Source organism: Pelomonas sp. CA6, assembly GCF_022549225.1.
Lineage (GTDB): Bacteria > Pseudomonadota > Gammaproteobacteria > Burkholderiales > Burkholderiaceae_C > Roseateles.
Window position 1 is genome coordinate 227,194 of record NZ_JAKZFD010000007.1, and the last position, 55,138, is coordinate 282,331.

Here is a 55,138-nt window from a genome sequence, read left to right on the forward strand (position 1 = left end):
CGGAACCGCGTCACGGCCCAGGAGGTCCGCCACATCTAGATCGCGGATGTTGGCCAGACTGCCGCCACCGACCCAGTCGAACAGCGCGGGAAGGATCTTCACGGGCAGACCAGTCAGGCCCGCGCGCTCAGCCATCTCGCGCTTCTGCGTGGGGGTTGCCGAAGGCACCGCGATGACGATCTCGTCGATGTCGTAGCGGGCGGCGATCTCGCGGATGTCCTGCGGCGAATGCACCGGCAGGGCGCTCACCGACTTGCGCTGCAGCGAGCGGGCGTCGTCGAAGAAGCAGACGGGACGGTACTCGGTGCTGAACTGCATGGCTCGGGCCAACTGGACGCCGGCCTCGCCGGCGCCGTAGATGGCTGAGTTGACGCGGCGCCGACCCGCCAGATTGCGTCGCAGCATCGATCGCACGATGAAGCGCGAGTTCACCACGTAGGTGAAGGCCACGAACCAGAAGCTGGGCAGGACCGAGCGCGGGAAGACGCTGAAGTCGAAGGCGAAGGCGACCCCATAGGCGATCAGCACGGCCGCCGCCAGCGCGACGCTGGACGCCAGCAGGACCTTGAGGTCGATGTAGCGGACCACGGTGCGGTAGAGCCCCGCCACCGCGAGGATGGGGATGGCGAGCCAGGCGATGCCCAACTGCAGCGGGAGCGCCGTGTCCAGCGCGAGCTCGAAGGAGCCTAGACGCATGGCCACCGAAAGGAACATGCAGATGGGGAGGAAGACGGCGTCTCCCCCCACCATCAGCGCGACTTTCGCGCTGGCTGGCAGCGCCAGGAAATGCGTGATGGTTTTGCTTGTCATTCGAAGCGCGACACCGGGTTGCCAGCGTCGAGAAGAGTGATCCTTTCGAGCCGGATCACGTACTGCGTTTGACCCGCTAGTGTCGCACGTCGACTTGACGAACCCTTCCTACCTTGTGGGGATCTGTGGTGCGTGACGCCACAGTTCAGTGCGCCTGAACCTTGACCCCTTGCGCTGGCAGGATCTCTCCCTGGACGAGCACGGCGCGCTCCGCCACTCGCGCGCCGCCGCCGAGGCTGGCGGCAATGCCCACATGGGCGAAACGTTCCACCTGGCTGTCGTGATCCAGGACGGCACCGGCGTTGAGCAACGCTCCCTCGTCCACGCGACAGCCATGGCTGACGATCACGCCCGCCATGACGATGGCTCCCGCCCCCACTTCCGCTCCGCGAGCGACGTAGGCGCGCGGATGAATCACCGGCGGCAGCGCGAAACCGGCAGCCCGAGCGCGTTCGAACACCGCCTCCCGCACCGTGTTGCGACCGATGGCCACGACAACGGCGTCGGCCTGTGGTCGCAGGTCGGGCAGGCCACTGGATGCGGCCAGCACGGGCCAGCGCCCGGCACTAGTCAGATCCGGCCAGCGGTCGTCCACGAGGCCGACGATCTCCCAACCGCCGACGGCCTCCAGCGCCTCGGCCACGGCCAGTCCGAAGCCTCCCGCCCCCACGATCACGATACGGCGGCCGATCGGATTGGCGCCGGGCGCTGGCAGGTGGGCTGCTGGGGCTTCCATGGCGTCAGACCTCCTGGGCGGCGCGATCGCCGGCCTTGAAGCGGAATGCAAGTGCCACCAGGGGCGCATAGGCTATGACCAGTCCCAGCATGCCGTCCAGCCGGCCGAGGGCGACCGCGGCCGCAATCGGCAACAGCCAGACGGTGTTGATCGCGAATACCCAAAGGGTCACAGGCCGGTGCGCGCCCAGCTTGCGGGATGCGTACTGGTAGGCATGGCTGCGATGGGCTTCCGAGAAACGGTCGCCGCGACGCACGCGTCGCACCAGGGTGGTGGTGGCGTCGACCATGAAGCAGCCGATCAGGATGAGCCAGCTCCAGAACAGCTCCGGATGGGCGCGACCGCACCAAAGCGCGAGTGCGGCGACGATCAGGCCCAGGAAGCCGCTGCCGGCGTCACCCATGAAGATGCGCGCAGGCGGGAAGTTCCAGACCAGGAATCCCGCCACGCAGCAGGCCAGCAGCACGGCCGCGGTCCAGTTGCCGCTCGGCTCGCGCAGCGCCCACAGCAGGGCGCCATAGGCCGCGGCGGCCACGGCCTCGAGGCTGGCCAGCCCGTCGATCCCGTCCATGAAGTTGAACAGGTTGATCATCCAGACCAGGAAGAGTGCTGCCAGGGCGAAGCCGGCGATGCCCAGGTCCACGGTGAAGCCGAAAATCGGCATGGGTGGCACCGAGCCCAGGAAGTACAGGAACCAGCAGGCCGCCAGCAGGTGGCCGGCGAAACGCGTGCGCGCCTTCAAACCGCGTCGATCGTCGACGAAGCCCAGCACGGCGACCACAACTCCAGCGCCGGCGCTTCCCACCGCGAAATGGGGATCGATTCCCAGCAGCGGATGCAGGACGACCAGGGCGATGAGAAAGGTCACCACGAATGCGACACCGCCGCCGCGCGGCGTGGGCACCTTGTGGGAACTGCGCTCGTTGGGCCGGTCCATGAGGTTGGCCGACAGCGCGTAGCTGATCATGGCCCGGGTCAGGGCGATGGAGAGCAGCAGGCTGCCCAGGGAAGCGAGAACAAGGATCATGGTGTGGGGGCGCCGGGCCAGTCCCGGAGGGTTGCGGCGATCGCCTCTGACGTGGGCCGCGCGGGACGCCAGCCGGTGGCTTCCTGGAAGCCGGCGCCGTCGACACGCAGCGGGGCGAGCAGTTTATCGATTCGCGTGCGCTGCCCGGCCAGGACAGCCAGCGTGCGCAGCAGCGCCTCGGGGATCGCGACAACGCGCCAGCGCTCACGGCCGAAGGTCCATGCGGCGGTTCGGACGATCTCGGCCACCGAGGTGTCCGCGCCGTCGGCCACGACGAAAGTGCGCCGGGAGGCAGCCGGATGGGAACCCGCGACGACCAGCGCGTCCACCAGGTGATCGACGTGGATGAAGGTGCGCGGCGCCCGGATGCCCGCGAGTGGAATCAGCGGTGCCTTGGCCGCGATCGCGACGAGGCCGGCGAAGTTGCCGGGGCTGCCCGGGCCGTAGACCAGCGGCGGCCGCACGATGCAGTAGTCGCAGCCGCCCTCGGCCAGCAGCTCCGCCACACGCCGCTCCGCCAGCGCCTTGCTCAACGCGTAGGGGTCGACCGGCGCGGGCGGGGTGGCGTCGGAGAAGGCCGCGGCGTCCGTGCGGTTGCCCAGCACGCCGATGGAACTGGCCATCACCAGGCGCGTCACGCCGGTCGCGGCGCACGCGCGAGCCAGGGCCTCGGTCGGCACCACGTTCGCGGCGTGGAAGAGTGCCGCGTCGTCCTCGCCGGCGCTGCGCTGATGCGCCCGCGCCGCGAGATGGAAGACGGCTCGAGCGCCGCTCACCGCGTGCGCCAGGATGGCCTCGTCGGAGTAGTCGCCCACGGCGACTTCTCGGGAACCGGGTTCCGCGCCTTGGGCGGCGCCACCGCGCGTGAGCCCCACCACCTCGTGGCCGTCCGCGACCAGGCGGCGGATCAGATGACGCGCGACATAGCCCCGGGCGCCGGTGACGACGAACTTGCTCATGCCGCTGCGGGGATGGGGGTGGCGGGCATCAGCACGAAGATCAGGCGCAGCGCCAGAACCTCGGGCAGGCTGCGGCGGAACTGTCCGGCGTGACCGATGAGCCAGAGCCGGTCGGCCCAGCTCAGGCGTCGCAGGGCCCGCGCGCAGTCGGGGCTGGCGCCCGTGAGCTCCGCGATGATCACGATGTCATGGCGGTAGCGGCCCTCCTTGACGACGGCAAGCCGGCGCTGAACCGCCTTGAGGCCGAAGTTCACCCCGATCTCGTTGGATTGGTGCTGCCGGTAACGCATGGTCGATACGTTGTCGATGATCCAGCGATGACCATGGGCGCGCGCGTAGGCGTACAGGATCCAGTCGTGGACCCACAGCCGCGACAGCGCCGCGAAGTTGGCCGATACCCAGGCGCGCATCTCCAGGAAAAGCGCGCGCGTGAACACGAAGGTGCAGCCGGGGCCCGGTGAACCGAACACGTGGTCGAACTGCTTCTGGGCGTGGGACTTCTTGATGATCCGCGTCCGGCCGTCCGGCCAGAAGGCTTCCACGTCGCTCGAGTAGGCCGCCGCGCCGTCGGCGCGCAGTCGACCAATGGCACGGCCGACCTTGTCCGCGTGCCAGACGTCGTCCTGGTCGGCGAGCGCCACGTACTCGGCGTCGCCAATGTCGGCGTCGCGCACCAGGCGCAGAAAGTTCCGGTTGGCGCTGCCGAAGCGCTCGGCGTGGACGGGAAGGACGGTCAGCGCAAGCGTCGAGACGCGCTGCATCAGCACGCGCAGAGTGCCATCCGAGGACTGATCGTCACTGACGATGACGCGCAGGTTGACGCCTTGCTGGGCGCTCAGGCTGTCCAGTTGTTCGGGCAGCCAGCGCTCGCCGTTGTAGGTCGCCAGCAGGACGGCGCAGGAGGGAAGCGTGGAGGTCATGGGAAGGATCCGGACGAAGCGAAGGGGCGGGCGAGCGTTGGCGCGGTCACAGCCGAAGGCTGTCGTTGCGTCCTTCGACATCGGCCCAGCCATGGGCCACCGCCTGGAGCACCAGGCGCGCGCGGAAGAGCTTGCGATCCTCGAAGGCGACGATCCCGATCAGGCGGCGAAGCGCCCGCCCGGTCTCCCGCAGCAGCGCCGACGTCCTACGTTCTGCATGTCGGTGGACCAGCTTGAACTTGTTGCGGATCTCGTAATAGGAGCGTTCCGGACCGATCCCGCTGCGCCACGAGCTCAAGCCGAGGAGCGGGATGCGCGCCAGACGCTGCGGCGGTTCGATCTTTCGGACGATGACCGTGGCCGGCACTCGCAGGATGGCGTACCCGGCCTTGCGGATGCGCAGGCCGTAGTCCCAGTCGTCGCCGTCCATGTAGAAGTTGCGATACGGAAGGCCGACCTTCCGCATCACCGCCAGCGGCAGCAGGCAGCCCTCGAAGGTGATCGTGTCCACCGGGACTGGCCGGTCCGCGACCGGCTGATGCGCGCTCACGCGCGTGATGTCGGCCGCCGAGACCGTCGGCGCCCAGGGAAACTCGCGGCCAGACAGGTAGCGCCGTCCGCCCAGCAGCACGGCGCTGGGCTGCTCGCGGGCGACCTCGAGCAGCCGCTCCATGCAGTCGTCGGTCAGCTCGATGTCGTCGTCGCAGCAGAAGAAATGCGAGACCTGCTCATGGAGGGCCTCGGCGAACAGGCTGTTGAAGCCGCCGGAACTGCCGAAGTTGGCATCCGTCTTGACGTAGCGCAGTTGCGACGCAGGCACGCACTCGCGCGCGATGGCTTCGGCCGAGCCGGCCGGATCGTTGTCGTAGACGATGACGCGCAGGGCCGTCGCGCCGGTCTGGCGCATGAAGCTGCGCAGCAGGTCGCGCAGGAGCTCGGGCCGGCGATAGGACAGCACGCCCAGGGCGATGGAGAGGTCGTTCACGTCAGGTCCGGCCTTCTAGTTGTTGGAGATGCACAGCGGCGTCGAAGTTGACGAGGCGCTCGCCAGGCGCGGGCCGGGGTCCACGCGTGGGCGGATCGAATGCGGGCGCTGCCTCGTCTCGATGGATACGGACCTGCGGGTGGGCGCCGTACACGGAGCTGACCCCGGGCCAGTCGGTGGTCAGCACCCGACAGCCGCACATGGCTGCTTCGGTCATGACGTTGCTGAACGTCTCGTAGCGCGAGGTACAGATGAGGAGGTCCGCCTGCTGGTAATACGCGCGAAGGTTGCCGACATGACCGGCGATGGTCGCCGGCAGACCCTGCGAATCGATCCTGGCCTGGAGTTCCTCGCGCATCGGACCGTCGCCGCACAGCAGCAGATGGGCGCCGAGATCTCGATTCGCGGTCACCCAGTCCAGCGCCAGATGCGGTTGCTTCTCAGGGCTCAGCGCGCCGACGAACACCGTCCGCAAGCTCGTCCCCTCGGGCCAGTCGACCGGCAATGCCAGGGTCACTGCGGGCGCCAGGACGATGGGGTTGTCGATCTGCTCGACGTGGGTTGGGATCTCGGCGAAGTGCCGCTCGAGATCGGCGCCGATGACCGAACTAGGGGCCACCACGGCGTCGGCCATCCGCAGCATGCCCGCATACAAGGAGCGGATGACACGGCGGCCCAGTCCGCCGCGACGCTCGTAGTGCGTGTGCGGGACGCAGTGCTCCCACAGGACGAGGCGGGTACGCGGGCGGCCAAACAGGCCTCGCAGACGCGCCCACGCGAACGCGGCGAACGGAACGGCCATATGGCCGTTGACGTAGCACAGCGTGACAGTTTGGCAGGCCTGCTGGCCGCGTGCGATCTCTGCCATGGTCGCCGAAACGGCTTCGGCCTTGCCCTGGACTTGGCGCTCGCGCAGATGGTCGCCTTTCACGTCGAAGGCCTTGCCGAGCGAGATCACCGACAACCAGCTGGCAGGGGGGGCGTCCGTCAACAGATTGCGCACGGCGCGCTCGGCGCCACGCGGTCCGTCTCCGTGGGTGATGAAGACGATCATGACCGGACGTATGCGCGGTTGAAGTGTTCCGCCAGCTGGCGGCAGTCGCTCTCGACGACATGCGGAAAGTCGGCGGGCAGATCGATGCCCTCGACGGCCTTGGCGGTCAGAAACAGCGGGACACCGTGCTCCAGGGCGTTCAGGACCTTGATCTTCACGCCTGCGCCGCTGTCCAGCGGCGCGACGAAAACGTCGATGCCATCGAAGAACTCGCTCAGGTCATCGACGAAGCCGAGTTTCTCGATCGACGGACAGTCGGACAGTTGCTCCGAGCCGGGACCGGCGATGCGCACGCGCAGGCCCTCACGGACCTCCGGTTCAAGCGCGTCCAGGAAGGCCTGGGCGCCGCTGCTGTTCTCCGGGCGATTCCAGGCGCCCAGCAGACCGACGCGTACGCCGGGGCCGAGTCTCAGCGACTGACGCTCTGGCGCGCGGTTGCCGGCCGATCCGCAGGCCAGCAGCGCCGGCAGATCCAGTACGCGGACCTGGCAGCGCACGCCGTCAGCGAGCATGTCGCGATCCTTGTCGGAGAGGAAGACGAGCGTCGATGTGGCGGGAAGCCAGCGCACCAGACGGCGTTCCCAGAAGCGAACCAGGCGCCAGAACGGGCGGCGCATCCCCGCATGCGAGCGCCACATGTCGTGCATCACGTCGTGGACCACGATCTCCGACTCCAGGCGCCGCGCCAGCAGCGGATAGATCAGCATCTGGTTGTAGTTAAAGGTCGCCTTCTGGCGACCGAGCGAGCGCAGATGGCCCAGAAGTCCGAACGAAAAACGGGAGAAGAAGTCGAACGGAAGCACCGGCAGCAGCAGCTGCATCAGACCCAGCGCGGGCAGACCCATCGACCGGAAGTGGCGAGTCGCCACGGCAGAGGGCTGGCCGCGGTGGATCTCGACGACCCCGGCGGTTCCTTCGGCGTGTTCCTTGCGCAGCAGCGCCAGCATCACCACGCCGCCGCCATGCCGCTCATCGATCGGCTGGGGGGATAGGAAAAGACTTTTCATAGAGACGGACGATCAGCGCCGACATCAGCAGATTGAGCGCGAACGAAGACATGTAGATGGTGTTCCAGCCGCCCAGCAGAGGCAGACCGCCGGCGGCGGGAAGGATCCGGGCGTACAGGAACAGGCGCCCGCGGGTCATGCGCATGCGGCTGTCGATCAGCTTGTAGAGCACGCCCAGCGAGAACAGGAAGACGACGCCGAAGATCAGCATCAGGTCCGAGGACATCATCTCGGCCACGATGCCGACGATGCGGGTGATGTTCTCCTGGTCAAAGCCTGGACCCGCCAGAGCGGTGGCCTGCGTGTCCGACGAGTACAGCTTGTCGACGAACAGACCGCGAGGGAGAAGGTTATAGAGAAACGGAATCGCCGGCAGCTGGAGCTGGGAGAGGCTGGTCTCGGCGGCCTGCATCACGTCGAGATAGTCCAGTCGCTGCAGGATCAGGTCGAGCAGAAGGCCGCTGACGTTGAGCAGGTCCGGTGCGGCCCCGATGATCTCCTCCAACGACTTGCCCGTCTGCGAGCTCAGCCGCACGACCCCCAGCGATGCGATCAGCAGCAGGGCCGCCAGCGCGAAGGACAGGGCCGCCAGCGGGCTGAATCCGCGCCGGCCGATCAGGAAGCACTTGATCACGATCACCGTCAGCACGAAGTCCACCAGCGGCGCCCGGATCGACAGCAGCGGGAACCAGGCCAGGCTGATCAGGATCGCGAGGACGCGATGAGCCAGCGGCGCCGGAGCGAAGAAGATGTAGATCGCCGTGACGATCAGAAAGTTGGTCCACAGCGTCTGGAAGAGGATGTTGCCGCCGTTGCCCAGCGCCCATCGCGCCGTGATCGGATCGGCGATCGCCGAGATCGGCGTCTGACCGACCAGCGCCAGATGCAGCGCCACCAACGCCACGCCGGCCAGCGCGGGCAAGTAGACGTTGGGCATCTTCACCACCACATCGGGCGGCGGCGGTGGCGCGGCCTGATGATCGCACAGCAGCGTGCCCAGCAGGGTGCCCAGCAGGAACACGCAGAAGGCGCCGATCACGTACTGCGGCACCTGCGTGCCCGACTGGAAATATTCCGAGACGAGGACCGGTTTGAGGAAGGCATACAGCGCGAAGTTCGCGCAGGCCAGGAAGGTCAGCGTGAACGCCCGCCGGGTGCCCAGCACCAGCGCCACGAGCAGCGCCAGCCCCACGAGCCGGTAGAAGTCGACGAAGTCCATCGCTCGCTTACCGATCCCCGGACAGGGCCTCGTAGCCGCTGATCAGGCTCTGGTTGCTCCAGAGGTAGTCCCATTCGCCGAAGCGCCCGCAGCTCAGGATGCCGTGCTCCTTGACGTGGGCGCGGACGATGTCGCGATCAGCCTCCATACCGCGGTCGAAGATCACGTTGCCGTAGGGCAGGCGCCGGTGGTCGTAGAAGCGCACGGCGGCCGGATCGCACAGCCCCAGCCGTTCGAGCGTCAGGCGTGCGTTGTCGATCAGCGCCTGCTTCGTGTAGCGCGACTCGGTGCCCCGCGAGTACACCTCGAACTGCAGCGAGCTGCAGCCCGCCGGCGCGTTGTCCGGCGATTTCTTGGACGGCGAGTAGATGCGGCTCGCCAGCAGGTCCTCGTCGTAGATGTAGAGCCAGAGCGGGAAGTCTTCGGGGCTGTCGATGCCCACCGAGATCAGGTCGATGCTGGTGGCCTTCAGACGTGATGCGGCGTTGAGCACCGGCGCGGGAGCGTCCATCAGGCGCGCTAGCACCGGCAGCGGCAGCGTGCTGACCAGGCGGTCGTAGCCGACGCGGGTGCCGTCGGCGAAAGTCACGACGCGCTGGACGGGATCGACGGCGACGGCCGCGTGCCCTGTGCGGATCTCCGACTCGTCGATCAGACCCTGGATGAAGGCCTTGTAGCCGCCCTTCTCGGGGTAGCGCATCTCCTTCGTGTAATAGGTGTTGGGCGTCTCGTCGGTGAAGGCACCGAACAGGATCTCGCCCAGTTCCGCGCGGCGCATCCGGTTGCCGATCCAGGTGGTCGACAGATCCTGGGCCGGCGTGGCCCAGTACTTGGTCGTGTACTTGATCGGGAAGCGCTCGGCGATGGCATCGCCGTACTGATGGCGCAGCCAGTGCTCGTAGTCCTCGCCGCCGAGTTCGGCGGGGCGTGCGAGGAAGGACTGGATCAGGTCCACCTTTTGCTGCGGCGGCAGCGGATGCAGGTTGTTCTGCACCGGATGCTTCAGCCAGCGACCGTCCTCGAAGCAGGTGCTGTCGGCCGGATGCGTCAGGTAAGGGGTGCGGTCGAAAATCTCGCGCACCAGCGGCTCGCTGGCGAAGCTCAGGTGCACCGCATGATCGAAGCGGAAACCGTCCACCTCGAAGTTGTCCAGAAGACCGCCGGATCGGTGGCGGGCTTCGAAGAGGACCGCGCGGCGGCCCTGGCGGCGCGCCGCGAGAGCCGCGCCCAGGCCGGCGATGCCGGCGCCCAGTACGACGATGTCGATGTGTTCCATGATGGCTCAGCCGTGGGCGCGCAAGGCGACGACGTATCGGGTCAGACTGGTCTTCCAGTCCGGCATGGGGGCGTAGCCCTGCGCGTCGAAACGCCAATTCAGGGCGCTCTCGTTGGGGGACACGCGGGCCACGCGCTTGAAGCCGCCGTCGCCGGTGGCCGGCACGGCGCGCAGGGCCAGGCCGGCGGCGTCGAGGATGGCCTGCACGTACTCCAGTCGGCTCGCGTGGCCGGTGTTCACGGCGTTGAACGTGCCGGACTCGTCGCGATCCAAGGCCTGAAGCAGGCGATCGGCGACATCATCGGTGAAGCTGGGGTTGCCGCGTTGCAGCGGATTGGCGGCCATCTCTGTGCGTCCGGCCTGCAGGGCCGCCGTCGCTTCCTCGAGTCGGCGGGCGACGAAATTCTTGGGCTTGATCGTGCTGCCGCCGAAGAGCCATCCGGTGCGCAGCACCAGGTTGCGGCGCGAGAAGGCCAGCACCGACTGCTCCGCCAGATGCTTGGCGCGATGGTGGTGGGTCGGGGGTTCGGCCGCGTCGTACTCGGCGTAGGGCAGATCCTGCCGCGGGCCGTAGACACCGGTGCTGGAGATGAAGACCAGCTTGCGCCCTTCCAGATGGCAGGCCTCGGCGACCAGCTCGCTGAGCAGCAGGTTGTCGCGGTAGCAAACCGCCGGATCCAGCTCGCAAGCCTCGACGTTCGTGTTGGCGGCAGCGTGGATCACGACGTCCGCGTCGGCGGCGACGGCGCGCAGGCGTCCTCGCCCCTCGATCAGTTGCTCGCGGGGGACGGGGACGATCGTGTGGCCCGCGGCGGAAGCCCGGGCCGACAGGGCTTCGCCGAAGATGCCGGAGGCGCCGGTGAGAGCGATGCGCATGTCAGGCCGCCGAGCCGATGGGGTAGGTCTCCAGCTCGACGTTGACCGCCTCGTCGGGGTCATGCTCGATGCTGGCTAGGTTCAGGACCAGGCTGGGGGCGTCGGACCGGCCACCGAAGGCCATCCACAGGCCCGGCGGCACGTGAAGCCGGCCGTAGGTGCTGGCGTCGGTGCTTAGCACGAAGGTCTCGGTGACGCCGCTGCGGTCGTCATGCACGTGGAAAGCCACCTCGCCCTGCACGACCACCAGGTTCATGTGCATGCGGCGATGCTTCTTCCAGCCCTTCGTCTGGCCGGGCAGGATCGTGGTGAAGTAGGCCTCCCCGAATCCCTGGAACGAGGCCTCCGACGCCTTCAGCGCGTGACGGATGTCGCCCTTGGGATGGGCGATCACGCGCAGGGGCGTGACGCTTGCGCGCACGGCGCTCACTTGGCCCATGTGACCTCCCGGTCGGCGGCCAGGGTTTCGTACTCCTGGATCTGTGCCAGCGTCAGGGCGTACATGTCGGCGTGATTGCGGTAGTGATCGAAGTACCAGTGACCCACGAGGCGAACCACCTCGTCATAGTTGAGCGTCGCCTGCCATTGCAGATGGAACAGAGCCTTGTCGCAATTCAGCTTCAGCAGGCCGGCCTCATGGAAGGGGATGTTGTCGGTGACGCGGTAGGCGTCTTCCGGCGAAGCGAAGTCCCAGTGCTCGGACAGGTCGCTCATCAGCTGCAGGACGGTGTGGTTCTGCTCGGCGCGCGGGCCGAAGTTGAAGGACTCGCCGTGCAGCGACGCATCCTTGCTCAGGCGCTCCGCGAGCGTCAGGTAGCCGCTGAGCGGCTCCAGCACGTGTTGCCAGGGGCGCGTCGCGCTCGGGCTGCGCAGCTCCACGGAACGGCCCTCGGACCAGTTGCGCATGCAGTCCACGACGATGCGGTCCTTGGCCCAGTCGCCGCCGCCGATCACGTTGCCCGCGCGGCCGGTGGCCAGGCGCACGCGGCAGTCGGGCCGCTTGAAGAAGGAGTGGTGATAGGCGTGGAAGACCACTTCGGCGGCACCCTTGGAGCCGCTGTAGATGTCACGGCCACCGACGGCGTCCGTTTCCTTGTAGCCCCAGACCCATTCGACGTTCTCATAGCATTTGTCCGAGGTGACGATGATGACGGTGCAGTCCGGGTTGAGCAGACGCAGCGCCTCCAGCACGTTGGCGGTGCCCATGATGTTGCTGGACAGCGTGCCGATGGGGTCGGTGTACGACAGCGAGACGATCGGTTGAGCGGCCAGGTGGAAGATGAAGTCGGGCTTGGTCTCGTCGATCGTGCGCATCAGCAGCGGCAAGTCGCGCACGTCACCCAGACGGTGGTCGATGCGTTCGGCCAGCCCGGCCGTCTCGAACAGCGAGGGGGTCGTGGGGATCTCGTTCGAGTAGCCCACGATGTCCGCGCCGAGCTTGGTCAGCCAGACGGTGAGCCAGCTTCCCTTGAATCCGGTGTGGCCGGTGATCAGGACCTTCTTGCCCCGGAATGTGTCGTTGAAGATCATGTGCTTTCCTTGATTCGATGGGTGTTGTGCTGCAGCAGGGCCATGGCGATCAGCGCCGCGGCGATGGCCCACTCGATGACGACCCAGGACACGGCGGCGCCCTGGACGCCTTGGCGCGTCATGAGCACCAGGCACAGGGGAACGTTGACCGCGGCGGCGGCGAGCACCACCCGGTTGAGGCTGCGATCCTGCCCGTCCACGAGCAGGAAATGGAAACTGATGACGCTGCTGATGGCGATCGCCGGCACGACGATCGCCTGGATGCGCAGGATGTCCGAGGCCAGTTCATGCGCGCTGCCGAAGAGCAGGCGGGACAGCATGGGTGCCGCCAGCCAGACGGTCGCCGCGCCCAGCAGGCCCAGGCACAGCATCCCGCCGATGGCGATCAGCCGCGCCCGCTGCAAGTTGCTGTCTCCCGCTGCCCGCATGGCGACGAACTTCGGGAAGACCGCCGCCGAGATCTGGCTGAAGAAGCCCAGGCCCGCGCGCATGATGCGGTCGGCCGAGGCGTAGGCGCCGATCTGCGCCGCGCTGAAGAAATGGCCGGCCAGGATCAGGTTGAAGGACGTGTACAGGCTGACGTAGATCTGGAACTTGAACAAGCCCAGACCCGAAGACAGACTGCGACGGGCGCTCGCGAACGAGTAGCCGCCCAGACGCGCCTGGCCGAGCATGCGCCGCATGCGCAGCGTCAGGTAGCAGGTCGTGGCCAGGCGAGGTGCCAGGACCAGCAGCGGCAGCATGACGGCCTGGTTGGCGGGAGTGACGAGCGTGGTCACCAGACCCAGCGTCGCCGCTGCCCCGGCGAGCTCCGCGCCAGCGATGTCGCGCAGCCGATGCGTACCCTGGAAGTAGTACTGCGGCACCAGCGCGGTCAGTGCGCCGTAGGCCCAGGCCACCGCCACCCATTGCGGGGCAGAGGCGAACTGCGGCGACCACAGCAGCAGACCGAGTGCGGGCAGGGCAGCGCCGGCTGCGAGCGTGAACCGCGCGTTCTGGGTGTCCGTGGCGATGTGGGCGATGGCCTCGGGTGTGACGGCCGACGAGACCTGGCGGGTCGCCGAGAGGTTGAAGCCGAATTCGATGAACAGGCTCAGCCACTGGGCGACGGCCATGGCGTACATGTAGACGCCATAGTCGGCCGCGTCCAGCCGATGCGAAAGCACCGGCAGCAGGAGCAACGGCATGACCAGCCGCGCCGCATAGGCGAGGTTGGCCACCAGGATGTTGACTGCAAGCACGTCACGGGCCTCGCCGACGGGTCAGGCCCAGACCTTCCACGGAGCCTTGCCGGAGCTCCACAGTTCTTCGAGCTGGGTCTTGTCACGCAGCGTGTCCATCGGTTGCCAGAATCCGGCGTGATGGAATGCGGCCAGCTCGCCACGCGAGGCCAGTGCCTCCAGGGGTTCGCGTTCCCAGGTGGTGTCGTCGCCGTCGATCAGATCGATCACCGACGGGGACAGCACGAAGAAGCCCGCGTTCACCGAAGCACCGTCACCCTTGGGCTTTTCCTTGAAGGACTGGACGAAGTTGTTCTGGATATCCAGCGCGCCGAAACGGCCGGGGGGGTGTGCTGCGGTCAGCGTCGCGGCCTTGCCGTGCGCGCGATGGAAGGCCAGCAGCTTGGTGACGTCGACGTCCGCGACCCCGTCGCCATAGGTGAAGCAGAACGCTTCCTCGCCCTGAAGGTAGTCCCGCACGCGGCGCAGGCGGCCGCCGGTCATGGAGTTCTCGCCGGTGTCGACCAGCGTCACCTTCCAGGGCTCGGCCTGGTTCTGGTGGATCTCCATGCTGTTCTTCTGCATGTCGAAGGTGACGTCGGACATGTGCAGGAAGTAGTTTGCGAAGTACTCCTTGATGACGTACCCCTTGTACCCGCAGCAGATCACGAACTCGTTGATGCCATGGGCGGAGTAGATCTTCATGATGTGCCAGAGGATCGGCTTGCCGCCGATCTCGACCATCGGCTTGGGGCGCGTGCCCGTCTCTTCGCTCAGACGCGTGCCGAGCCCCCCTGCAAGAATGACTGCCTTCATGTACTTCGCCCTGTTCTGGATGTTTTGAATGACTCCCTGTTGCGCTGTGCACGCCCAGGCCGGGAGTTCGAAGGCCGTGGGCGGTGGGCTCAGGTCCGTCGGGGTGCTTTGGGGAGATCCCGGACCGCGATGAAGATCAGCAGTCCGGCGAGCGTCGCCAGGAAGGCGAACGCGACGATCAGCGAGCGCTTGGGCTTGCTCTTCTGCTCGGGCAGCAGCGCGGGATCGACGACCTGGATCAGCGCGTTGTCGCGACTCTCGTCCAGGCGGGCCAGCTCGAACTGCTTCGCATACAGGTCGTAAAGCGTTTCCTGGTACTTGAACTCACGGTACTTCGCGACATAGTCCAGGCTGCCCTCGGCCGGCGTCGGCTGTTTCATCTGCGCCAACTGCCCGCTCAGGGAGCCGATGAGCGCCTTCTGGGACTGGACGTCCGGTGACGTCTCCGACAGGCGGCTGCGCAGCATAGACAGGCGCGACTGGGCGAGCACCAGCTGGGCCTGCAGGCTGGCGGTCTGTTCCAGCGCGGCCTTGGGCTCGGTCTTCAGGGCGTTCGGATTGATCCCGCTCTGCTGCAGTTGCAACTGGGCGTCGACCAGCTTCTTCTGGGTCGCGGCAAGCTCGCTCTCGAACTGGATGCGCCGTTGCTTAGCCTCGGTCAGGGCCAGATCGCCGGAGATGCGGCGCAACTCGTCGACATAGCGGTTGGCGATCGCCGCCGCCAGTTCGGGCGTGGGCCCGTCGGCCTCGACGATGATCAGCCCGTCCTTCTTGCCCGAGATGATGCGCGTGTTCTGCCCCAGTTCCTTGCGGTTCTGGAACTTGAACTTGTTCTTGTAGATCTCGTCGAGCTTGAGGCCTTCGATGATCCGATCCGACACGGTGTCGCTCTGCATCAGCGCGACGTACTGCTCCACCGGATTCTTGTTCAGGCCACTTCCCAGGCCCGACAGCGCGGACAGTGACGCCAGCGCCGACGATGCGCTGCTTTGCTGCTGCTGGGGAGGCAGGAAACTGGTCTTGGCGGTGTACCCCGGAGGCAGCAGCATGCTGATGCCGGCGGCGACCACCGCGGCTGCCAGCGGACCGGCGATCAGCAGACCGCGGCGGCGGCGGGCTGCTTGCATGAACTCGGAGAGTCGCGAGGGCGCCTCGGCGGCCCCGTGAGAGAGGGTGGAGGACGAAGCCAGGTCGTTCACGGGCGGTCTCGGTTTAGTTCTTGATCGTCTTCAGCGCCGCGGCACCCAGACCGAATTGATACAGGATCTGCGTCCAGTCCTTCGCCTCCTGGATGAAGGTGGTCTTGTTCATCTCCTCCGGAACGAAGACCGTGTCACCTGGGAGCGCCTGCATGCTGTTCAGGTTGTTGCCGTAGCCCAGCCAGCCGCTGCTCGATTGGCGCGCGCTCACGACGGTGCCGTTCGCCCGGATCACGAAGGTCGCACCGGAGTCGGCGCCCCGCGTCGGCCCGCCCGCCAGCTTGAGGATGTCGTCCACCGTGGCGCCGTCCTTGAGCAGGAAGCTGCCGCTGTTGAACACGCTGCCGAAGACGCCGACGGTCATCGGACGATTCGGGATCAGCAGTCGGTCACCGTCCTCGATCGTGAGATCGGGAAGACGCGACGCATTGGTTTCCAGTTGCAGAACCACGCGACCCGTCGGGCGCACCGCACGCAGGCGGCTGACGAGGCGCTCGGTGGCCGAGGCGCGCTGCGAGTTGGCAGAAGCCTCGTCCGCCGTGGCGGCGCGCTGCGTCGACGAGTACTTCGTCAGCTCGGTTTCCATGTCGCGCAGGGCGCGGTCATAGTTTTCCTGCTGGGACAGTCGGACGCTCTCGCGAGAGAAGTCGGTGCCAAACACGTAGGCATGCGGCGTCAGGCCGCCCGCGGCCTGAATCGCGTCGGGCAACGTGGCCGACGGCGGCAGGACGTACTCGCCCGGCTTGGCCACTTCGCCTTCGACGGTGACGCGCTTGTACTGTTTGTACTGCGGCAGCGCCGTGTTGACGCTGCTGAACACGCGCAGCACGTCGCCGTTCATCACACCCGACTTGGCCTGCGCCGGCAGCGTCACCTCGACGATGCGCTTGTCGCTGCGCTCGCTCAGGCGCTCGATCGACAGACGAGTGCGGTCGGCCACGGCATTGAAGCCGCCGGCCATCGCCAGCACGTCATCGATGGTCTCGTTCGGCTTCAGCTCGACGATGGTCGGCTTGTTCACGCTGCCCAGCACCGCGACTTGCGGGCCGACGGCGCCGATGTGGATCACGTCCTCGGCCTGCAGGGCGCGATCGCCCGACTTGTCGCCCTTGAGCAGCAGGTCGTAGGCGTCGAAGTTGGCGACCGTGCGGCCGTTGCGACGCAGTTCGATCTGGCGGAAGCTGCCGGCCGCCGACGGACCGCCGGCGCGCGTCAGCGCGTTGGCGATGGTCGCGAGGCTGCTCACCGTGTAGGTGCCAGGTTTTGCGGTGAAGCCGGTCACGTAGATCCGGATCGAGCGCAGCTTGCCCAGCGAGGTGCTGACCTGGAAGTTCTTGAAGACCTGGCCGATGCGATTGCGCACCACGTCGTTCAGGTCGCCGTAGCGGATACCGGCCACCAGGACCGGGCCGACGCGCGGAATCGTGACGCGACCCGAGCGGTCCACCGTCAGGCGCAGGTCCGCGTCGATGGAGCCCCAGGCCGTGAGCTGCAGTTCGTCGCCGATGCCGATCAGATAGTCGGCGGGCGCCTGGCGCGGGCCGTCGGCGTCGCTCAGGCCGCGGCCGTCGCCGAGCATCAGGTCGTAGCCCAGACGATGGATCACCGTGTCCGGCGTGATCGTGCGCGTCGTGAGCGATGTCGACTGCTGCTGAGGGCGGACCACGTACGGGTTGTCCTGTTCCTGCTCCGCTCGCTTGAGCAGCTCCAGGATTTCCGGATCCTTCAGGTCGATCCCTTGCAGGCGGTTCACGTAGATCTCGAACTCGCCGGGAACGTAGCGCTCCCGCTTGCCCATGGCGGCCTGCTGAACCTGCGAGCTTTGATCCTGGGCGGTACGTCCGGGTACGGCCAGCCGGATCGGGCCGGAGACGTCATTGCCCGATTCGGACGAGCCGCTCGAGCTCTGCGCCATCGCGGAGCCGACCATCAGGCAGGCGGCCAGGGCCGCGAGCGCATGGCGCGTGAAGCGGGACCGGCCCGTGGTGTTTTCTTGTGCGGCCGGGGAAAGGGCGCGTTGGGCGCGAAGTTCCATGCGTGATCTCACCTTGGGATGGACTTTGCCGGCTGAGGCAGGGATGCCTCGGGCGACAAGCACGGCATTCTATGTGAAGCCTGTTGCACCAAAACAGCGTGGCTTCGCGCGACCCGGCGCCCACTCCGACAAGCCAGGCTCCGGCCGTGTCGCTGGGTCCTCCTCGGGGAGGATCCCCCACCGAATCCGCCCGGATTCCAGGCGAGCAGGACGCGCCCTGCGTGGTTTCCCGGGGCTCACGAGGGCCTTAGGCGATAATCCCCGCCCATGACTGACACCACCCCGACGCCCGCCCCTCGTTTCGACACGCTGCCGCTGGACGCCAAGCTGCTGCGTGCCGTTGCCGACCAGGGCTACGCGACGATGACGCCCATCCAGGCCAAGGCCATTCCGATCGTGCTGGAAGGCCGTGACGTGATGGGGGCTGCCCAGACGGGCACCGGCAAGACGGCCGCGTTCTCCATTCCGCTGCTGCAGCGCATGCTCAAGCATGAGAACGCAAGCGCCTCGCCCGCGCGGCATCCGGTGCGTGCCCTGGTGCTGGCGCCCACGCGTGAGCTGGCCGATCAGGTGGCCAACAACGTCAAGGCCTATGCCAAGCACAGCCAGCTGCGCGTGGCCTGCGTCTTCGGTGGCGTGGACATGAAGCCGCAGACCCTGCAGCTCAAGGCGGGGGTGGAGGTGTTGATCGCCACGCCGGGTCGATTGCTGGACCACATCGAAGCCAAGAATGCGGTGCTGAACCAGGTCGAGTACGTGGTGTTGGACGAGGCGGACCGCATGCTGGACATCGGCTTTCTGCCGGACCTGCAGCGCATCCTCAGCTATCTGCCCAAGCAGCGCCAGACCCTGTTGTTCTCCGCGACCTTCTCGCCCGAGATCAAGCGGCTGGCGCAGAGCTACCTGCAGAACCCGGAATTGGTCGAGGTGGCGCGGCCCAATGCCACCGCGTCGACGGTGGAGCAGCGCTTCTTCAGTGTGGACGACGACGACAAGCGTCGTGCCGTGCTCAAGCTGCTGCGCGAACGCTCCATCACCCAGTCCATCGTCTTCGTGAATTCCAAGCTGGGCGCGGCCCGGCTGGCGAGGGCCTTCGAGCGCGATGGCATCAAGACCGCGGCGCTGCACGGCGACAAAAGCCAGGATGAGCGCCTGAAGTCGCTGGACGCCTTCAAGCGTGGCGAGATGGAGATGCTGGTGGCGACCGATGTGGCCGCCCGCGGCTTGGATATCGCCGATCTGCCGGCGGTGTTCAATTTCGACGTTCCGTTCAATGCCGAGGACTATGTCCACCGCATCGGCCGCACCGGCCGTGCCGGCGCGTCGGGCCTGGCCTTCACGCTGGTGACCAAGAGCGACGCTCGCCTGACCGGCGAGATCGAAAAGCTCATCAAGCGCAAGATCGACCTGGAGCCCCTGGAGCTGGAGGACGACCGGCCGCGCCGCGCGCCGCGCCGTTTCGAGGAGCGCGGTGGCGACGCCGGCTACGCGGCCGCGCCGCCGGCCCCGATGCCGCGCCGCGCCTCGTCCGCGCCCTACGATCCCTTGTTCGACAAGCCCTACGAGGCCAGCGAGCGCAGCGAGCCGCCGAGCTGGGAGAAGACGCCGGCCGCCCCGGTGTCGCGCGGCATCTCCAGCTACATCAAGCCCAAGAAGAAGGTGGCGGCGCTGTTCGGTGCGAAGAAGCCGGCCGTGCCGACGGAGACCTGAGATTGCCCTGATGGGCTGCTCGCAGAAGACCCGCCTTGGCGGGTCTTCCTCTTTGTGCAGAGTCAGGCCAGCAGCGCGAACACTGCCGGCACCTTGTCGGGCAATGCTCGGCCCCGCTGATTCCATTGCGCCACCGTGGCGGTGTGGGTCCAGCCCGATGGCAGGCTCAGTCCGCAGCTGATGGACAGGCGCGTTTGTGGCTTCAGCGTGCTCAGCAAGGCCTGCATCAGGCTGGCGTTCCGGTAGGGCGTCTCGATGATCAGCTGGGTCTGCTGTTCGCGTGCCGAGCGGGTTTCCAATTCGCGCAATCGGCTGCTGCGAGCGGCGGCCTCCACGGGCAGGTAGCCGACGAAGGCGAAGCTCTGTCCGTTCAGACCGCTGGCGGCCAGCGCCATCAGCAGCGAGCTGGGACCGACCAGGGGCAGGACCGGGATGCCGGCCGCATGCGCGGCCGCCACCAGCCGAGCGCCGGGGTCGGCGACGGCGGGCATGCCGGCCTCCGAGATCAATCCCAGGTCCCGGCCCTGCAGCGCGGGTTGCAGCAGCGTCATCCAGGCGCGCTCGTCGTCGCCATCGGCGGGGCGACCTTTGGGCGGGCGGGGCAGCTCGACGATGTGCTGCTCCTGCAGTGGCAGTGCCAGCGGATGGCTGGCGTTGACGCGCTTCAGGAAGGCGCGCGTGGTCTTGGCGTTTTCGGCGGCCCAGTGGCTGATGCGGGCGGCCTGCGTCAGCACGGCGTCTGGCAGCACGGCATCCAGCGGCGACTGTTCGCCGTCGATGCCGAAGTCCAGCGTGTTCGGGACCAGAATCAGGCGGCCCGGAGCGGTGCTCATGCTGCCCCCTCGCTCGCAGATAGGGCGCGAGGGAGGAGGGCGTTCAGGCCGGCCTCGCGCAGCATGCGTGCTGTGCGGATCAGCGGCAGGCCGATCAGCGCGGTGGGGTCGTCGGAGTCGATCGCCTCCAACAGCGCGATGCCCAGGCCTTCGGATTTGGCGCTGCCGGCGCAGTCATAGGGCTGCTCGGCGCGCAGGTAGGCCTGGATCTCGTCGTCGCCCAATTCGCGGAAGCGCACGCGCACCGGGGCCAGGTCTTGCGCGACAAAGCCGGTTTCTAGACAGACCACGGCCAAGGCGGTCTGGAACACGACGCTGCGCCCGCTCATCGCGCGCAACTGCGTGACGGCGCGCTCATGATTACCCGGCTTGCCTATCGGCTGGCCGTCCAGGTCGGCGACCTGGTCCGAGCCGATGACCAGGGCGCTCGGGAAGCGCTCGGCAACGGCCTGGGCCTTGGCCAGGGCCAGGCGGCGCGCGAGCTCGGCGGGCGCTTCGCCGAGCCGCGGGGTCTCGTCGACCTCCGGCCTGGCGGTTTCGAAGGGCAGGCGCAGGCGCTCCAGCAACTCACGGCGGTAGCGCGAGGTGGAGCCCAGGATCAAGGGGCGGGGCAGGGGGGTGGAATTCATGGGGGTGGATTGTCCATCGGCTCGGGTGGGGGGAGCGGGCCCACTACACTTCGGTCTATGAGAGCGCGTGCCTTTGATCCCCTGAAACTCGACGTCGAAGCCTTTGCCCGAGAGGGTGCTGAACTGCAGGGCGAATGGCCCGCGGCCGCGCTGGCGCGGCTTGCGGAATCGGGCGCACCCGAGGCGCCAGCCCAGGGTTGGCCCGAGGTGCACTGGTCGGCGCGCGGCGAGCAGCGGCCGGTGCGGGCCGGTGAGCCCGAGGCCTGGCTGCATCTGGAGGCCGACGCCGAGGTGGCGCTGACCTGCCAGCGCTGTCTGCAGCCGGTGCGCCTGCCGGTGAGCAGCGAGCGCTCGTTCCGTTTCGTGCGCGACGAGGCGCGTGCGGCCGAGCTGGACATGGACAGCGAGGACGAGGTTCTGGCGCTGACCCGCAGCCTGGATTTGCGCGAGTTGGTGGAGGACGAGCTTCTGCTGGAGTTGCCGGTCGTGCCGCGTCATGAGGTCTGCCCCCAGCCACTGCGGGTACCCGAGGACGATGCGCCGCAGGAAGAGGTCGAGCCCGAGCGCCCCAATCCCTTTGCGGCACTGGCGGCGCTGAAGAAGGGAAGTGCTAGTCAGTCCTGACTGATGGTGCTACACTAGCAGGCTTTCCCGGACTTCACTCTTTGTGAGTTCGGGCCGAGGCATCGGTAGCGAGCCGGCGGTGTTGGCAAGTCCTTGTAGGGTTTCTTTGAGAATCCTGCGTACAGGGTGGTCAGCAAAGCGCTCGACGAGCAAGCCTCGATCACCGAAGCCTTTAGGAGAAACACATGGCCGTTCAGCAAAACAAGAAGTCGCCTTCCAAGCGTGGCATGCACCGTTCGCACAATGCCCTGGTGAACCCGGGCACCGCGATCGAGCCCACCACCGGTGAAGTGCATCTGCGTCACCACATCAGCCCCAATGGCTTCTACCGTGGCCGCAAGGTCCTGAAGACCAAGGCCGACGCGGCCTGATCGCCGCCGGAGCGGTCGTGGCAGGATCACGACTGCTGGTTTGATCGAAAATCCAAGAGCCCGGTCCAGCGCGCTGCGTTGCCGGGCTTTTGTGCTGCCTGGTTCGTCTGTGCAAAAGCAGTCCTGGTGTAAGCCCGGTCCTGGCAAAAAAACGCAGGGCCGCTCCAAGTTTCCTGACTCCCCTCGGGGGCCTGACGCAGCGCGGCAGGTCTTGGGGTGCCCATGACAGATCCGATGTCGCACAACTCTAGTTCCATGCCGGCCCGCGAGACCACGGGCGGCGCGATCCGCCTGGCGGTCGATTGCATGGGCGGTGACCACGGCCCGTCCATCACCTTGCCGGCCTGCAAGGCTTTTCTGGCATCGCATCCGCAGGCTGAGCTGGTCCTGGTCGGTCGGCCGGAGGCCCTGGCCGCGGCGGCGAGCTGGCCGCGTTGCGAAATCGTCGCGGCCAGCGAAGTCGTCGAGATGGACGACCCCGTCGATGTCGCACTGCGCCGCAAGAAGGACTCCTCGATGCGGGTTGCGATCTCGCAGCTGAAGACGGGCAAGGACGGCTCGCCGGCGCGCGCGCATGCCTGTGTTTCCGCTGGCAATACCGGCGCGCTGATGGCCGTGGCCCGCTATCTGCTGAAGACCCTGGATGGCATCGATCGCCCCGCGATTGCTACCGTGATGCCCAACCAGACCGGTGCCTACACCACGGTGCTGGACCTGGGGGCCAACGTCGATTGTTCGGCCGAGCATCTGCTGCAGTTCGCGGTGATGGGCAGCGCCCTGGTGGCGGCCGTCGACGGCAAGGAAGAGCCCAGCGTCGGTCTGCTGAACATCGGTGAAGAGGTGATCAAGGGCAACGAGGTCATCAAGCAGGCCGGCGAGCTGCTGCGCGCCGCGCATGCCCAGGGCCAGCTGCGCTTCCATGGCAATGTCGAGGGCAATGACATCTTCAAGGGCACGACCGACCTCGTGGTCTGTGATGGCTTCGTGGGCAATGTGGCGCTGAAGACGGCCGAAGGTCTCGCCACCATGATCTCCCACTTCATGAAGCAGGAGTTCGGCCGCAACCTGTGGACCCGGCTCGTGGCCCTGCTGGCGCTGCCGGTGTTGAAGGCCTTCAAGGGGCGCGTGGATCATCGTCGCTTCAATGGCGCGGCGCTGCTGGGGCTGCGCGGCCTGGTGTTCAAGAGCCACGGGTCGGCGGACGCCTTCGCGTTCGAGCAGGCCTTGAACAGGGCGTATGATGCGGCCCGCAACCGGCTCTTAGACCGGGTTCACGATCGCATCGTCGCCACGCTGCAGGCTGCCACGCCCGCGCCGCGGGAGGGACGCGATGCTGGAGACACGGCGGCCACCGCCGCCCAAGTTGCATGACCACTGCTGATTCGCGCGCACCGCGCTACGCCCGTGTCCTCGGAACGGGCAGCTACCTGCCAAACCAACGCGTCACCAATGCCGACCTGGCGGCCCGCCTGGCGCGTGACGGCATCGAGACCTCCGACGAGTGGATCGTCGAGCGCACCGGCATCCGGGCGCGCCATTTCGCCGAGCCGGACCAGCCTTCCAGCGAGCTGGCGTTGCATGCGTCGCGTGCTGCGCTCGAGGCGGCCGGGGTCGCGCCGGATGAGATCGACCTGATCATCGTCGCCACCTCGACGCCGGACATGGTTTTCCCCTCCACCGCCTGCCTGTTGCAGCAGAAGCTGGGCATTGCCGGCTGCGCCGCCTTCGACGTGCAGGCGGTGTGCTCGGGCTTCGTCTACGCGCTGACCGTGGCCGACGCCATGATCAAGAGCGGGGCCGCCAGCAAGGCGCTGGTGGTCGGCGCCGAAGTGTTCTCGCGCATCCTGGACTTCAAGGATCGCACCACCTGCGTGCTGTTCGGTGATGGCGCCGGTGCCGTGGTGCTGGGCGCCTCCGATACCCCGGGCCTGCTGGCCAGCCAGCTGCATGCGGATGGCCGCCACGTGGACATCCTCTGCACGCCCGGCACCGTGTCCGGCGGGCAGGTGCTGGGCCATCCGCTGCTGAAGATGGATGGCCAGGCAGTCTTCAAGCTCGCCGTGGGCGTGCTCGAGAAGGTGGCTCGCGCCGTGCTGGACAAGGCCGGGCGCAGCGAAGCCGATATCGACTGGCTGATTCCCCATCAGGCCAACATCCGCATCATGCAGGGCACGGCCAAGAAGCTGAAGCTGCCTCTGGACAAGCTGATCGTCACCGTGGACCAGCATGGCAACACCTCGGCCGCGTCCATTCCGTTGGCGCTGGACGCCGCGGTGCGCAGTGGCAAGATCCGGGCCGGCGACACCGTGATGCTGGAAGGCGTGGGCGGTGGCTTCACCTGGGGCGCGGTCCTGCTGGACCTCTGACCGGGCGCACGGCTTCTCGCGTTTCCTCACGGACAACTCCTCCAAGACCATGAGCAACTCCTTTGCATTCGTGTTTCCCGGCCAGGGTTCCCAGGCCGTGGGCATGCTGGACGCCTGGGGCGACCATCCCGAAGCCGTCCGCACGCTGGCTGAAGCGTCGGCCGCGCTGGGTGAGGACATCGGCGCGCTGATCAAGAACGGTCCCAAGGACCAGCTGGACCTGACGACCAACACTCAGCCAGTGATGCTCACTGCGGGCATTGCCTGCTACCGCGCCTGGATCGCCGAGACCGGCCTGAAGCCGGCCGCGGCCGCCGGGCACTCGCTGGGCGAGTACACCGCGCTGGTGGCCAGTGGCGCGCTGGACCTGGCCGATGCGCTGCCCTTGGTGCGCCTGCGCGCCCAGGCGATGCAGGACGCCGTGCCCGTTGGCGCCGGTGCGATGTATGCCATCTTGGGCCTGGACGGCGACGCCGTGCGCGAGGGCTGCGCCCGCGCCGCGGCCGAATCGGGCGAGGTGGTCGAGGCCGTGAACTTCAACGATCCCAAGCAGACCGTGATCGCCGGCAGCAAGGCCGGCGCCGAAAAGGCCGCCGAGATTCTGAAGGCCGCCGGGGCCAAGCGCGCGCTGCCGCTGCCGGTGTCCGCGCCTTTCCATTCCAGCCTGATGAGGCCGGCCGCGGAGCGCCTGCGCGAGCGGCTGGTCACGGTGAGCTTTGCGCCACAGGCCTTCCCGGTGATCAACAACATCGACGTGGCCGTGACCGACAACGCCGACGCGCTGCGCGATGCGCTCTACCGCCAGGCCTTCGGTCCGGTGCGCTGGGTGGAGGTGATCCAGGCGCTCAAGGCGCGCGGCCTGACGCGCATCATCGAATGCGGCCCGGGCAAGGTTCTGTCTGGCATGGTCAAGCGCATCGACGCCGAGCTGGTCAGCACCACGGTGCTGGATCCCGCTTCCCTGACCGAGGCCAAGACCCTGCTGGGCTGACTGATAGAGAATCCGCACATGAGTGAAGCAAAGCAAGTCGCGCTGGTCACCGGCGCCAGCCGAGGCATAGGCCGCGCCATCGCGCTGACCCTGGCCGAGAAGGGCTATACCGTGATCGGTACGGCCACCAGCGAATCGGGGGCCCAAGCCATCAGCGAGGCGCTGGCTCCGCTGGGGGGGCGTGGCGTGGTGCTCAACGTCAATGACGCGGCCGGCTGCGATGCGCTGATCGACGAGATCGTCAAGACGCATGGCGGCCTGCAGGTGCTGGTCAACAACGCCGGCATCACGCGCGACATGCTGTCCATGCGCCTGAAGGACGAGGACTGGGACGCGGTGCTGGACACCAACCTGAAGGCCGTGTTCCGCCTCAGCCGCGCCGTGATGCGGCCGATGATGAAGCAGCGCTACGGGCGCATCATCAGCATCACCTCGGTGGTCGGGGCTTCGGGCAATGCCGGGCAGGCGAACTATGCGGCCGCCAAGGCTGGCGTCGCCGGCATGACGCGCGCGCTGGCTCGCGAACTGGGCAGCCGCGCCATCACGGTGAACTGCGTGGCCCCTGGCTTCATTGCCACCGACATGACCGAGGTCCTGCCGGAGGCCCAGAAGGCCGCGCTGCTGGCCCAGATTCCGCTGGGACGCCTGGGCGAGGCGCGCGAGATCGCGCACGCCGTGGCCTTCCTGGCCTCTCCCGAAGCCGGCTACATCACCGGCACCGAGCTGCACGTCAACGGCGGCATGTACATGAACTGAGGCGAAGCCTGCAACGCAGGTTCCGCCCACCGGATTCACCCGGCCGGTGTGGGGCTGGTAGAGTGCGAGCGCGTGCCGATTTCCCCTGCGGGGAGGCCGCCTCGGGGCGCCAAACTAGAGGCGTCACTCTAAGGCCTTAGAATCCCGGGTTGTTCTAGCAAACCCCTCCTGGAGGAGTCATGAGCGATATCGAAGCACGTGTCAAGAAAATCATCGCCGAACAGCTCGGCGTGCCCGAAGCCGATGTGACCAACGAAAAGGCTTTCGTTGCGGACCTGGGTGCTGATTCTCTGGACACCGTGGAACTGGTGATGGCCCTGGAAGACGAGTTCGGCATCGAGATCCCGGACGAGGAAGCCGAGAAGATCACCACGGTGCAGCTGGCGATCGACTACGCCGTCAAGCACCAGAAGGCCTGAGGGCCTTAGCCCCTCTGGCGTTTCCTCACTGATTGCCTAAGAGCGCATGAGCCGTCGTCGAGTTGTCGTCACCGGTCTCGGTCTGATCAGCCCCGTGGGTAACACGGTGGCTGAGGGCTGGGCCAACATCGTGGCCGGTCAATCCGGCATTGATCACGTCACCCGCTTTGATGCCAGCAACCTGGCCTGCACCTTCGCAGGCGAGGTGAAGGGCTTCGAGGTCGGCGACTACATCTCGACCAAGGAAGCGCGGACCATGGACCGCTTCATCCATTTTGGATTGGCGGCTTCCATACAGGCAGTGAAGGACGCAGGGCTGCCCACCGGTGACGAGTTGACTGAAGAGCAGGCCGAGCGCATCGGCGTGCTGGTCGGCTCGGGCATCGGCGGCCTGCCCATGATCGAGGAAACCCACGCGGAACTGGAGTCGCGCGGCCCGCGCCGCATCTCTCCGTTCTTCGTGCCCGCCTCGATCATCAACATGATCTCGGGCCATGTGTCCATCAAGTTCGGCTTCAAGGGGCCGAACCTGAGCATCGTGACGGCCTGCACCACGGGCCTGCACAGCATCGGCGAAGCCGGGCGTCTGATCGAGTACGGCGATGCCGACGTGATGATTGCCGGTGGTGCCGAATCCACCGTGTCCCCGCTGGGCATTGGTGGCTTTGCCGCCGCGCGCGCGCTGTCCACCCGCAACGACGACCCGAAGACCGCCTCCCGGCCCTGGGACCGCGACCGCGATGGCTTCGTGCTGGGCGAGGGTGCCGGCGTGGTGGTGCTCGAAGAGTACGAACATGCCGTCAAGCGCGGCGCCAAGATTTACTGCGAACTGGTCGGCTTCGGCATGGGCTCGGACGCCTATCACATGACCGCGCCCAATGTGGACGGCCCCAAGCGCTCCATGCGCGCGGCGCTGCGCAATGCCGGTCTGAATCCCGAGCAGATCCAGTACATGAACGCCCACGGCACCTCCACGCCGCTGGGCGACATCAACGAAACCAACGCGATCAAGCTGGCGTTCGGCGAGCATGCCAAGCAGCTGGTCGTGTCCTCGACCAAGTCCATGACCGGCCACCTGCTGGGCGGCGCGGGCGGCGTCGAGTCGGTGTTCACCGTGCTGGCGGTCCATCACCAGATCGCTCCGCCGACCATCAACATCTTCAACCAGGATCCGGAATGCGACCTGGACTACTGCGCCAATGTCGCGCGCGAGATGAAGATCGAGTACGCCGCCAAGAACAACTTCGGCTTTGGCGGCACCAACGGCACGCTGATCTTCAAGCGTAGCTGACGGCGCAGGCGCGGCCATGCGCGCGAACGCTGCTGGAGAGGTCGAGGAACATACCCGTCCTCCGGTGGTTTCTCGCGCAATACGCCTGACGCCGCCCCTGCTGCTGCATCCGCAACCCGAGCCCCTGTGGCTCGGGTTTTGTTTTGGGGCCCAGGCCCTGGCCGTCGCGGCGGTGCTGGTCACCGTGGCGGCCCATGTGCCGCAGGCCTCGGGGCTGTTGGTGGCCGCGGGCCTAGCCTGGCTGGGCGTGCTGGCCTGGCGCTTGTGGCGCCAGCTGCGCGCACCTGTGTCGCGACTGCGCTGGGATGGGGCTCAGTGGTGGTGGCGCCGCGAGCTCGGGGATCCTGAACGGGCCGTGATCGTGGTGGTGGGGCTGGATTTGGACGGCTGGGTGCTGCTGCGCCTGACGCCCTGGTCGGCGTCGCAGACCGGGCTTTCTCTGCTGGCGAGGCCTGTCTACGTGCCGCTGAGGGCGCGCATGTTCGGCATGGCGCGCTGGTCCCTGCTCCATGCGCTGCTGGCCTTGGCGCATCCCCAGGGGCCGGCGGACACCATCTAGGGCCATGGCCTTGGGGGCCGCCATCGCCTCACACCCATAATGGCTCCCGAATCAGCCCGTGCGCCACGTGGTCGGCGCCTCCATGCCCATGCCTCAGTTCTCCTCTTCCGCTCTTGCGCTGCGCTGGCGTCGTTCAGGCGTCACCGCCGGTCTGGTCCTGAGCTTGTTCCTCGCGGCACCGCAGGTCCAGGCCTTGTCGTCGTCGCTGCCCGACTTCAGCGCGCTGGTCGAAAAAGTGGGACCGGCGGTGGTCAACATCCGGACCTCGGAGCGCATGGACGAGCAGGTGCAGGAGATGCTGCGCCGCTTCGGCATTCCCGTGCCCCCCAATGCCCGCCGCGGCGGTCCGCAAACGCCGCGCACGCCGCAGGTCCCCCAGGACGATGACGACGAGGAGGGCGAGCTGCCGCAACGCCGCGGGCTGGGCTCGGGCTTTGTGATGAGCGCCGACGGCTTCGTGATGACCAACGCCCATGTGGTCGACGAGGCCGATGAGGTCATTGTGACGCTGGCCGACCAGCGCGAGTTCAAGGCCAAAGTCGTGGGACTGGACCGGCGTACCGATGTGGCGGTACTGAAGATCGACGCCACGGGGCTGCCGGTGCTCAAAGCGGGGCAGGTCGGGCGGCTCAAGGTGGGTGAATGGGTGATGGCCATCGGCTCGCCCTTTGGCTTCGACAACACGGTGACCGCAGGCATCGTCAGCGCCAAAGCGCGCGAGACCGGCGATCTGCTGCCGCTGATCCAGACCGACGTGGCCATCAACCCCGGCAACTCTGGCGGCCCCCTGGTCAATCTGCGCGGCGAGGTCGTGGGCATCAACTCGCAGATCTACAGTCAGTCCGGTGGCTTCATGGGCATCTCCTTCGCCATTCCCATCGATGAGGCGATGCGCGTGGCCGACCAGCTGCGCGCCAGCGGGCGCGTCCAGCGCGGCCTGATCGGACTGGTGCCGGACGACCTCAGCAAGGAGCTGGCGGAAGCGATCGGACTGGGCAAGGGCCGTGGCGCGGTGGTGCGCAGCCTCAGCGCTGGCGGCCCGGCCGAGAAGGCAGGCATCGAGGGCGGCGACGTGATCACCCGGTTCGACGGCAAGCCGGTCGAGAAGGCCGTGGACCTGCGACGCCTGGCGGCGGCGGCCAAGCCGGGCAGTCAGGCTCGGCTGCAGCTGTTCCGGCGCGGGGCCTTCCAGGAACTGCAGGTGGAGATCGCCGAGATGCCGGATGACAAGCCCGACCGTGGCATGGCCGAGGCTGAGGCCGAGCGCAGCTCGCCGGCCTCGCGGCTGGGCCTGCAGCTGGCGGAGCTCAACAGCACGCAGCGCAAGGACCTGGGCGTGAGGCAGGGCGTGCGCATCACGCAGGCGGACGGCATCGCTGCGCGTGCCGGACTGCGCCCTGGTGATGTGATCCTGGCGCTGGAGAACCAGGAGCTGCACAGCGTGGCCCAGCTGCAGACCTTGCTGGGTCAGCTCGACAAGGCGCGCCAGATCCAGATGTTGGTGCGCCGTGGCGAGGTCACCAGCTACGTGCTGCTCAAGCCTGCCCGCTGAAGCCTCAGGGTGGTCGCGGCAAATCCAGCGCAGCCCTGGGTCTTTTCACAATACGGGAATTCGGCCGTCCTCAACGCCGGTGGCTTCCGCTCTTTGAGGTGTGCGCCCGCTCACTTCTTGCGCGGAGCGGTAGGGATTCCTGCCGTGCTTAGGTAGAATCCCGCCGGTTCTTCCCGTTGTTTCAGCGAGTCAAACGTTTGAATCCCAGGAAGCGTCCAGCATCGCTGCGAGGCTTGGATCAACTTGTGGATAAGCTGTTGACAAATTCCTTGTTGGAGGCCTGCAACGACGGGTGGAGGGGTGTGGCGGCGCTGTCCACCCCGGGCCTTTTGGCTACAATGAAGGCCCAACAAGCAGTTGCCATATGTTTTGTTGGAAGGCGCGTCACCACTTTCGACGTGCCTTTTTTTTAGCTTCTGCCTTGGCGTCTTCGCGACGTCGAGCGCTGCTCCCACACGGCAAGCGTTGAGCCTGCGCAGCAAGGGCCGAGGCCAGCGCCGGTCCGGCCCCAGTGCCTGTCCCTGACACCATGAACCACATCCGCAACTTCTCCATCATTGCCCACATCGACCACGGTAAGAGCACGCTCGCGGATCGGATCATTCAGCGCTGCGGTGGCTTGTCCGACCGCGAGATGGAAGCGCAGGTGCTGGACTCGATGGACATCGAACGTGAGCGCGGCATCACCATCAAGGCGCAGACCGCCGCGCTGAAGTACGTCGCGCGCGACGGCAAGACCTACAACCTCAACCTGATCGACACCCCGGGGCATGTGGACTTCTCCTACGAGGTGAGTCGCTCCCTCTCGGCCTGCGAGGGGGCGCTGCTGGTGGTCGACGCCTCGCAGGGTGTGGAGGCCCAGACGGTGGCGAACTGCTACACCGCGCTGGACCTGGGCGTCGAGGTGATCCCGGTGCTCAACAAGATGGACCTGCCACAGGCCGACCCGGAGCGCGCCAAGGCCGAGATCGAGGATGTGATCGGCATCGACGCCACCGACGCCATCCCCTGTTCGGCCAAGACCGGTCTGGGCATCGACGACATCCTGGAGGCGGTGATCAGTCGCATGCCGCCGCCCAAAGGCCAGGTCGAGGCGCCGCTGCGCGCGATGATCATCGACTCCTGGTTCGACAACTACGTCGGTGTCGTGATGCTGGTGCGGGTGGTCGACGGCAGCCTGAGGAAGGGCGAGCGCATCCGCATGATGGCCACCAATGCCGTCTACCCGGCCGAGCAGCTGGGGGTGTTCACGCCCAAGTCCGAAGCGCGCGAGCAGTTGCAGGCCGGCGAGGTGGGCTTCGTGATTGCTGGCATCAAGGAACTGGCCGCCGCCAAGGTCGGCGACACCATCACGGTGGAAAAAAAGCTGCCCAACAACCTGGGCCCGGCCGAGGCGGCGCTGCCTGGCTTCAAGGAGATCCAGCCCCAGGTCTTCGCCGGGCTCTATCCCACCGAGGCCAGCGAGTATGACCAGCTGCGCGACGCGCTGGAGAAGCTCAAGCTCAACGACAGCTCGCTGCGCTTCGAGCCCGAGGTTTCGCAGGCACTGGGCTTCGGTTTCCGCTGCGGCTTCCTGGGCCTGCTGCACATGGAGATCGTGCAGGAGCGCCTGGAGCGCGAGTTCGACCAGGACCTGATCACCACCGCGCCCAGCGTGGTCTACGAGGTGGTCCTGGGCGACGGCACGGTCATCGAGGTGGAGAACCCGTCCAAGATGCCCGACCAGGGCAAGATCGCCGAGATCCGCGAGCCCATCGTTACCGTGCACCTGTACATGCCGCAGGAGTACGTCGGCCCGGTGATGACGCTGGCCAACCAGAAGCGCGGCGTGCAGCTGAACATGGCCTACCACGGCCGCCAGGTCATGCTGACCTATGAGATCCCGCTGGCCGAGATCGTGCTGGACTTCTTCGACAAGCTGAAGTCCGTCTCGCGCGGCTACGCCTCCATGGACTATGAGTTCAAGGAGTACCGCGCGTCGGACGTCGTCAAGGTCGACATGCTGATCAACGGCGACCGCATCGATGCGCTGTCCATCATCGTCCACCGCTCGCAAAGCCAATACCGCGGCCGCCAGGTGGCGGCCAAGATGCGCGAGATCATCCCGCGCCAGATGTACGACGTGGCCATCCAGGCCGCCATCGGCGCCAACATCATCTCGCGCGAGAACATCAAGGCGCTGCGCAAGAACGTGCTGGCAAAATGCTATGGTGGTGACATCACCCGCAAGCGCAAGCTGCTGGAAAAGCAGAAGGCCGGCAAAAAGCGCATGAAGCAAATCGGTTCGGTGGAGGTGCCGCAAGAAGCCTTCCTGGCCATCCTCCAAGTCGAAGAATGAGAGCCATGAGTGCATTGACCGGCGTGCTGTACGCCGCGCTGTTCGCCTATCTGGGCGGCTGGTACACCGGCTACTGGAGCGGCAATTTCTCGCTGCTGCTGTTCGTCCTCACCGCGGTGACCCTGGGCTACTGGCTGGCCGAGCGCTTCCACTTCCAGCCCGCGCGCGTGCGCGCGGCGCAGGCGCTGGCCGACAACGATGCCCGCCGACGCGAGACGCTGGCCGCCAAGGGCATTGCCCGCGTCGACGGTGACGTCGAGAGCGCGCGCCAGGAGATCCTGCGCCAGCCCTGGTGGCTGGACTGGACCGCCGGGCTGTTCCCGGTGATCCTGATCGTCTTCTTGCTGCGCTCCTTCCTGTTCGAGCCCTTCAAGATCCCGTCGGGCTCCATGGTTCCGACGCTGCTGGTGGGCGACCTGATCCTGGTGAACAAGTACCACTACGGCATACGTCTGCCGGTGATCAACAAGAAGATCATCGCCAACAACGACGTGAAGCGCGGCGACGTGGTGGTGTTCCGCTACCCGGAGGACACCAGCGTCGACTACATCAAGCGCGTCGTCGGCGTGCCGGGCGACAAGATCAGCTACCTGAACCAGAAGCTCTACGTCAACGGCCAGCCGGTGCCCGAGACGGCGCTGGGCCAGTACTACGACGAGGACGGCATGAAATACCGCCCGCGCTTCAGCGAGAAGCTGGGCGAGGTGGAACACCAGATCCTGGTCAACCCGGCCGAGGTCGGGCAGATCCGCGCGCGCACCAACTTCCCCTTCCGCGAGCAGTGCAGCTACAGCGTGGAAGGTGTCAGCTGCACCGTGCCGGCCGGTCACTATTTCATGATGGGCGACAACCGCGACAATTCGCTGGATTCCCGCTTCTGGGGATTCGTGCCGGATGAGAACATCGTGGGCCGCGCCTTCGTGGTGTGGATGAACTTCGGTAACCTGAAGCGCATCGGTTTCTTCAACTGAGGGCTTGCGCCCGATTCGGCGAGGACTTGAGGTCATCATGGCTCAGCGCATGGCCACCCAGCGTGGCATCAGTCTGATCGGTCTGCTGTTCTGGGCCGTCGTGGTCGGGTTCACCGCGCTGGTGGTGATCCGGGTGATCCCCACGGTGATGGAGTACTACACCATCGTCAAGGCGGTGAACCGCATCGCCCAGAGCAACCCGCAGACCGTCGCGCAGGCGCGGACGGACTTCGACAAGACCAAACAGATCGAGTACTCCATCGTCAGCATCGAGCCCAAGGACCTGGAGATCACCAAGGACAACGACAAGGTGCGCATCAGCTTCGCCTATGACAAGGAAGTGGTGCTGATGGGCCCGGTGTCGCTGCTGATCCACTACAAGGGCGGGTCGAACTGACCCCGCCGCTGCACCTACGGCCGAACACAGGATGAACCTCGCTCTGGATGCGCTGCAGCAACAGCTGGGCCATCGCTTCTCGCAACCCGCGCTGCTGCTGCGCGCGCTGACGCACCGCAGCTTCGGCCTGGAGCACAACGAGCGCCTGGAGTTCCTGGGCGACGCGGTGCTGAACCTGGCTGTGTCCAGCCTGCTGTTCGAGCGCTTCGCCGGCTCCGATGAAGGCGATCTCACTCGCATCCGTGCCCACCTGGTCCGCGAGGACAGCCTGCACAAGCTGGCGCTGCAGCTGAAGCTGCCGCAGGTGTTGCGCATGAGCGAAGGCGAGGCGCGTGGCGGCGGCGCCCAGCGTCCGTCCATCCTCGCCGATGCGATGGAGGCGCTGATCGGCGCCGCCTTCGTCGATGGCGGCTATCCGGCCGCGTTGGAGATCGTTCGACGCCTGCTGGGCGAGCTGATCGCCAGCAGCGGCATCGACCAATGGGCCAAGGACGCGAAGACCGCGCTGCAGGAATGGCTGCAGGCGCGCCGCCTGGCCGTGCCGGCCTACCGCATCGTCGAGACCCGCGGCCAGGCCCATGCCCAGACCTTCACGGTCGAATGCGAGGTGCCGGCGCTGAACCTGCGCAAGCGCGGCGACGGACGCTCGCGCCGCGCCGCCGAGCAGGAGGCCGCGCGCCAGATGCTGGACGAACTGCTGTCCACCGACAAACCGGGCTCCGGCCTGCGAGACTGATTCCGAGCCACGCTGACGACGAGGGCGCATGATGACCGATACCCCCCAAGCGCCGCCCGCCGAGGCCGCACCCGAAGGCCAGCGCCAGCGCTGCGGCCTGATTGCCATCGTGGGCCGACCCAATGTCGGCAAGTCCACGCTGCTCAACGCCCTGGTGGGCCAGAAGGTGTCCATCACCTCGCGCAAGGCTCAGACCACGCGCCACCGCATCACCGGCGTGCGCACGGTGGATGAGGCGCAGTTCGTCTTCGTCGATACGCCCGGCTTCCAGACCCGCCACAGCAGCGCGCTGAATCGCAATCTGAACCGCACGGTGCAGGGCGTGCTCGCCGACGTGGACCTGGTGCTCTTCGTCGTCGAGGCCGGCCGCTTCGGGCTGGACGACGCCAAGGTGCTGTCGCTGCTGCCGCAGGACAAGCCCGTGGTGCTGATCGCCAACAAACTCGACGCCGTGCACCGCCGCGCCGAGCTGATGCCCTGGCTCAAGAGCATGCAGGAGCGGCGCAACTTCACCGAGTTCGTGCCGCTGTCCGCCAAGAAGGAGTCGGACGTCCAGCGCCTGTTCCAGATCCTCAAGCCCTATGTGCCCGAGCAGGAGTGGTTCTACGACGAGGACGCGCTGACCGACCGCAGCGAGCGTTTCCTGGCCAGCGAGCTGATCCGCGAGAAGCTCTTCCGCCTCACCGGCGACGAGCTGCCCTACAGCGCCACCGTCGTGATCGACCGCTGGGAGGAAGAAGGCAATCTGCGCCGCATCTCCGCCACCATCGTGGTCGAGCGCGAGGCACAGAAGGGCATGATCATCGGCCAGGGTGGCGAGCGCCTGAAGCGCATCGGTTCCGAGGCACGCCAGGAGCTGGAGACGCTGACCGACGCGCGCGTCTTCCTGGAGCTGTGGGTCAAGGTCCGCTCCGGCTGGGCCGACAGCGAAGAGCACCTGCGCTCCTACGGCTACGAGTGATGCGCCGCGCGCCCGCCGCGCAGCCCGCCTATGTGCTGCACCACTACGACTGGAGCGAGTCCAGCCTGGTGCTGGAGCTGTTCACCCGCGAGCAGGGCCGGCTGGCCGTGGTCGCCAAGGGTGCCAAGAGGCCTTATTCGCAGCTGCGCGCGGTGCTGCTGCCTTTCCTGCGCCTGCAGGTGGGGTTGAGCAAACCCTCCAAGCTGAACGAGGACGGCGTGGCCGAGGTGCAGACCCTGCGCAGCGCCGAGTGGATGGGGGGGCAGACCTTGCCTGCCGGTGCCGCGCTGTTCAGTGGCTACTACTTGAACGAGCTGCTGCTGAAGTTCCTGCCGCGCCAGGACCCGCATCCCACGCTGTTCGACGCCTACGCGCAGGCCTTGCCCCAGCTGCAGGCGGCCGAAGGCGCGCAGCCCGCGCTGCGCGCCTTCGAGCTGCGCCTGATGGCCGACTGCGGTCTGCTGCCCGACCTCAGCGTGGGCACGCTGACGCAGCGCCCGCTGCAGCCCGATGCGCTGTACATGCTGTCGCCCGAGGCCGGCGTGATAGCCCCCACGCATGACGCGCCCCAGCTCAGCGGCGCCGCGCTGGTGCAGCTGCAGGCGGCGCTGATGCATGGCAGCCTGGCCGCGCTGCAGCAGGCCTGCGAATCCGCCGGACCGGCGCTCAAGGGCATGGCGCGCGCGCTGCTTCACTATCATCTGGGGCATCGTCCGCTGCGCACCCGCCAGGTGCTGCTGGACGCCCAGAGAACCCTTGGCACCCCATGAACCCACTGATGGCTCCCGATCCGCAGCACCGCGATGCCCGCTGTGCGCTCTCCGTCAACGTCAACAAGGTCGCGCTGCTGCGCAACACCCGGCACCTGGGCATCCCCAGCGTGCTGCGCGCGGCCGAGCTGTGCCTTCAGGCGGGCGCCCAGGGCATCACCGTCCATCCGCGGCCCGATGCCCGGCACATCCGCGCCGACGATGTGCGCGAACTGGCCGCCTTGCTCAAGGCCTGGCCCCAGGCCGAGTACAACATCGAGGGCAATCCGACGCAGAACCTGATGGACTTCATCCGCGAGGTCCGTCCGCAGCAGGCCACCTTCGTGCCCGATGCCGAGGACCAGTTCACCTCCGACCACGGCTGGAACCTGCCCGCCGACGGCGGGCGCTTGCGCCCGCTGATCGAGGAATGCCGCCAGCTCGGCGTGCGCGTCAGCCTGTTCATGGATCCGCTGCCCGCGGCCATGCGCCATGTGGCCGAGCTGGGTGCGGACCGCATCGAGCTCTACACCGAGACCTGGGCCAGCGCCTTTGGCACCTCGCGCGAGGACGACGTGCTGGCCGGATTCGCCGCCGCCGCGCGTGCCGCGCTGGCGGAGGGCCTGGCCATCAATGCCGGGCACGATCTGAACCGCGACAACCTGACCCGCTTCCTGCGCGAGGTTCCCGGTGTCGCCGAGGTCTCCATCGGCCATGCGCTGATCGCCGACGCGCTGGAGCTGGGCTACGCCGAAACCGTGCGCGACTACCAGCGCTGCATCCAGCGCGCCTATGCCTGAGCTGCGCCGGGCCGCCGAGCCGGATCTGCCCAGCATCGGCGCCCTGGCGCGCTGGGTTTGGTGCGACCGCTATGTCGAGGAGGGGCTGACGCCGGCCGTTGCGCGCTACCTGGACGAGCACTTCGCGCCCGCGGTGCTGGGGGCGCACTTGGCGCAACAACCGCATTGGGTCGCGAAGTCCGACGACGGCGCGCTGATCGGCTGGGTGCAGCTGGATGCCGGATCGGCCGGGCCGGACCTGCCCGCGGGCGCGGTGGAGCTGCAGCGGCTCTATGTGCTGCCCACGCAGCAGCGGCGCGGGCTGGGCCGGCGGCTGCTGCGGCAGGCGCGCGGCCAATGGCCGGCGCGACCGCTGTGGCTCAGTGTCTGGGAGGGTAACGGCGACGCGCTGCGCTTCTACCGGCGCGAGGGCGGCGAGCTCTGGGGCGAAACCTGGTTTGAACTGGACGGCCAGCGCCACCGCAACCTGGTGCTGGGCTGGCCGCCGCTGGAGGCGAGGCGGACATGATTTATGGCATTGGCACCGACGTCTGCGACATCCGTCGCATCCGCGAAACGCTGGAGCGGCGCGGCGAGCGCTTTGCCGAAAAGGTGCTCGGGCCGCATGAGCTGGCCGTCTTCCGCGAACGGCGCGCCCGCGCCGAGGCGCGCGGCGTGGCCTACCTCGCGACGCGCTTCTCGGCCAAGGAGGCCTTCTCCAAGGCCATCGGCCTGGGTCTGCGCATGCCCATGACCTGGCGTGCCTGCGAGGTGGTGAAGGCCGCCAGCGGCAAGCCCGAGATCCGCCTGCATGGCGAACTGGCCGACTGGTTTGCCGCGCGTGGACTGCGCGCGCATGTCAGCGTCAGCGACGAGGTGGACACCGCGGTGGCCTTCGTGGTCGTCGAGCAATGAAACGAGACTTGAAATGAATGAACCCATTCACGCCCCCTTGATCCTGGATATCGCCGGCACCGCGATGACGGCCGACGAGCGTCGCCGCCTGCGGCATCCGCTGGTCGGCGGGCTGATCCTGTTCGCGCGCAACTTCGAGAGCCGCGCGCAGCTCACGGCCCTGTGCGGCGAGATCAAGTCGCTACGCCCGGACCTGCTGATCGCGGTGGACCATGAGGGCGGACGCGTGCAGCGCTTCCGCAGCGATGGCTTCACCGAGCTGCCGGCCATGGGCCGCATCGGCCAGCTGTGGATGCAGGACGCGATGCGCGGGCTGCAGGCCGCCAGCGCCGCCGGCTATGTGCTGGCCAGCGAGCTGCGCGCCTGCGGCGTGGACTTCAGCTTCGCGCCGGTGCTGGACCTGGACCATGTGGACGAGCAGGGCGCCTCGCGCAGCAGCGTGATCGGCAGTCGCAGCTTCCATGCCGACCCGCGCGTGGTCACGGTGCTGGCGCAGTCGGTGATGCAGGGGCTGGCGCTGGCCGGCATGGGCAGCTGTGGCAAACATTTCCCCGGTCACGGTTTCGTGCAGGCCGACTCGCATGTGGACGTGCCGGTGGACAGGCGCGGCCTCAAGGCCATCCTGGCCGAGGATGCGCGGCCCTTCGAGTGGCTGTCCCTCAGCCTGTCGGCGGTGATGCCCGCCCACGTGATCTACCCCAAGGTCGATGGCCGTCCGGCCGGCTTCAGCGCGCGCTGGCTGCAGGACATCCTGCGCGAGCGCCTGGGCTTTGCCGGCGCCGTCTTCAGCGACGACCTGGGCATGCGCGGCGCGCGCGTGCTGGAGGGGCGCGAGATCGGCTTCACCGAGGCCGCGCTGGCGGCGCTGCAGGCGGGCTGCGACCTCGTGCTGCTGTGCAACCAGTCCCCCATTGATGGCGGCGCGGCGCTGGACCAGGTGCTGGCGCAGCTGGAGCTGGCCGCGGCCGAGGGGCGCTGGCAGCCCAGCGCCGAGAGCGAGGCGCGGCGCCAGGGCCTGCTGCCCCAGCAAGCCCCGTTCAGCTGGGACGAGCTGATGCACGACGCGCGCTACCACCTGGCGCTGCAGCAGCTGGCGCTCTGAGCACCGCTGTCCGCTCCGCAGCGTCCCCGTGGCGCTGCGGCTGTGGCTCGGGTCCTCAGCTCCGGTAGTTGTCCTGCAGCCGATAGCCCCGCGCATAGAGCGCGAACAACAGCGCGGCGAGCAGCGCGAAGCCGGCGAAGAAGAACATCTGGAAGGCGGTGACGCTGGTGCCGGCGGACTGGATGGACGCGGTGACCGAGGGGCTCTTGACGCTGGCGTTGGCCAGCAGCACCCAGAGGTTGCCGATGGTGACCGACAGGTTCCAGAAGCTGGTGATCACGCCTTTCATCGCCAGCGGGGCCTGGCTGTAGGCGAACTCCAGGCCGGTGGCCGACACCAGCACCTCGCCCAGGGTCAGCAGGGCATAGGGCAGGACCTGCCAGACGATGGACACCGTGTGGCCGTCGTCCAGCCACAGCTGCAGTCCGCCGACGACGATCCAGGCCAGGCCCGCACAGGCGATGCCCGCGCCCATGCGGCGAAGCGCGGTGACGCGCAGCCCCAGCCGCTCCATCAGCGGGTACAGCACCAGGTTGTTGAAGGGGATCAGCAGCATCACCAGCGCCGGGTTCAGCGCCTGCATCATCGAGGACTGGAACCATTCGGGCTTGCTCATCTGGTCGGCCTGCAGCACCCAGGTCGAGGCCTTCTGGTCGAACAGCGACCAGAAGGGCGTGACCAGCGCGAACAGCACCAGCAGGCGCAGCACGGCGCGCGCGCCGTCGATCGCGGTGTCGGGGTGCTGTCCACGCAGCTGCTCCAGCTGCAGCCAGGCACCGGCGCCGCCGAAGCCCATCGCCAGCACCAGCGCCAGGCAGACCGCGGCGACGAAGCCGATGGACGGAATCAGGAACAGGCTGGCGATCGCGCCCACCAAGCCCGCCAAGGCCAGCCACTGGCCCGCGCCGCCGTGGCCCAGTGCACTCCTCACGACCGCCAGGAAGCCATGCGGCTGACGGCCGGCCGGCGGTAGATGCACGTAGCGATGGCGGCCGCTCCAGAAGATCAGCGTAGCCAGCGCCATCAGAAATCCGGGGATGCCGAAGGCCACGCTGGCGCCGTAATGCTTCAGCAGCACGGGCGACAGCAGCGACGCGAAGAAGGAGCCGAAGTTGACGATCCAGTAGAAGGCGTCGAAGACCTTGCGCGCCAGCGAGCAGTTGCCCTTGTCGAACTGGTCGCCAATGAAGGAGCTCACCAGCGGCTTGATGCCGCCCGAGCCCAGCGCGATCAGGAAGAGGCCGGTGTAGAAGCCGTGCAGGTTGTTCTCGAAGACCGCCAGGCAGGCATGGCCCACGCAGTACAGCAGGCTCAGCCACAGGATGGTGCGGTACTTGCCGAAGAAGCGGTCGGCCAGCCAGCCGCCCAACAGCGGGAAGAAATAGACGCCGATCACGAAGGTGTGGAACACCTCCTTGGCCTCGCCCTGGCGCAGCGGTTCGGGCACCGACAGTAGCAGGCTGCTCATCAGGAAGACCGTCAGGATGCTGCGCATCCCGTAGAAGCTGAAGCGCTCGCAGCCCTCGTTGCCGATGATGAAGGGGATCTGCGGCGGCATCTTGGGCGATGCGGCGGCGGGGCCGGGATGGGGCGTGGACGGGCTGGCCATGGGCAGGATGCAGCGATAGAAAGAAAAAGGCCGCCGGGTCAACCAGTGACGCGGCGGCCGGCCGGCGGGGTGCCGGCGGTGGATCAGTGCTGTTGCTCGAACGGCAGCTTGATCTGGCTGAGGTCCTTGCGGGTTTCGACCAGCACCAGCGGACCTTCGTCGATCACGACCACGGGGGCCGGCTCGCGGCCCAGCGGGGCCGGGGCCGGCGCCGCGGCAATGGCGGCCTGCGCGGCGGCGATTTTGTCGGCGTCGCTGTTCACCCAGATCAGGCCGGCGGCCTCGGCCACGGCCTGCAGCTGGCCCAGAGGCAGCTCGAAGCGGGGCAGGGTCGGCGCTGCGGTGGCCACCGGCGCAACCGCCGCGCCGGCAGCCGGCTGGATCTCAACCACGGGGGCGGCCACAGGCTCGGCGCCCAGTTCCAGCTGCTGCGGCTCGTCCGTCTCGGTGGCCTGGCCTTCGCCGGCCTGGCCCTCGCGGCGGTCACGGCGATAGCGGTCGCGGCTGCGGCGACGGCGGCCGTCGCGGGCCTGGCCTTCGCCACCTTCCTCGCCGGCCTCGACCGTGTCGGCGGCGGAGGCCTGGCCCTCATCGCCGCTGGCGACGGGTTGGGCGGCTGCTGCATCGTCGACACCTTCGGCGGCATTCGCGCCTTCGTGGGCGGCGGCCGGCTCCAGCGCGTCGGCACCATTCTCCAGCCCGCCTTCCGGCGCGCCTTCGGCTCCGCGCTCACCGCCGCGACGACGGCGGCGGCGGCGGCCCTGGCGCTCATCGCCGTTGTCGCCGGCCGCGGACTCGGCGACGGGGGCCTCCAGATTCAGCGCGGCTTCACCCACGGCGCCCGCGTCCAGCGCGGACATCGGCAGTTGCTGCTCCTGGGCCTCGGGGCTCAGGCTCTCCGGACGGGGGGCGCGTTCACCGCGTTCACCGCGCTCACCACGCTCGCGGCGCGGGCGCTGCTCGCTGCGCTCCGGACGCACACCGGCTTCGGCGGCCTGCTCGGGGCGGCCCTCGCCGCGGTTGCGGTTGCGCTCGCGGCCTTCCTGCGCGGGCTTGCCGCCGTCGCGCTTGGCGTCGCGATTCTCGGTGCGGCCTTCGCCGTTGCGGCCACCGCGCTCGCCTTGGCGCTCGCCACGTTCGCCGCGCTCACCGCCACGGCGGTTGCGGTCGCGACCGCCGCGTTCGCCCTGGCGTTCGCTGCGTTCGCCGGACTTCTTCTCGCCACGGCCTTCGCCCTCGGCGGGCTTGCTGTCGGCCGCGGGTGCCGGCGCGGGGGCGCCACCGAAGATCTTCTTGATCCAGCCGAAGAAGCCACCACCGGCAGGCACCGGCGCGGCCACGGCAGGCGCCGCCGGCGCCTTCGCGGGGGCCGCCGGAGCGGGCGTGGGCAGGGGGGCCGGCTGCTCGGGCAGGATGCCCTTGATCACGGGTTCCTGCTTGTTCTTCTTCTCGGCGCCGCGGCGGGTGATGCCCACCTCGTCCTGCTGCTCCTCGACCATGGTGTAGCTGGCCTGCAGGTTCTCCAGGCGCGGGTCGTCGTGACGCAGGCGCTCCAGCTTGTAGTTGGGCGTTTCCAGGTGCTTGTTGGGCACCAGCAGCACGGTGACGCGCTGCTTCAGTTCGATCTTGGTGATCTCGGTGCGCTTCTCGTTGAGCAGGAAGCTGGTCACCTCCACCGGCACCTGCACGTGCACGGCGGCGGTGTTGTCCTTCATGGACTCTTCCTGGACCATGCGCAGGATCTGCAGCGCCGAGGACTCGGTGTCGCGGATGTGGCCGGTGCCGTTGCAGCGCGGGCAGGTGATGTGACTGCCTTCGCTCAGCGCCGGACGCAGGCGCTGGCGGCTGAGTTCCAGCAGGCCGAACTTGCTGATGGAGCTGAACTGCACGCGGGCGCGGTCCTGGCGCAGCGCGTCGCGCAGGCGCTGTTCCACCTCGCGGCGGTTCTTGGACTCCTCCATGTCGATGAAGTCGACGACGATCAGGCCGCCCAGGTCGCGCAGGCGCATCTGGCGCGCGATCTCGTCGGCGGCCTCGAGGTTGGTGCGCGTCGCGGTTTCCTCGATGTCCCCGCCGCGCGTGGCGCGCGCCGAGTTCACGTCCACCGAGACCAGGGCCTCGGTGTGGTCGATCACGATGGCGCCGCCGGAAGGCAGGTTCACGGTGCGGCTGAAGGCCGTTTCGATCTGATGCTCGATCTGGAAGCGGCTGAACAGCGGCGCGTCATCGCGGTAGCGCTTGACCTTGTGCGCCGTCTCCGGCATCACATGGTTCATGAACTGCTGGGCCTGCTCGAAGATGTCGTCGGTGTCGATCAGGATTTCGCCGATGTCCGCGGTGAAGTAGTCGCGGATGGCGCGGATGACCAGCGAGCTTTCCTGGTAGATCAGGAAGGCGCCCTTGCCGGCCTTGGAGGCACCGTCGATCGCCTCCCACAGCTTGAGCATGTAGTTCAGGTCCCACTGCAGCTCGGCGGCGGAACGGCCGATGCCGGCAGTGCGGGCGATCAGGCTCATGCCCTTGGGGTAGTCGAGCTGGTCCAGCGCTTCCTTCAGCTCTTCGCGGTCCTCGCCCTCGATGCGGCGCGACACGCCACCGCCGCGCGGGTTGTTGGGCATCAGCACCAGATAGCGGCCGGCCAGCGACACGAAGGTGGTCAGCGCCGCGCCTTTGTTGCCGCGCTCTTCCTTCTCGACCTGGACCAGCAGTTCCTGGCCTTCCTTGATCACGTCCTGGATCTTGGCCGAGCGCACGTCGGCGCCGTCCTTGAAGTACTGGCGCGAGATTTCCTTGAAGGGCAGGAAGCCGTGGCGGTCCTCGCCGTAGTCCACGAAGCAGGCTTCCAGCGACGGCTCGACGCGCGTCACCACCGCCTTGTAGATGTTGCCTTTGCGCTGCTCGCGGCCTTCGATTTCGGTTTCGAAGTCCAGCAGCTTCTGGCCATCGACGATGGCCAGGCGACGCTCTTCCTGCTGCGTCGCATTGATCAGCATGCGTTTCATCAGTTCTCCTCTCGCTCCGGCAGGCCTTTCAAGCCTGCTCGGCGCGCACACCATGCCGTCGCCAGCCGGCGACGCCTCTCAGGGAGGAGGCACCAGCGGGCGACGAAACCGATGCACGAGAAACGCGAGAGAACCGAGGAAGGAATCGCCCTGGACTGCAAGGATCGGGAAGACCCGATCAGGACTGCAGCGTTGGCGCGTGCGCACCGGGGCGCGTCGCGACTGTGCCTGCCCACATGCGCGCCATCTGGGGCGCGGCCCGGCCGCGGCTGGCTGCCAGCGTCCGGGCCAAGCCGGGACGGGCGCGCAAGCGGCGGGGGGTGAGGGGGACTGGCGGCATCATTCGCGAAGCGATCCGGACGCTGGCGCAAGCCCGTCGGCACTTGGCCGGCGAGCTCACGCCGTGAAACCTTTGTTTGCTGACCTGCGCCGCCTCGTATCGATCGTGCGGCGCCGGCTGGGTTCTGACGACGTTGCTCTTCCACCCCCGCTCATGGCCTGCCGCTTCACTTGGGGAAGCGGCCCGACCCGGAAACGATGGCGTTGCATCACCTGTTGTGACGCCCCTCGGGCTCGCGCCAGAGGGCCGCCACCACGACTGTTTTCCGCTTTGCCCGCCCGCGCGCCATGCGCAGCCCGGGTAAAATCAGAAAAATCAAATACTTAGAACGCAATCGTGGCAAGCAGCATTATAGGGGCTAAAGCCCGCCGGGCCGCCCTGGTGCCTGCCCGTAGTCCGCGCGCCGGTGCTGCGACCGCGAGAGCGCCTGCGCCGCCCCGGTCGACGACCGCAGCTCCCGCCGCGCCGGAGTCGCCGCCGGCCGCCGTGCGGCTGGTCACGGTGGACGAGGGCTCGGCGGGCCAGCGCCTGGACAACTTCCTGATCCGCGAACTCAAGGGCGCGCCCAAGACCCTGGTCTATCGCATCATCCGTTCCGGCGAGGTGCGTCTGAACAAGGGGCGCTGCAGCGCCGATTCGCGGTTGGCCGTGGGCGATGTGGTGCGCATCCCGCCGCTGCGCCTGGCCGAGCGGACCGAGTCCGCTGCGGTGCCGGCGCGGGAGTTCCCGGTGGTGTTCGAGGACGATCATCTGATCGTCGTCAACAAGCCCGCCGGCGTGGCCGTGCACGGCGGTTCAGGCGTGAGCTTCGGACTCATCGAGCAGCTGCGCCGCGCGCGGCCCCAGGCGCGCTTCCTGGAACTGGTGCACCGGCTGGACAAGGAAACTTCCGGCCTGCTGATGGTGGCGAAGAAGCGCAGTGCGCTGACCGCCCTGCAGGACCAGCTGCGCGACCGCGAGACCGGCAAGAGCTATGCGGCGCTGGTGATCGGCGCCTGGGCGTCGAACAAAAAGGTCGTGGACGTGCCACTGCTGAAGACCACCGGCGCCGATGGCGAGCGCTGGGTGCGCGCGGTGACCAGTTCACATGATCCGGCGGCGGAGCAGGCCAAGCGATCGATCAGCCTGGTCCGCGTGGCGCAGAGCCTGCCCGGCTACACGCTGCTGGAGGTCACGATCAAGACCGGCCGCACCCACCAGATCCGCGTCCATCTGGCGCACGAGGGCCATCCCATCGTCGGTGATCCCAAGTACGGCGATTTCGAGCTGAACCGGCGCTTCGCGCGCGGCGCGCTGCGCTTCGATCGCATGTTCCTGCATGCCCGCCGCCTGCGCTTCACCCATCCGGCCAGCGGCGAGGACATCCAGCTCGAGGCGCCGCTGCCGCCCGAGTGCCAGAAGCTGCTGGACCAATTGAACACCCACGCACCGTCGCCATGAACCCCACGCCTAAGCGCTATGACCTGATCGTCTTCGACTGGGACGGCACGCTGTTCGACTCCACCGCGCTGATCGTCCAATGCATCCAGGCCGCGGCGCGCGACCTGGGGCTGGAGGCGCCGGCGCGCGAACGTGCGGCCTACGTGATCGGCATGGGGCTGATCGAGGCGCTCGCCCACACGCTGCCCGGGCTGCCGCGCGAGCGCTATGGCGAGCTGGCGCAGCGCTACCGCCATCACTACTTCGCGGCCCAGCATGAGGTCACGCTCTTCGAGGGTGTGACGGGTCTGCTGGACCAACTCAAGGCCCGTCACCACTGGCTGGCCGTGGCCACCGGCAAGAGCCGCCGCGGCCTGGACGAGGCACTGAAGACCGTGGGCCTGCAGACCTTGTTCGATGGCACCCGCACCGCCGACGAAACCGCCAGCAAGCCCGACCCGCGCATGCTGTTGGAGCTGATGCGCGAGTTTGGTGCCGAGCCGCAGCGCACGCTGATGATCGGCGACACCACCCACGATTTGCAGCTGGCGCTCAATGCCGGCTGCGATGCGGTGGCGGTGGCCTATGGCGCGCACGCCCATGAGGAGCTGGCGCGCCTGAATCCCCTGCTGATCGCGCCGGGTGTCGCGGAATTGCAGCAGTGGCTGCTGGACAATGCCTGAGATGAGCAGCAGCACCTCTTCGCAGACCGGCCCGGGCACGACGCTTGCTCCGCTGGCCCTGTGCGCCTCCGAGACGCTGATCGAGCGCGGCAAGGCTCACACCTTCGAGCTGCTGTATTTCGGCGAACCGGTGACTGCCTTCGTGCTGCGTTTCGACGGACGCGCGGTCGCCTACCTGAATCGCTGCGCCCACGTGCCGACCGAGATGGACTGGCAGCAGGGCGAGTTCCTGGACCGCGACCGCCGCTACATCATCTGTTCCATCCATGGCGCGGTATACGACCCGCAGGATGGCCGCTGCGTGACCGGCATGTGCGGTCGCCACGGGCTGACCGCGCTCCAGGTGGAGGAGCGGGACGGCCAGGTCTATTGGTACCCTACGCGCGACATCCGCCCGGCTTTCGAGGACTGAATGAGCAACGATCCCCAGAACGACCTGCCGCCGCCCATCCCGGACGCGACCCCGCGTCCCGAGGACATGCTGAAGTCGGCCACCGCCCCGGCGGCCCCGGCCGCGGCCTCTCCGAGCGGCGCGTCGGGCGCTGCCGCGCGGCCCTATGAGCATCTGCTGGAGCAGTTCGCCCGCGACTACCTGCAGGATCGTCGCAGCGAGCGCCGCTGGCGCGGCTTCTTCCGCCTGCTGTGGGTGGGCCTGGCGCTGCTGCTGCTGTGGACGCTGTTCGCGCAGCGCCAGCGCGTCACCGCGCCGGCCACCCCGCATACCGCGCTGGTGGAAGTGCGCGGCGAGATCGCCGCCGACACCGAGGCCAGCGCCGAGCTGATCCTCTCCGCGCTGAAGAACGCCTTCGAGGACAAGGGCGCGCGCGCCGTGGTGCTGCGCATCAACTCGCCGGGCGGCAGCCCGGTGCAGTCCGGCATCGTCAATGACGAGATCAAGCGCCTCAAGGCCCTGCACGACAAGAAGGTGTACGTGGTCGTCGAGGAGATGTGTGCCTCGGGTGCCTATTACATCGCTGCGGCGGCCGACGAAATCTACGTCGACAAGGCCTCGGTCGTCGGCTCGATCGGCGTGTTGATGGACGGCTTTGGCTTCACCGGGCTGATGGACAAGCTGGGCGTGGAGCGCCGCCTGGTCATCGCCGGCGAGAACAAGGGCATGCTGGACCCCTTCCTGCCCGTCAGCCCCTCGCAGCTGAAGCATGCCCAGGGCATGCTGGACCAGGTGCACCGCCAGTTCATCCAAGTCGTGCGCGAAGGCCGCGGCAAGCGGCTGAAGGAAACGCCGGAGATGTTCTCCGGCCTGTTCTGGAACGGCGAGCAGGCCGTGCAGCTGGGCCTGGCCGATGGCCTTGGCAACCTGGACTATGTGGCTCGCGAGCTGGTCAAGGCCGAGGAAGTCATCGATTACACGCCGCGCGACAACGTCGCCGAGCGCCTGGCCAAGCGCTTTGGCGCTGCCATGGGGGAGGGCGCCGTCAAGGCCTTCCGCCAGCTGGCGCCGATGCGCTGAGCCTCCCCCACACCGGGTGGGAGCCCTCCCGCCTGGTATTCAGAACAGCTGGTCCAGCAGCATGAAGTAGGCGCGCTTGCCCGGCTCGTCCGGGTGGCCCAGGCGGGCGAGGAAGTCCTCGGCCAGGCCGGGTGCGCATTCCTCGCTCAGATTGCGGTGGACGAAGGCGATGTCCAGCCAGCGGTCCGCCAGCCCGGCGCGTCCCAGGTCGATGAAGTGCAGCCGGTCCGCCGCCTCGTCGTAGAACACGTTGCTGTCGCCGAGGTCGCCGTGCGAGAACACCAGGTCCTCCTCGGGCCGCGTGGCATGCAGTCGCTTGAGCACCTGCGCGGGCGTCTTCAGGTCCGGCCAGTCCTCCAGGTCGGCGTCGTCCGCCACCCGTTCGTGCTCGATCAGATAGGCCAGCTCGTCCAGCCGCAGCGCCACATCGGCGCGCAGCGGGCAGGCGGTGGTGGGGACGGATTGGACCTGGCGCAAGGCTTCGAGGAAGAGCGCCAGCACCGGCCGCCCCTCGTCAATCAAGGCGTACAGCGGGCGCCCCGGCACGGCCCGGGTCACCAGGCATTCGCCGTGCTCGTTGGCCGCGGCCAGCACCAGCTCCGGCACCGCCAGCCGGCCCTGCAGCCAGTCCAGCGCCGCCGCCTCGCGCCGGGCGCTGTAGGTCGTCGCGGCGTAGAAGGCCGGCGAGGTCTTCAGAAAGAAGCGATCACCGCCGCGTTCGAAGTGGTACACGCTGCACGGGGATTCGCCGATCTCGTCGCGGACCAGCGTCGCATCACCAATGAATTGGGCCGCTTCGCGGGGCAGCTCAGGGGGCAGGGAGGTGTTCATGCGCCGCAATGTAAGCGCTGCGCGTGCCCCGCCCTGGGCCCGCTGGGCGCTTAGCGGCGGCGCGTCTGCCGGCGGTGCGCACTCCAGCCGGCCAGCGCGGCCAGGCCCATCAGCGCCAGCATCGAAGGTTCCGGCACCTGGCCACCAGGGCCGAAGGGGCGGAAGGTTTCGTAGCCCAGTTCCAGCTTGCTGCCGTTGGGGCTCAGCCCCAGGCTGTCGGCGATCAGCGTGCCTTCCAGATGGCCGGAACCGGTCACCGCCGCGCCCACCGCCAGCACGCTGCCGTTGAGGAAGCTGCTCACGTCTACCGCGCGGGCGTTGTACAGGTTGAACAGCAGCCGGTCGCGCAGCTGGGCCAGCGGGTCCTTGGAATCGGCACGGTCGCCGCCCAGGAAGCCGCTGAAGTCCACGCGTGACGCGCCGCTGTTGATCACCACATGGGCGCCGGCCTTGACGTTGCGCAGCTCGATGTTGCCGATCTGGCCCAGGTCGCCCAGGTCAAAGACCTGCAGGTCGGACTGGCCGTCGCCGACCAGCACCAGCGCGCCGCTTTCGCGTCGGACCTGGCCGTTGCCCCCCTGGCCCGCCAGGGTCTGCGACAGCGAGGACAGCGACTGGCGCGCGCCGTCGAAATCCACCCGGTTGGCATCGCGTACCGCCTGCGCGAACTGGGTCGGCGGGTTCCAGGCGTTCACCTGGGGCACGTTCTGCGCCTTCAGCTCGCCGCCGTAGACCACCGTGCCCAGCTGGGCCTGGCCTTGCAGCCAGCCGGCCGAGCTGGGGCCGATGGACGCATTCGTGTCCAGCGCGCTGTTCGGGCCGTTGTAAATGGTGCCGCTGTAGCCGCCCCAGGCGCTGGTCAGGCTCACGTTGCCGCGCACCACCAGGGCCGGCTCCAGGCTGCCATGGGCGTTGCGGTAGCCGATGTCGAAGCCGCTGCGCAGGTTGCCGCCCACGGCCAGCCGGCCTTCCACGTCGGCGGCGGTGCCCACGTCGCCGAAGAAGAAGCCGCTGTAGCCGCCGGCCACGCCCAGATCGATGACGGGCAGCGCCTGCGCGCCCAGCGACAGGCCCAGGCAGGCGGTGGCAAGGGCGGTCTTCAGCAGGCGGGGCAGCATGGCGTTCCTTCTCGGGCGTCGGTCATCACAGGCTTGATTGTAAAAATTGGATCTATTTTGGTATTCCACCTGGATGGGGTGGTCTGCATGCGGTTTGTGCGATACCGCACGCTTGACCGGGCCTCCGGCGTGCGAATCGCGGGCGCGCCAACTGCCGCATGTCGACAACCGCCGGTCTGCTTCGTCGAGAGCGCAGGCGGGAGGAGTCCGCCGGGGACTGAAGACCAAGGAGTGCGCGATGCGAGTGATGGTGATCATCAAGGCCACGCCGGACAGCGAGGCCGGCCAGATGCCCAGCGAACAATTGCTGACCGAGATGGGCCGCTTCAACGAGGAACTGGTGCAGGCCGGGCTGCTGCTGGCCGGCGACGGGCTGCACCCCAGTTCGCGCGGAGCCCGGGTCCGCTTCTCGGGCCGCGAGCGGCAGGTGATCGACGGCCCCTTTGCCGAAACCAAGGAGCTGATCGCCGGCTACTGGATCTGGAAGGTGGAGTCGCTGCAGCAGGCGGTCGAGTGGGTGAAGCGCTGCCCCAACCCAATGGAAGGCGAATCCGAGATCGAAATCCGCCCGCTGTTCGAGATGGAGGACTTCGGCGCCGCGATGAGTGCCGAGCTGATCGAACAGGACGAGCGGCTGCGCGCGAAGATCGAGCAGATCCGCCCTTGAGCGGGGCCGCGGGAGTCGTCGGAAGCGCGACAATGCCGGCTTCCGTCCACCGCACCCAGCCCAGAGCCAGGCGCACCACGCTGCGAGAACGAGCATGCGCACTGTCTTGACCCTGAGCCTGGCCCTGCTGCTGGCGGCCTGCGCCGCCCCCTCCTCCGAACCGTCCGCGACCCCAGCCGCGAAGCGCGCCCAGGCGCCCGCCTTCGTGCTGCTGGGCGAACTGCACGACAACCCCGAGCACCACCGCGCCCGCGCCCAGCGGCTGCGCGAGCTGCTCGCCGATGGCGTGCCCACCGTGGTCGTGGTTGAGCAGCTGGACCGCGGGCAAGACCTGACCCCGTCCGCCGCCGAACCGCTGGAGCAGGCGCTGGCGCGCGCCGGCTTCGACGCCCGCGCCTGGCGCTGGCCGCTGCACCAGCCCGTGTTCGACGCTGCGCTGCAAGGCGGGGCCCCGGTGCGCGGCGGCAATCTGTCGCGCGAGCAGGCACGGCGCATCGTCCGCGACGGCGATGCGGCCTGGCCGGCCGAGCTGCTGGCGCTGCGCAGCCGCATGGACTGGCGCGACACCGACGAACAGGCACTGCGCGACGACATCCTGCGCGGCCATTGCGGCATGCTGCCGGCCACCATCCTGCCGGGCATGGTCCAGGCGCAGCGCGCGCGCGACCTGTCGCTGGCCCAGGCGCTGCTGCAAGCCCGTGCGCAAGGGGCCGCGCGCGTGGTGCTGATCGCCGGCAACGGCCATGTGCGGCGTGACCTCGCCGTGCCGCGCGCGCTACTGGCGCTGGGCGTGCCGCCCGCGCAGATCGACAGCGTGGGCTACCTGGAGCCCGGCAGCGATGCGCCCCGAGGCGCCTACGACCAGATCGAGCGATACCCCGCGCCACCGCGCGAGGATCCCTGCGCGGCGCTGGGCAAGCGCTGAACGCGGCTGGGCACATCGATTGCTGGACCTCGAAAGCCCGTCGCCCTTTGACGGTGCAGGAGCCGCCCATGACCGCCCCCAGCCCCTTTCCGTCCACCGATCCCGAGGTCGACCCCGACGATCTCGAGGGCATCTACCGGCAACTGGTGCAAGGCCTGGGCCGCGAACTCGTGACGGAGCACAACGCCGAGGCGCTGGCCCGGCGTGCCGACATCGATGGCCACACCGTGCTGGCCACCGAGTTGCGCGAGTGGAAGGCCTCCTGCTGAGCGTGCGTTGCGCCGATCCCCGCCGTTTCTAGCTCTGCCCGCGCGGCAGGGCGCCGCCGCAGGGGCTGAGCCGGTAGTAAGGAATGGCACAGCTGGGCCTGAAGCCCAGCGCCTGCGCCAACTGGTAGGAGGCCGCGTTCTCCATGCGGCAGGCCCACACGGGCGTCAGCCCGGCCCGCAGCACCTCGGCGATCAGGCGCGCGGCCGCGGCGCGGCCCAGTCCGCGACGGCGGGCATGCGCCAGGGTTTCGATGCCGATTTCAAAGTCCTTGCCCCAGCGGCAGGACACGAAGGCGATGGCGCCCAGCCGTCCGTCCTGTTCCACGCACCAGCCGCCACCGGCGGCGAGGAACTGCGCGGCATCGCGCCAGAACTGGGCGGGTACGACCAGTCCCTCCAGCCCGAAGTCCTCGGCCGTGGCGGGCCGCAGGCGCCAGCCGTCGGGCAGCCGCGCGTCATGCTGGCGGCTCAAGAAGAGGGCTTCGTCGAAGCGGAAGTTGATCCGCGTGTGCAGGCTGCAAGAGGCCGCCTCATCCGCGGTCGGCGTGGCCGGAACGCCCAGTGCGCGGTCCCAGCCCAAGCCCTGCCAGCGCGGGTCGATCTGCAGCCATTCGTCCATGCCGCCGCGATAAGCCCCGTCACGCAGATGTGCCAGAACCGGGGCCAGGCCCTGGACAACCGCCTCGCCCCAGACCAGAGACATGCCGTAGGGATGCAGGGCATGGAGCACCTGCGGGGCCTCGGGCCGGTCCACCCACAAGGCGCCGTCAACCTGGCCTTCCACCACGGCGCGGGCAAAGCCGGTGTTCAGCGGCACGGCGTCCAGCGAGGCCAGCGCCCATGGCGCGGGGGTGGGCACGCGGACCATGGGTGTGGCGGCGACGTTCAGCGGGGCGGGGCATGACATGGGCGATCCAGGCAACTCGCGGTAAGTTGAAAACAATGCATATTGCATTGAACTGGCCGGCTAAATCGCTGTCAACGCTTATATTGCCATCATGGCAATCTGGACTCCCTCTTTGCATGGCCGGTCGGGAACCCGCGCGACCGCGCTGGTGGAAGCGCTGCGCGACGACATCGCATCCGGGCTGCTGAAGCCGGGCGACCGTCTGCCTCCTCAGCGCCAGCTGGCCGACGTGGTGGGCCTGGCGCCGCAGACGGTGATGCGTGCCTATGCCGAGGCGGCCCGGCGCGGCTATGTGCGCGGCGAAGTTGGGCGCGGCACCTTCGTCTGCCCGGCGCGCGATCCGCGCGAGCCGCGGCGCGATGCGACGCTGGCGCGGCCGGACGCGGGGCCCATCGACTTTTCGCAGAACCTGCCCCTGCCCGGCGAGGCCGGACCGGCGCTGGCGCAGGCCCTGGTCGATCTGGCGCGGGCCGGCGCCTGTCCGGCCTACCTGGACCATCAGCGGCCCGAGTCCGCCCCGGCCCACCGCGAGGCCGCGGCCGGCTGGATGTCGGGGCTGGGCCTGGCCGCGGACGCGCGGCAGGTGGTGCTGACCCAGGGCGCGCAGCAAGGCCTGATGGCCACGCTGATGGCGCTGCTGAAACCCGGCGACGTGCTGCTCACCGAAGCGCTGTCGTATGCGCCCATCCAGGGTCTGGCGCGGCATCTGGGGGCGCGTGTCGTTGGGCTGGCGATGGACGACGAGGGCCTTCTGCCCGATGCGCTGGAATCCGCCTGCCGCCAGCACCGGCCGCGGGCGCTGTACCTCACGCCGACGCTGCAGACCCCCACCACGGCGACCATGGGCGAGGACCGGCGCCGCCAGCTGGTGCGCATCGCGAGGGCGCAAGACCTGACCCTGATCGAAGACGATGTGTTCGGCTTCCTGCCGCCCCAGCGCCCGCTGCCGCTGGCGGCCCTGGCGCCCGAGCGCTGCTTCTTCGTCACCAGCCTGTCCAAGTCGGTGGCGCCGGGGCTGCGGGCGGGGTTCGTGCTCGCGCCGCCAGACCGCGTGCCGGCGTTGGTCGCCGCGGTCAAGCTGGCGTCATGGATGGCGCCGCCGCTGATGATGGAGATCGCCGCGCGCTGGATGACCGACGGCGTGGCCGCCGCGCTCAATGCCAGCCAGCGCGCCCATGCTGCGCGGCGCCAGGCCATGGCGCGCGCGGCGCTGGCGGGCCTGGACTACCGCGCCGATCCGCATGGCCTGCACCTGTGGCTGCACCTGCCCGAACCCTGGACGGCCGACGCCTTCGCGGCACAAGCCGAGCGGGCCGGCGTGCTGCTGCGCCCCGCGAGCGCCTTCGCCGCGCCCGGCGCGCGCGCGCCGTCCGCGCTGCGCTTGTGCCTCAGCCACGAGGCCTCGGACGACCGCGTGGCGGCCGGCCTGGCCGTGGTGGCCGAACTGATCGGCAAGGGAGTGGTGGATGATTTTGTGGTCTGAGCGGACAACCCGCCGTCTTCTAGGAATTACTGTCTCGAAATTCCCGAGCAGGTCACAACCAGAACTGGAATAGCAACGCCGATTGCGACGCAGAGTACGAGCTGCCTCGTGCTCAGTGAGTTTGAACGTGACGATTTCTCCGCGCTTGGATTCCGACCAATCAATGAGACCAACTGGTATGTGAAAACAGCGCAAGTTGCGGTCTTGCCGTAGGCAATCCAGCTTCCTGATCGAATCGCACTGAAGAGCAGGACTAGGAAGAGCAGCGCGCCTAGAAGGCCGATGGCGTATTTAAGTACGGAGCGGAGCATGGACTTGTGGTCGTGACTGATGGATGAATGGAAGACTTCTAATGAATGAAAGGGACTTTCGCGTCCCGAAGCATCCGCGTTGCGGCAAACGGTAACCAGGTGCCACGACGGGAAGTGCGGTTTCTCATCAACTCATTCGGAAGGGGAAGTCATGACCATTCTCTACGCAGGTATCGACCTCGCCAAGAACATATTTGCCCTGCATGGGGTGAATGAGGCCGGCAAGGCCGAGTTGATTCGGCCGGCCGTGCCGCGCGAGAAGCTCCATGCGCTGGTTGCCAGCCTACCGCCTTGCGTGATTGGCATAGAGGCCTGCTCCGGGGCTCACCACTGGGCGCGGTTGTTCTAGTCCTCGGGTCACACCGTGCGGCTGATCGCCCCGAAGTTTCATAACGCCGACTGGTTAGCCGGCTCTTCGAAGTATTGCATTTTGAAGCGAATCAGTTTCAGGGAAGGCGGCCAAGAAACGCTTCTGAGCCGCCTCAGGGAGGCCCACAAGAATGGTGGCGCTACTGTCCCAGCAAGAAATCTCAAAGACTGCACCTTGCAATTGCGGCCGAACCTCGGAGCCAGTCCAGAAGTCCGGGTTGCCTTCGATGTACGGGGCGGCAAGTACGGTAGGGCGGTGGCCAACTGGCACCGCACTGAACACAGCCCAGATGAACTGGCTTTCATTGCATTCAAGCAGGCGACGAAGCTCGACGCCAGTGATCCATTGGTCTTGAGGTGAGAAGTCCTCGCCGTAGTAGTCGGTTTCGATGTCACTCAAGTACCAATCGAAGTCCGATGCCGAGATTCCCAATGCATGCAGCGTAGCCCGCATGTCGGTGAAGAACGGAACTCTGTCGGTCCTCTCGAGGATGAGATTCATCGGGTATGGCGCCAAGACGGCAAACGTTGAAGCTCAGCCGCGAGCGGCGGCCTACCGACGCGAGTCGGCTCGCGCGACTGGTCAGACATTGTGTCGCGAGCTCGGCGAACGGCCTGAATGAATAGCGACGATGCCGAGCGACAACCGCTCGAACACAACGTCTTCGAAGCCTATGTTTTCCATTTCTTCGGCCAGCCCTTCCGCAGTTGGGAATTCTCGAATTCCTTGCAGCAAGTACTTGTACGCGGAAGCATCGCCGCCGGTTGCCAGCCAGCCTATGACTGGCATGCAAACGGACATGTACGCCAAGTACATCCGGTGCAAGACTGTCCAGGGAATGTTGGAGGCCTCCAAGATGATGATGCGACCACCTGGCTTGAGCACGCGCAGCGCTTCTTGCAACGCAAGGCGTCGGTTGCAGATCTTCAGGCCAAGGGAAATCGAGTAGGCATCGACGCTATGCGTCGGGACCGACGGCATGCACTCAGCGTCCAGTAGCTTCAGAGCGACTGCA

55 protein-coding genes and 1 pseudogene (2 of these 56 running past the window's edge) are annotated in these 55,138 nt (G+C 67.7%); 30 read left to right on the plus strand and 26 right to left on the minus strand.

All coding sequences use genetic code 11. From position 1 onward, the window contains the following. From LZ017_RS13615 to LZ017_RS13695, 17 genes are all read right to left on the minus strand, one after another. Positions 1 to 810 carry the start of a nucleoside-diphosphate sugar epimerase/dehydratase gene (locus LZ017_RS13615; protein WP_241397387.1) on the minus strand. Its footprint begins 1,092 nt before the window's first position, so the window shows 810 of its 1,902 coding nt (coding positions 1–810); it begins with the start codon at positions 808 to 810; its stop codon lies off the left edge, out of view. Between the two features lie 145 nt (positions 811 to 955). Then, on the minus strand, positions 956 to 1,546 hold the full coding sequence (locus LZ017_RS13620) for an acetyltransferase (RefSeq protein WP_241397388.1): 591 nt from the start codon (positions 1,544 to 1,546) through the stop codon (positions 956 to 958). A gap of 4 nt (positions 1,547 to 1,550) precedes the next feature. Then, the gene (locus LZ017_RS13625; RefSeq protein ID WP_241397389.1) at positions 1,551 to 2,573 is read right to left on the minus strand and encodes a glycosyltransferase family 4 protein; all 1,023 of its coding nucleotides are present in this window, start codon (positions 2,571 to 2,573) and stop codon (positions 1,551 to 1,553) included. Then, positions 2,570 to 3,532, minus strand: a complete 963-nt coding sequence (locus tag LZ017_RS13630; protein ID WP_241397390.1) for an NAD-dependent epimerase/dehydratase family protein — start codon at positions 3,530 to 3,532, stop codon at positions 2,570 to 2,572. The genes LZ017_RS13625 and LZ017_RS13630 overlap by 4 nt, the downstream gene beginning before the upstream one ends. After that, entirely contained in the window at positions 3,529 to 4,452 is a 924-nt protein-coding gene (locus LZ017_RS13635) for a glycosyltransferase (RefSeq protein ID WP_241397391.1), read from the minus strand. Before LZ017_RS13635 ends, LZ017_RS13630 begins: the two co-directional genes overlap by 4 nt. A 46-nt stretch (positions 4,453 to 4,498) precedes the next feature. Further along, positions 4,499 to 5,437 carry a glycosyltransferase gene (locus tag LZ017_RS13640; RefSeq protein WP_241397392.1) on the minus strand — a complete coding sequence of 313 codons (939 nt, stop codon included), beginning with the start codon at positions 5,435 to 5,437 and terminating at the stop codon, positions 4,499 to 4,501. Position 5,438: 1 nt separating this feature from the next. After that, positions 5,439 to 6,491, minus strand: a complete 1,053-nt coding sequence (locus LZ017_RS13645) for a glycosyltransferase (RefSeq protein WP_241397393.1) — start codon at positions 6,489 to 6,491, stop codon at positions 5,439 to 5,441. Continuing rightward, positions 6,488 to 7,438, minus strand: coding sequence for a glycosyltransferase family 4 protein (locus tag LZ017_RS13650; RefSeq protein ID WP_241397394.1), 951 nt, complete (start codon positions 7,436 to 7,438; stop codon positions 6,488 to 6,490). Before LZ017_RS13650 ends, LZ017_RS13645 begins: the two co-directional genes overlap by 4 nt. 22 nt (positions 7,439 to 7,460) lie before the next feature. Next, positions 7,461 to 8,717, minus strand: a complete 1,257-nt coding sequence (locus tag LZ017_RS13655) for a hypothetical protein (protein WP_241397395.1) — start codon at positions 8,715 to 8,717, stop codon at positions 7,461 to 7,463. 7 nt (positions 8,718 to 8,724) lie between these two features. Further along, the gene (locus LZ017_RS13660) at positions 8,725 to 9,993 is read right to left on the minus strand and encodes an NAD(P)/FAD-dependent oxidoreductase (protein WP_241397396.1); all 1,269 of its coding nucleotides are present in this window, start codon (positions 9,991 to 9,993) and stop codon (positions 8,725 to 8,727) included. A 6-nt stretch (positions 9,994 to 9,999) separates the two neighbouring features. Further along, a complete protein-coding gene (locus LZ017_RS13665; RefSeq protein ID WP_241397397.1) occupies positions 10,000 to 10,869 on the minus strand; it encodes a sugar nucleotide-binding protein in 870 nt (289 codons plus the stop codon). Position 10,870: 1 nt separating this feature from the next. Then, entirely contained in the window at positions 10,871 to 11,308 is a 438-nt protein-coding gene (locus LZ017_RS13670) for a WxcM-like domain-containing protein (protein ID WP_241397398.1), read from the minus strand. Continuing rightward, on the minus strand, positions 11,296 to 12,399 hold the full coding sequence (gene rfbG / locus LZ017_RS13675) for a CDP-glucose 4,6-dehydratase (RefSeq protein WP_241397399.1): 1,104 nt from the start codon (positions 12,397 to 12,399) through the stop codon (positions 11,296 to 11,298). Before rfbG ends, LZ017_RS13670 begins: the two co-directional genes overlap by 13 nt. Then, positions 12,396 to 13,640, minus strand: coding sequence for an oligosaccharide flippase family protein (locus LZ017_RS13680; RefSeq protein ID WP_241397400.1), 1,245 nt, complete (start codon positions 13,638 to 13,640; stop codon positions 12,396 to 12,398). Before LZ017_RS13680 ends, rfbG begins: the two co-directional genes overlap by 4 nt. 21 nt (positions 13,641 to 13,661) lie before the next feature. Beyond that, on the minus strand, positions 13,662 to 14,435 hold the full coding sequence (gene rfbF, locus LZ017_RS13685) for a glucose-1-phosphate cytidylyltransferase (RefSeq protein ID WP_241397401.1): 774 nt from the start codon (positions 14,433 to 14,435) through the stop codon (positions 13,662 to 13,664). An 89-nt stretch (positions 14,436 to 14,524) separates the two neighbouring features. Next, positions 14,525 to 15,562 (minus strand): Wzz/FepE/Etk N-terminal domain-containing protein, encoded by a 1,038-nt coding sequence (locus LZ017_RS13690; RefSeq protein ID WP_241397402.1) that lies wholly within the window; start codon positions 15,560 to 15,562, stop codon positions 14,525 to 14,527. Between the two features lie 85 nt (positions 15,563 to 15,647). Further along, on the minus strand, positions 15,648 to 17,669 hold the full coding sequence (locus LZ017_RS13695) for an SLBB domain-containing protein (RefSeq protein WP_241397403.1): 2,022 nt from the start codon (positions 17,667 to 17,669) through the stop codon (positions 15,648 to 15,650). Positions 17,670 to 17,936: 267 nt separating this feature from the next. On the opposite strand from LZ017_RS13695, the gene LZ017_RS13700 reads away from it, so the two are divergent. Then, positions 17,937 to 19,379 (plus strand): DEAD/DEAH box helicase, encoded by a 1,443-nt coding sequence (locus LZ017_RS13700; RefSeq protein ID WP_241397404.1) that lies wholly within the window; start codon positions 17,937 to 17,939, stop codon positions 19,377 to 19,379. 62 nt (positions 19,380 to 19,441) lie between these two features. Here the strand turns inward: LZ017_RS13700 and LZ017_RS13705 are convergent, their stop codons facing one another. Next, on the minus strand, positions 19,442 to 20,212 hold the full coding sequence (locus LZ017_RS13705) for an SAM-dependent methyltransferase (RefSeq protein WP_241397405.1): 771 nt from the start codon (positions 20,210 to 20,212) through the stop codon (positions 19,442 to 19,444). Continuing rightward, positions 20,209 to 20,841 carry a Maf family nucleotide pyrophosphatase gene (locus LZ017_RS13710; RefSeq protein ID WP_277604687.1) on the minus strand — a complete coding sequence of 211 codons (633 nt, stop codon included), beginning with the start codon at positions 20,839 to 20,841 and terminating at the stop codon, positions 20,209 to 20,211. The genes LZ017_RS13705 and LZ017_RS13710 overlap by 4 nt, the downstream gene beginning before the upstream one ends. A gap of 57 nt (positions 20,842 to 20,898) precedes the next feature. Between LZ017_RS13710 and LZ017_RS13715 the strand changes: the two genes are divergently transcribed. From LZ017_RS13715 to nagZ, 20 genes are all read left to right on the plus strand, one after another. After that, positions 20,899 to 21,465 carry a DUF177 domain-containing protein gene (locus tag LZ017_RS13715; protein ID WP_241397406.1) on the plus strand — a complete coding sequence of 189 codons (567 nt, stop codon included), beginning with the start codon at positions 20,899 to 20,901 and terminating at the stop codon, positions 21,463 to 21,465. 185 nt (positions 21,466 to 21,650) lie between these two features. Next, positions 21,651 to 21,836, plus strand: a complete 186-nt coding sequence (gene rpmF / locus LZ017_RS13720; protein ID WP_198100908.1) for a 50S ribosomal protein L32 — start codon at positions 21,651 to 21,653, stop codon at positions 21,834 to 21,836. A 234-nt stretch (positions 21,837 to 22,070) separates the two neighbouring features. After that, the gene (gene plsX / locus LZ017_RS13725; RefSeq protein WP_374109922.1) at positions 22,071 to 23,207 is read left to right on the plus strand and encodes a phosphate acyltransferase PlsX; all 1,137 of its coding nucleotides are present in this window, start codon (positions 22,071 to 22,073) and stop codon (positions 23,205 to 23,207) included. Continuing rightward, positions 23,204 to 24,202, plus strand: coding sequence for a beta-ketoacyl-ACP synthase III (locus tag LZ017_RS13730; protein ID WP_241397407.1), 999 nt, complete (start codon positions 23,204 to 23,206; stop codon positions 24,200 to 24,202). The genes plsX and LZ017_RS13730 overlap by 4 nt, the downstream gene beginning before the upstream one ends. A 49-nt stretch (positions 24,203 to 24,251) precedes the next feature. Further along, positions 24,252 to 25,193 (plus strand): ACP S-malonyltransferase, encoded by a 942-nt coding sequence (gene fabD, locus LZ017_RS13735; RefSeq protein WP_241397408.1) that lies wholly within the window; start codon positions 24,252 to 24,254, stop codon positions 25,191 to 25,193. A gap of 18 nt (positions 25,194 to 25,211) precedes the next feature. Next, the gene (gene fabG / locus LZ017_RS13740) at positions 25,212 to 25,949 is read left to right on the plus strand and encodes a 3-oxoacyl-ACP reductase FabG (protein ID WP_241397409.1); all 738 of its coding nucleotides are present in this window, start codon (positions 25,212 to 25,214) and stop codon (positions 25,947 to 25,949) included. A gap of 179 nt (positions 25,950 to 26,128) precedes the next feature. Further along, positions 26,129 to 26,368, plus strand: a complete 240-nt coding sequence (gene acpP / locus LZ017_RS13745) for an acyl carrier protein (protein WP_058936430.1) — start codon at positions 26,129 to 26,131, stop codon at positions 26,366 to 26,368. A gap of 46 nt (positions 26,369 to 26,414) precedes the next feature. Then, a complete protein-coding gene (gene fabF, locus LZ017_RS13750; protein WP_241397410.1) occupies positions 26,415 to 27,659 on the plus strand; it encodes a beta-ketoacyl-ACP synthase II in 1,245 nt (414 codons plus the stop codon). A gap of 64 nt (positions 27,660 to 27,723) precedes the next feature. Further along, a complete protein-coding gene (locus tag LZ017_RS13755; protein ID WP_241397411.1) occupies positions 27,724 to 28,218 on the plus strand; it encodes a hypothetical protein in 495 nt (164 codons plus the stop codon). 88 nt (positions 28,219 to 28,306) lie between these two features. Further along, positions 28,307 to 29,770, plus strand: coding sequence for a Do family serine endopeptidase (locus LZ017_RS13760; RefSeq protein WP_241397450.1), 1,464 nt, complete (start codon positions 28,307 to 28,309; stop codon positions 29,768 to 29,770). 529 nt (positions 29,771 to 30,299) lie between these two features. Further along, on the plus strand, positions 30,300 to 32,108 hold the full coding sequence (gene lepA / locus LZ017_RS13765) for a translation elongation factor 4 (protein WP_241397412.1): 1,809 nt from the start codon (positions 30,300 to 30,302) through the stop codon (positions 32,106 to 32,108). Then, positions 32,105 to 33,079 carry a signal peptidase I gene (lepB, locus tag LZ017_RS13770; protein WP_241397413.1) on the plus strand — a complete coding sequence of 325 codons (975 nt, stop codon included), beginning with the start codon at positions 32,105 to 32,107 and terminating at the stop codon, positions 33,077 to 33,079. The genes lepA and lepB overlap by 4 nt, the downstream gene beginning before the upstream one ends. Positions 33,080 to 33,116: 37 nt before the next feature. Then, positions 33,117 to 33,476, plus strand: coding sequence for a DUF4845 domain-containing protein (locus LZ017_RS13775; protein WP_241397414.1), 360 nt, complete (start codon positions 33,117 to 33,119; stop codon positions 33,474 to 33,476). Between the two features lie 31 nt (positions 33,477 to 33,507). After that, positions 33,508 to 34,212: a ribonuclease III gene (rnc, locus tag LZ017_RS13780; RefSeq protein WP_241397415.1), complete on the plus strand. Its 705-nt coding sequence runs from the start codon at positions 33,508 to 33,510 to the stop codon at positions 34,210 to 34,212. A gap of 28 nt (positions 34,213 to 34,240) precedes the next feature. Then, entirely contained in the window at positions 34,241 to 35,173 is a 933-nt protein-coding gene (gene era / locus LZ017_RS13785) for a GTPase Era (protein WP_374109923.1), read from the plus strand. Then, positions 35,173 to 35,943, plus strand: coding sequence for a DNA repair protein RecO (recO, locus tag LZ017_RS13790; RefSeq protein ID WP_241397416.1), 771 nt, complete (start codon positions 35,173 to 35,175; stop codon positions 35,941 to 35,943). Before era ends, recO begins: the two co-directional genes overlap by 1 nt. Further along, the gene (locus LZ017_RS13795) at positions 35,940 to 36,722 is read left to right on the plus strand and encodes a pyridoxine 5'-phosphate synthase (RefSeq protein ID WP_241397417.1); all 783 of its coding nucleotides are present in this window, start codon (positions 35,940 to 35,942) and stop codon (positions 36,720 to 36,722) included. Before recO ends, LZ017_RS13795 begins: the two co-directional genes overlap by 4 nt. Beyond that, positions 36,715 to 37,230 carry a GNAT family N-acetyltransferase gene (locus tag LZ017_RS13800; protein WP_241397418.1) on the plus strand — a complete coding sequence of 172 codons (516 nt, stop codon included), beginning with the start codon at positions 36,715 to 36,717 and terminating at the stop codon, positions 37,228 to 37,230. The genes LZ017_RS13795 and LZ017_RS13800 overlap by 8 nt, the downstream gene beginning before the upstream one ends. Then, on the plus strand, positions 37,227 to 37,616 hold the full coding sequence (gene acpS, locus LZ017_RS13805; protein ID WP_241397419.1) for a holo-ACP synthase: 390 nt from the start codon (positions 37,227 to 37,229) through the stop codon (positions 37,614 to 37,616). Before LZ017_RS13800 ends, acpS begins: the two co-directional genes overlap by 4 nt. 13 nt (positions 37,617 to 37,629) lie before the next feature. Next, positions 37,630 to 38,718, plus strand: coding sequence for a beta-N-acetylhexosaminidase (gene nagZ, locus LZ017_RS13810; protein WP_241397420.1), 1,089 nt, complete (start codon positions 37,630 to 37,632; stop codon positions 38,716 to 38,718). Positions 38,719 to 38,773: 55 nt separating this feature from the next. Here nagZ and LZ017_RS13815 read toward each other — a convergent pair whose 3' ends face one another. Both LZ017_RS13815 and LZ017_RS13820 read right to left on the minus strand, forming a co-directional pair. Further along, entirely contained in the window at positions 38,774 to 40,327 is a 1,554-nt protein-coding gene (locus LZ017_RS13815) for an oligopeptide:H+ symporter (RefSeq protein WP_241397421.1), read from the minus strand. 83 nt (positions 40,328 to 40,410) lie between these two features. After that, positions 40,411 to 43,329, minus strand: coding sequence for an Rne/Rng family ribonuclease (locus LZ017_RS13820; RefSeq protein WP_241397422.1), 2,919 nt, complete (start codon positions 43,327 to 43,329; stop codon positions 40,411 to 40,413). Between the two features lie 826 nt (positions 43,330 to 44,155). Between LZ017_RS13820 and LZ017_RS13825 the strand changes: the two genes are divergently transcribed. Genes LZ017_RS13825 through LZ017_RS13840 form a run of 4 tightly spaced genes read left to right on the plus strand, consistent with a single transcriptional unit; the run spans position 44,156 to position 47,242 of the window. Next, on the plus strand, positions 44,156 to 45,109 hold the full coding sequence (locus tag LZ017_RS13825) for an RluA family pseudouridine synthase (RefSeq protein WP_241397423.1): 954 nt from the start codon (positions 44,156 to 44,158) through the stop codon (positions 45,107 to 45,109). Then, positions 45,106 to 45,771 (plus strand): HAD family hydrolase, encoded by a 666-nt coding sequence (locus LZ017_RS13830; protein ID WP_241397424.1) that lies wholly within the window; start codon positions 45,106 to 45,108, stop codon positions 45,769 to 45,771. The genes LZ017_RS13825 and LZ017_RS13830 overlap by 4 nt, the downstream gene beginning before the upstream one ends. Before the next feature lies 1 nt (position 45,772). After that, a complete protein-coding gene (locus LZ017_RS13835; protein WP_241397425.1) occupies positions 45,773 to 46,183 on the plus strand; it encodes a Rieske 2Fe-2S domain-containing protein in 411 nt (136 codons plus the stop codon). Continuing rightward, positions 46,184 to 47,242 (plus strand): S49 family peptidase, encoded by a 1,059-nt coding sequence (locus tag LZ017_RS13840; RefSeq protein ID WP_374109924.1) that lies wholly within the window; start codon positions 46,184 to 46,186, stop codon positions 47,240 to 47,242. Between the two features lie 39 nt (positions 47,243 to 47,281). Here the strand turns inward: LZ017_RS13840 and LZ017_RS13845 are convergent, their stop codons facing one another. Beyond that, positions 47,282 to 48,073, minus strand: coding sequence for an APH(3') family aminoglycoside O-phosphotransferase (locus LZ017_RS13845; RefSeq protein WP_241397426.1), 792 nt, complete (start codon positions 48,071 to 48,073; stop codon positions 47,282 to 47,284). A gap of 50 nt (positions 48,074 to 48,123) precedes the next feature. Continuing rightward, the gene (locus LZ017_RS13850; RefSeq protein ID WP_241397427.1) at positions 48,124 to 49,191 is read right to left on the minus strand and encodes a choice-of-anchor A family protein; all 1,068 of its coding nucleotides are present in this window, start codon (positions 49,189 to 49,191) and stop codon (positions 48,124 to 48,126) included. Positions 49,192 to 49,429: 238 nt separating this feature from the next. Between LZ017_RS13850 and LZ017_RS13855 the strand changes: the two genes are divergently transcribed. The 3 genes from LZ017_RS13855 (at position 49,430) to LZ017_RS13865 (ending at position 51,052) form a co-directional block, all read left to right on the plus strand. After that, positions 49,430 to 49,858: a YciI family protein gene (locus LZ017_RS13855; protein WP_241397428.1), complete on the plus strand. Its 429-nt coding sequence runs from the start codon at positions 49,430 to 49,432 to the stop codon at positions 49,856 to 49,858. A gap of 94 nt (positions 49,859 to 49,952) precedes the next feature. Further along, a complete protein-coding gene (locus tag LZ017_RS13860) occupies positions 49,953 to 50,783 on the plus strand; it encodes a ChaN family lipoprotein (protein ID WP_241397429.1) in 831 nt (276 codons plus the stop codon). Positions 50,784 to 50,851: 68 nt separating this feature from the next. Further along, entirely contained in the window at positions 50,852 to 51,052 is a 201-nt protein-coding gene (locus LZ017_RS13865; RefSeq protein ID WP_241397430.1) for a hypothetical protein, read from the plus strand. Between the two features lie 28 nt (positions 51,053 to 51,080). On the opposite strand, the gene LZ017_RS13870 is transcribed toward LZ017_RS13865, so the two are convergent. Continuing rightward, positions 51,081 to 51,959, minus strand: coding sequence for a GNAT family N-acetyltransferase (locus LZ017_RS13870; protein ID WP_241397431.1), 879 nt, complete (start codon positions 51,957 to 51,959; stop codon positions 51,081 to 51,083). A gap of 91 nt (positions 51,960 to 52,050) precedes the next feature. On the opposite strand from LZ017_RS13870, the gene LZ017_RS13875 reads away from it, so the two are divergent. Beyond that, positions 52,051 to 53,442, plus strand: coding sequence for a PLP-dependent aminotransferase family protein (locus LZ017_RS13875; protein ID WP_241397432.1), 1,392 nt, complete (start codon positions 52,051 to 52,053; stop codon positions 53,440 to 53,442). 462 nt (positions 53,443 to 53,904) lie between these two features. Next, positions 53,905 to 54,099: pseudogene (locus LZ017_RS13880) on the plus strand (IS110 family transposase); the annotation flags it as partial. A 57-nt stretch (positions 54,100 to 54,156) separates the two neighbouring features. On the opposite strand, the gene LZ017_RS13885 reads toward LZ017_RS13880, so the two are convergent. Continuing rightward, positions 54,157 to 54,624, minus strand: a complete 468-nt coding sequence (locus LZ017_RS13885) for a hypothetical protein (protein ID WP_241397433.1) — start codon at positions 54,622 to 54,624, stop codon at positions 54,157 to 54,159. Between the two features lie 81 nt (positions 54,625 to 54,705). Further along, positions 54,706 to 55,138 carry the 3' portion of a ubiquinone/menaquinone biosynthesis methyltransferase gene (locus tag LZ017_RS13890; RefSeq protein ID WP_241397434.1) on the minus strand. 323 nt of this gene lie beyond the right edge of the window, so the window shows 433 of its 756 coding nt (coding positions 324–756); its start codon lies off the right edge, out of view — the gene reads right to left on this strand; it ends in the stop codon at positions 54,706 to 54,708.

Excerpts from the sequence above, each read along its gene's own strand:
- LZ017_RS13875 (WP_241397432.1), top strand. The coding sequence starts at position 52,051 with ATGGCAATCTGGACTCCCTCTTTGCATGGCCGGTCGGGAACCCGCGCG.
- LZ017_RS13650 (WP_241397394.1), bottom strand. The coding sequence starts at position 7,438 with ATGCTGGCGCTGCTGCGCAAGGAACACGCCGAAGGAACCGCCGGGGTC.
- LZ017_RS13845 (WP_241397426.1), bottom strand. The coding sequence starts at position 48,073 with ATGAACACCTCCCTGCCCCCTGAGCTGCCCCGCGAAGCGGCCCAATTC.
- fabF (WP_241397410.1), top strand. The coding sequence starts at position 26,415 with ATGAGCCGTCGTCGAGTTGTCGTCACCGGTCTCGGTCTGATCAGCCCC.
- recO (WP_241397416.1), top strand. The coding sequence starts at position 35,173 with ATGCGCCGCGCGCCCGCCGCGCAGCCCGCCTATGTGCTGCACCACTAC.
- LZ017_RS13625 (WP_241397389.1), bottom strand. The coding sequence starts at position 2,573 with ATGATCCTTGTTCTCGCTTCCCTGGGCAGCCTGCTGCTCTCCATCGCC.
- LZ017_RS13835 (WP_241397425.1), top strand. The coding sequence starts at position 45,773 with ATGAGCAGCAGCACCTCTTCGCAGACCGGCCCGGGCACGACGCTTGCT.
- LZ017_RS13730 (WP_241397407.1), top strand. The coding sequence starts at position 23,204 with ATGACCACTGCTGATTCGCGCGCACCGCGCTACGCCCGTGTCCTCGGA.
- nagZ (WP_241397420.1), top strand. The coding sequence starts at position 37,630 with ATGAATGAACCCATTCACGCCCCCTTGATCCTGGATATCGCCGGCACC.
- LZ017_RS13660 (WP_241397396.1), bottom strand. The coding sequence starts at position 9,993 with ATGGAACACATCGACATCGTCGTACTGGGCGCCGGCATCGCCGGCCTG.
- LZ017_RS13695 (WP_241397403.1), bottom strand. The coding sequence starts at position 17,669 with ATGGAACTTCGCGCCCAACGCGCCCTTTCCCCGGCCGCACAAGAAAAC.
- lepB (WP_241397413.1), top strand. The coding sequence starts at position 32,105 with ATGAGAGCCATGAGTGCATTGACCGGCGTGCTGTACGCCGCGCTGTTC.
- rnc (WP_241397415.1), top strand. The coding sequence starts at position 33,508 with ATGAACCTCGCTCTGGATGCGCTGCAGCAACAGCTGGGCCATCGCTTC.
- rpmF (WP_198100908.1), top strand. The coding sequence starts at position 21,651 with ATGGCCGTTCAGCAAAACAAGAAGTCGCCTTCCAAGCGTGGCATGCAC.
- era (WP_374109923.1), top strand. The coding sequence starts at position 34,241 with ATGATGACCGATACCCCCCAAGCGCCGCCCGCCGAGGCCGCACCCGAA.
- LZ017_RS13710 (WP_277604687.1), bottom strand. The coding sequence starts at position 20,841 with ATGAATTCCACCCCCCTGCCCCGCCCCTTGATCCTGGGCTCCACCTCG.
- LZ017_RS13665 (WP_241397397.1), bottom strand. The coding sequence starts at position 10,869 with ATGCGCATCGCTCTCACCGGCGCCTCCGGCATCTTCGGCGAAGCCCTG.
- LZ017_RS13800 (WP_241397418.1), top strand. The coding sequence starts at position 36,715 with ATGCCTGAGCTGCGCCGGGCCGCCGAGCCGGATCTGCCCAGCATCGGC.
- LZ017_RS13635 (WP_241397391.1), bottom strand. The coding sequence starts at position 4,452 with ATGACCTCCACGCTTCCCTCCTGCGCCGTCCTGCTGGCGACCTACAAC.
- LZ017_RS13630 (WP_241397390.1), bottom strand. The coding sequence starts at position 3,532 with ATGAGCAAGTTCGTCGTCACCGGCGCCCGGGGCTATGTCGCGCGTCAT.
- fabG (WP_241397409.1), top strand. The coding sequence starts at position 25,212 with ATGAGTGAAGCAAAGCAAGTCGCGCTGGTCACCGGCGCCAGCCGAGGC.
- LZ017_RS13655 (WP_241397395.1), bottom strand. The coding sequence starts at position 8,717 with ATGGACTTCGTCGACTTCTACCGGCTCGTGGGGCTGGCGCTGCTCGTG.
- LZ017_RS13795 (WP_241397417.1), top strand. The coding sequence starts at position 35,940 with ATGAACCCACTGATGGCTCCCGATCCGCAGCACCGCGATGCCCGCTGT.
- acpP (WP_058936430.1), top strand. The coding sequence starts at position 26,129 with ATGAGCGATATCGAAGCACGTGTCAAGAAAATCATCGCCGAACAGCTC.
- LZ017_RS13820 (WP_241397422.1), bottom strand. The coding sequence starts at position 43,329 with ATGAAACGCATGCTGATCAATGCGACGCAGCAGGAAGAGCGTCGCCTG.
- plsX (WP_374109922.1), top strand. The coding sequence starts at position 22,071 with ATGTCGCACAACTCTAGTTCCATGCCGGCCCGCGAGACCACGGGCGGC.
- LZ017_RS13645 (WP_241397393.1), bottom strand. The coding sequence starts at position 6,491 with ATGATCGTCTTCATCACCCACGGAGACGGACCGCGTGGCGCCGAGCGC.
- lepA (WP_241397412.1), top strand. The coding sequence starts at position 30,300 with ATGAACCACATCCGCAACTTCTCCATCATTGCCCACATCGACCACGGT.
- rfbF (WP_241397401.1), bottom strand. The coding sequence starts at position 14,435 with ATGAAGGCAGTCATTCTTGCAGGGGGGCTCGGCACGCGTCTGAGCGAA.
- fabD (WP_241397408.1), top strand. The coding sequence starts at position 24,252 with ATGAGCAACTCCTTTGCATTCGTGTTTCCCGGCCAGGGTTCCCAGGCC.
- LZ017_RS13885 (WP_241397433.1), bottom strand. The coding sequence starts at position 54,624 with ATGAATCTCATCCTCGAGAGGACCGACAGAGTTCCGTTCTTCACCGAC.
- acpS (WP_241397419.1), top strand. The coding sequence starts at position 37,227 with ATGATTTATGGCATTGGCACCGACGTCTGCGACATCCGTCGCATCCGC.
- LZ017_RS13700 (WP_241397404.1), top strand. The coding sequence starts at position 17,937 with ATGACTGACACCACCCCGACGCCCGCCCCTCGTTTCGACACGCTGCCG.
- LZ017_RS13830 (WP_241397424.1), top strand. The coding sequence starts at position 45,106 with ATGAACCCCACGCCTAAGCGCTATGACCTGATCGTCTTCGACTGGGAC.
- LZ017_RS13690 (WP_241397402.1), bottom strand. The coding sequence starts at position 15,562 with ATGCAAGCAGCCCGCCGCCGCCGCGGTCTGCTGATCGCCGGTCCGCTG.
- LZ017_RS13855 (WP_241397428.1), top strand. The coding sequence starts at position 49,430 with ATGCGAGTGATGGTGATCATCAAGGCCACGCCGGACAGCGAGGCCGGC.
- LZ017_RS13865 (WP_241397430.1), top strand. The coding sequence starts at position 50,852 with ATGACCGCCCCCAGCCCCTTTCCGTCCACCGATCCCGAGGTCGACCCC.
- LZ017_RS13620 (WP_241397388.1), bottom strand. The coding sequence starts at position 1,546 with ATGGAAGCCCCAGCAGCCCACCTGCCAGCGCCCGGCGCCAATCCGATC.
- LZ017_RS13705 (WP_241397405.1), bottom strand. The coding sequence starts at position 20,212 with ATGAGCACCGCTCCGGGCCGCCTGATTCTGGTCCCGAACACGCTGGAC.
- LZ017_RS13860 (WP_241397429.1), top strand. The coding sequence starts at position 49,953 with ATGCGCACTGTCTTGACCCTGAGCCTGGCCCTGCTGCTGGCGGCCTGC.
- LZ017_RS13760 (WP_241397450.1), top strand. The coding sequence starts at position 28,307 with ATGCCTCAGTTCTCCTCTTCCGCTCTTGCGCTGCGCTGGCGTCGTTCA.
- LZ017_RS13815 (WP_241397421.1), bottom strand. The coding sequence starts at position 40,327 with ATGGCCAGCCCGTCCACGCCCCATCCCGGCCCCGCCGCCGCATCGCCC.
- LZ017_RS13870 (WP_241397431.1), bottom strand. The coding sequence starts at position 51,959 with ATGTCATGCCCCGCCCCGCTGAACGTCGCCGCCACACCCATGGTCCGC.
- LZ017_RS13670 (WP_241397398.1), bottom strand. The coding sequence starts at position 11,308 with ATGGGCCAAGTGAGCGCCGTGCGCGCAAGCGTCACGCCCCTGCGCGTG.
- LZ017_RS13840 (WP_374109924.1), top strand. The coding sequence starts at position 46,184 with ATGAGCAACGATCCCCAGAACGACCTGCCGCCGCCCATCCCGGACGCG.
- LZ017_RS13715 (WP_241397406.1), top strand. The coding sequence starts at position 20,899 with ATGAGAGCGCGTGCCTTTGATCCCCTGAAACTCGACGTCGAAGCCTTT.
- LZ017_RS13850 (WP_241397427.1), bottom strand. The coding sequence starts at position 49,191 with ATGCTGCCCCGCCTGCTGAAGACCGCCCTTGCCACCGCCTGCCTGGGC.
- rfbG (WP_241397399.1), bottom strand. The coding sequence starts at position 12,399 with ATGATCTTCAACGACACATTCCGGGGCAAGAAGGTCCTGATCACCGGC.
- LZ017_RS13775 (WP_241397414.1), top strand. The coding sequence starts at position 33,117 with ATGGCTCAGCGCATGGCCACCCAGCGTGGCATCAGTCTGATCGGTCTG.